This window comes from Microbulbifer sp., from assembly GCF_036563125.1.
In the GTDB taxonomy this organism is placed as follows: domain Bacteria; phylum Pseudomonadota; class Gammaproteobacteria; order Pseudomonadales; family Cellvibrionaceae; genus Microbulbifer.
The window spans coordinates 1-56,129 of the sequence record NZ_DATCMV010000065.1 but is presented as its reverse complement, the minus strand read 5'-3'; the positions used below and the strand labels follow the sequence as shown (position 1 = coordinate 56,129).

At 58.8% G+C, this 56,129-nt stretch carries 54 protein-coding genes and 1 tRNA gene (1 of these 55 running past the window's edge); 35 read left to right on the top strand and 20 right to left on the bottom strand.

Features of this window, described 5'->3' with window-relative positions; all coding sequences use genetic code 11:
* The 5 genes from VIL80_RS05270 to VIL80_RS05250 form a co-directional block, all read left to right on the top strand.
* Positions 1-1,099: the 3' portion of a TonB-dependent receptor gene (locus tag VIL80_RS05270; RefSeq protein ID WP_332035102.1), read on the top strand. The gene continues 1,505 nt to the left of window position 1, outside the view; 1,099 of the gene's 2,604 nt are visible here — the last part of the coding sequence; its start codon lies beyond the left edge, outside the window; it ends in the stop codon at positions 1,097-1,099.
* Positions 1,100-1,247: 148 nt separating this feature from the next.
* Entirely contained in the window at positions 1,248-2,216 is a 969-nt protein-coding gene (locus tag VIL80_RS05265) for a hypothetical protein (protein ID WP_332035101.1), read from the top strand.
* 185 nt (positions 2,217-2,401) lie between these two features.
* On the top strand, positions 2,402-3,601 hold the full coding sequence (locus VIL80_RS05260) for a CaiB/BaiF CoA transferase family protein (protein WP_332035100.1): 1,200 nt from the start codon (positions 2,402-2,404) through the stop codon (positions 3,599-3,601).
* Between the two features lie 17 nt (positions 3,602-3,618).
* Positions 3,619-4,536 (top strand): hydroxymethylglutaryl-CoA lyase, encoded by a 918-nt coding sequence (locus VIL80_RS05255; protein ID WP_332035099.1) that lies wholly within the window; start codon positions 3,619-3,621, stop codon positions 4,534-4,536.
* 60 nt (positions 4,537-4,596) lie between these two features.
* Positions 4,597-5,043 carry a DUF2141 domain-containing protein gene (locus VIL80_RS05250; RefSeq protein WP_332035098.1) on the top strand — a complete coding sequence of 149 codons (447 nt, stop codon included), beginning with the start codon at positions 4,597-4,599 and terminating at the stop codon, positions 5,041-5,043.
* 44 nt (positions 5,044-5,087) lie between these two features.
* On the opposite strand, the gene VIL80_RS05245 is transcribed toward VIL80_RS05250, so the two are convergent.
* Genes VIL80_RS05245 through VIL80_RS05225 form a run of 5 tightly spaced genes read right to left on the bottom strand, consistent with a single transcriptional unit; the run spans position 5,088 to position 10,481 of the window.
* Positions 5,088-6,560: an aldehyde dehydrogenase family protein gene (locus VIL80_RS05245; RefSeq protein WP_332035097.1), complete on the bottom strand. Its 1,473-nt coding sequence runs from the start codon at positions 6,558-6,560 to the stop codon at positions 5,088-5,090.
* A 13-nt stretch (positions 6,561-6,573) separates the two neighbouring features.
* Positions 6,574-7,440 (bottom strand): isocitrate lyase/PEP mutase family protein, encoded by an 867-nt coding sequence (locus tag VIL80_RS05240; protein ID WP_332035096.1) that lies wholly within the window; start codon positions 7,438-7,440, stop codon positions 6,574-6,576.
* 33 nt (positions 7,441-7,473) lie between these two features.
* Complete coding sequence (locus VIL80_RS05235; protein ID WP_332035095.1) at positions 7,474-8,286, bottom strand: hypothetical protein; 813 nt, start codon at positions 8,284-8,286, stop codon at positions 7,474-7,476.
* Positions 8,287-8,295: 9 nt separating this feature from the next.
* Positions 8,296-9,630 carry an MFS transporter gene (locus tag VIL80_RS05230; RefSeq protein ID WP_332035094.1) on the bottom strand — a complete coding sequence of 445 codons (1,335 nt, stop codon included), beginning with the start codon at positions 9,628-9,630 and terminating at the stop codon, positions 8,296-8,298.
* 53 nt (positions 9,631-9,683) lie between these two features.
* Positions 9,684-10,481: an SDR family NAD(P)-dependent oxidoreductase gene (locus tag VIL80_RS05225; RefSeq protein WP_332035093.1), complete on the bottom strand. Its 798-nt coding sequence runs from the start codon at positions 10,479-10,481 to the stop codon at positions 9,684-9,686.
* Between the two features lie 134 nt (positions 10,482-10,615).
* Between VIL80_RS05225 and VIL80_RS05220 the strand changes: the two genes are divergently transcribed.
* Together VIL80_RS05220 and VIL80_RS05215 are read left to right on the top strand one after the other, a co-directional pair.
* Complete coding sequence (locus VIL80_RS05220; protein ID WP_332035092.1) at positions 10,616-12,313, top strand: nitrilase-related carbon-nitrogen hydrolase; 1,698 nt, start codon at positions 10,616-10,618, stop codon at positions 12,311-12,313.
* Positions 12,313-13,059 carry a hypothetical protein gene (locus tag VIL80_RS05215; protein ID WP_332035091.1) on the top strand — a complete coding sequence of 249 codons (747 nt, stop codon included), beginning with the start codon at positions 12,313-12,315 and terminating at the stop codon, positions 13,057-13,059. Before VIL80_RS05220 ends, VIL80_RS05215 begins: the two co-directional genes overlap by 1 nt.
* 6 nt (positions 13,060-13,065) lie before the next feature.
* Here VIL80_RS05215 and VIL80_RS05210 read toward each other — a convergent pair whose 3' ends face one another.
* The 4 genes from VIL80_RS05210 to VIL80_RS05195 all read right to left on the bottom strand — a co-directional run bounded on the left by VIL80_RS05210 (position 13,066) and on the right by VIL80_RS05195 (position 16,528).
* On the bottom strand, positions 13,066-13,848 hold the full coding sequence (locus VIL80_RS05210) for a GntR family transcriptional regulator (protein ID WP_332035090.1): 783 nt from the start codon (positions 13,846-13,848) through the stop codon (positions 13,066-13,068).
* Positions 13,849-13,917: 69 nt separating this feature from the next.
* On the bottom strand, positions 13,918-14,862 hold the full coding sequence (locus VIL80_RS05205; RefSeq protein ID WP_332035089.1) for a polysaccharide deacetylase family protein: 945 nt from the start codon (positions 14,860-14,862) through the stop codon (positions 13,918-13,920).
* Complete coding sequence (locus tag VIL80_RS05200; RefSeq protein WP_332035088.1) at positions 14,859-15,863, bottom strand: polysaccharide deacetylase family protein; 1,005 nt, start codon at positions 15,861-15,863, stop codon at positions 14,859-14,861. Before VIL80_RS05200 ends, VIL80_RS05205 begins: the two co-directional genes overlap by 4 nt.
* Positions 15,860-16,528: an isochorismatase family protein gene (locus VIL80_RS05195; RefSeq protein ID WP_332035087.1), complete on the bottom strand. Its 669-nt coding sequence runs from the start codon at positions 16,526-16,528 to the stop codon at positions 15,860-15,862. The genes VIL80_RS05200 and VIL80_RS05195 overlap by 4 nt, the downstream gene beginning before the upstream one ends.
* A gap of 191 nt (positions 16,529-16,719) precedes the next feature.
* Here VIL80_RS05195 and VIL80_RS05190 point away from each other — a divergent pair, with 191 nt between their 5' ends.
* From VIL80_RS05190 to VIL80_RS05140, 11 genes are all read left to right on the top strand, one after another.
* A complete protein-coding gene (locus VIL80_RS05190; protein ID WP_332035086.1) occupies positions 16,720-17,385 on the top strand; it encodes a hypothetical protein in 666 nt (221 codons plus the stop codon).
* Between the two features lie 16 nt (positions 17,386-17,401).
* Positions 17,402-18,070, top strand: a complete 669-nt coding sequence (locus VIL80_RS05185) for a glutathione S-transferase family protein (protein ID WP_332035085.1) — start codon at positions 17,402-17,404, stop codon at positions 18,068-18,070.
* Positions 18,071-18,286: 216 nt separating this feature from the next.
* Positions 18,287-18,598 carry a RedY/HapK family protein gene (locus VIL80_RS05180; protein ID WP_332035084.1) on the top strand — a complete coding sequence of 104 codons (312 nt, stop codon included), beginning with the start codon at positions 18,287-18,289 and terminating at the stop codon, positions 18,596-18,598.
* A gap of 42 nt (positions 18,599-18,640) precedes the next feature.
* Positions 18,641-19,495 carry an SDR family NAD(P)-dependent oxidoreductase gene (locus VIL80_RS05175; protein WP_332035083.1) on the top strand — a complete coding sequence of 285 codons (855 nt, stop codon included), beginning with the start codon at positions 18,641-18,643 and terminating at the stop codon, positions 19,493-19,495.
* A 24-nt stretch (positions 19,496-19,519) separates the two neighbouring features.
* Positions 19,520-20,419 carry a polysaccharide deacetylase family protein gene (locus VIL80_RS05170; RefSeq protein WP_332035082.1) on the top strand — a complete coding sequence of 300 codons (900 nt, stop codon included), beginning with the start codon at positions 19,520-19,522 and terminating at the stop codon, positions 20,417-20,419.
* A complete protein-coding gene (locus tag VIL80_RS05165) occupies positions 20,419-21,252 on the top strand; it encodes an HpcH/HpaI aldolase/citrate lyase family protein (RefSeq protein ID WP_332035081.1) in 834 nt (277 codons plus the stop codon). The genes VIL80_RS05170 and VIL80_RS05165 overlap by 1 nt, the downstream gene beginning before the upstream one ends.
* Positions 21,253-21,272: 20 nt before the next feature.
* Positions 21,273-21,791 carry a MaoC family dehydratase gene (locus VIL80_RS05160; protein ID WP_332035080.1) on the top strand — a complete coding sequence of 173 codons (519 nt, stop codon included), beginning with the start codon at positions 21,273-21,275 and terminating at the stop codon, positions 21,789-21,791.
* Positions 21,792-21,819: 28 nt separating this feature from the next.
* Positions 21,820-22,992: an acyl-CoA dehydrogenase family protein gene (locus tag VIL80_RS05155; protein WP_332035079.1), complete on the top strand. Its 1,173-nt coding sequence runs from the start codon at positions 21,820-21,822 to the stop codon at positions 22,990-22,992.
* The gene (locus tag VIL80_RS05150) at positions 22,992-24,185 is read left to right on the top strand and encodes a CaiB/BaiF CoA transferase family protein (RefSeq protein WP_332035078.1); all 1,194 of its coding nucleotides are present in this window, start codon (positions 22,992-22,994) and stop codon (positions 24,183-24,185) included. The genes VIL80_RS05155 and VIL80_RS05150 overlap by 1 nt, the downstream gene beginning before the upstream one ends.
* Before the next feature lie 40 nt (positions 24,186-24,225).
* Positions 24,226-25,341, top strand: coding sequence for a CaiB/BaiF CoA transferase family protein (locus tag VIL80_RS05145; protein ID WP_332035077.1), 1,116 nt, complete (start codon positions 24,226-24,228; stop codon positions 25,339-25,341).
* A 93-nt stretch (positions 25,342-25,434) separates the two neighbouring features.
* A complete protein-coding gene (locus VIL80_RS05140; RefSeq protein WP_332035076.1) occupies positions 25,435-26,607 on the top strand; it encodes an aromatic ring-hydroxylating dioxygenase subunit alpha in 1,173 nt (390 codons plus the stop codon).
* Positions 26,608-26,695: 88 nt separating this feature from the next.
* Here the strand turns inward: VIL80_RS05140 and VIL80_RS05135 are convergent, their stop codons facing one another.
* A complete protein-coding gene (locus VIL80_RS05135) occupies positions 26,696-28,150 on the bottom strand; it encodes a sodium/proline symporter (RefSeq protein WP_332035075.1) in 1,455 nt (484 codons plus the stop codon).
* Positions 28,151-28,759: 609 nt separating this feature from the next.
* Here VIL80_RS05135 and VIL80_RS05130 point away from each other — a divergent pair.
* Complete coding sequence (locus VIL80_RS05130; RefSeq protein ID WP_332035074.1) at positions 28,760-31,402, top strand: TonB-dependent receptor; 2,643 nt, start codon at positions 28,760-28,762, stop codon at positions 31,400-31,402.
* 51 nt (positions 31,403-31,453) lie between these two features.
* Here VIL80_RS05130 and VIL80_RS05125 read toward each other — a convergent pair whose 3' ends face one another.
* From VIL80_RS05125 to VIL80_RS05115, 3 genes are all read right to left on the bottom strand, one after another.
* On the bottom strand, positions 31,454-32,614 hold the full coding sequence (locus VIL80_RS05125; RefSeq protein ID WP_332035073.1) for an NAD(P)-dependent alcohol dehydrogenase: 1,161 nt from the start codon (positions 32,612-32,614) through the stop codon (positions 31,454-31,456).
* A 65-nt stretch (positions 32,615-32,679) separates the two neighbouring features.
* Positions 32,680-33,801, bottom strand: a complete 1,122-nt coding sequence (locus tag VIL80_RS05120; protein ID WP_332035072.1) for a (R)-mandelonitrile lyase — start codon at positions 33,799-33,801, stop codon at positions 32,680-32,682.
* The gene (locus VIL80_RS05115) at positions 33,798-34,076 is read right to left on the bottom strand and encodes an SDR family oxidoreductase (protein ID WP_332035071.1); all 279 of its coding nucleotides are present in this window, start codon (positions 34,074-34,076) and stop codon (positions 33,798-33,800) included. The genes VIL80_RS05120 and VIL80_RS05115 overlap by 4 nt, the downstream gene beginning before the upstream one ends.
* A 187-nt stretch (positions 34,077-34,263) precedes the next feature.
* On the opposite strand from VIL80_RS05115, the gene VIL80_RS05110 reads away from it, so the two are divergent.
* Entirely contained in the window at positions 34,264-35,217 is a 954-nt protein-coding gene (locus tag VIL80_RS05110; protein WP_332035070.1) for an AraC family transcriptional regulator, read from the top strand.
* A gap of 42 nt (positions 35,218-35,259) precedes the next feature.
* Complete coding sequence (locus VIL80_RS05105; RefSeq protein WP_332035069.1) at positions 35,260-35,676, top strand: (R)-mandelonitrile lyase; 417 nt, start codon at positions 35,260-35,262, stop codon at positions 35,674-35,676.
* Between the two features lie 197 nt (positions 35,677-35,873).
* Here the strand turns inward: VIL80_RS05105 and VIL80_RS05100 are convergent.
* The 4 genes from VIL80_RS05100 to VIL80_RS05085 form a co-directional block, all read right to left on the bottom strand.
* Positions 35,874-35,950: transfer RNA gene (locus tag VIL80_RS05100), tRNA-Arg, on the bottom strand.
* Between the two features lie 158 nt (positions 35,951-36,108).
* Positions 36,109-37,989 (bottom strand): M14 family metallopeptidase, encoded by a 1,881-nt coding sequence (locus tag VIL80_RS05095; RefSeq protein WP_332035068.1) that lies wholly within the window; start codon positions 37,987-37,989, stop codon positions 36,109-36,111.
* An 87-nt stretch (positions 37,990-38,076) separates the two neighbouring features.
* The gene (locus tag VIL80_RS05090) at positions 38,077-38,835 is read right to left on the bottom strand and encodes a pseudouridine synthase (RefSeq protein WP_332035067.1); all 759 of its coding nucleotides are present in this window, start codon (positions 38,833-38,835) and stop codon (positions 38,077-38,079) included.
* Complete coding sequence (locus tag VIL80_RS05085; RefSeq protein ID WP_332035066.1) at positions 38,822-39,199, bottom strand: YchJ family protein; 378 nt, start codon at positions 39,197-39,199, stop codon at positions 38,822-38,824. Before VIL80_RS05085 ends, VIL80_RS05090 begins: the two co-directional genes overlap by 14 nt.
* 155 nt (positions 39,200-39,354) lie before the next feature.
* Here VIL80_RS05085 and VIL80_RS05080 point away from each other — a divergent pair, with 155 nt between their 5' ends.
* The 4 genes from VIL80_RS05080 to VIL80_RS05065 all read left to right on the top strand — a co-directional run bounded on the left by VIL80_RS05080 (position 39,355) and on the right by VIL80_RS05065 (position 43,172).
* Positions 39,355-39,693: a hypothetical protein gene (locus VIL80_RS05080; protein ID WP_332035065.1), complete on the top strand. Its 339-nt coding sequence runs from the start codon at positions 39,355-39,357 to the stop codon at positions 39,691-39,693.
* Between the two features lie 276 nt (positions 39,694-39,969).
* Positions 39,970-41,430: an amidohydrolase gene (locus VIL80_RS05075; RefSeq protein ID WP_332035064.1), complete on the top strand. Its 1,461-nt coding sequence runs from the start codon at positions 39,970-39,972 to the stop codon at positions 41,428-41,430.
* Entirely contained in the window at positions 41,430-42,740 is a 1,311-nt protein-coding gene (locus VIL80_RS05070; protein ID WP_332035063.1) for an amidohydrolase family protein, read from the top strand. Before VIL80_RS05075 ends, VIL80_RS05070 begins: the two co-directional genes overlap by 1 nt.
* Before the next feature lie 39 nt (positions 42,741-42,779).
* Positions 42,780-43,172 (top strand): MAPEG family protein, encoded by a 393-nt coding sequence (locus tag VIL80_RS05065; RefSeq protein ID WP_332035062.1) that lies wholly within the window; start codon positions 42,780-42,782, stop codon positions 43,170-43,172.
* A 167-nt stretch (positions 43,173-43,339) separates the two neighbouring features.
* On the opposite strand, the gene VIL80_RS05060 is transcribed toward VIL80_RS05065, so the two are convergent.
* Positions 43,340-43,636, bottom strand: coding sequence for a YebG family protein (locus VIL80_RS05060; RefSeq protein WP_332035061.1), 297 nt, complete (start codon positions 43,634-43,636; stop codon positions 43,340-43,342).
* A 549-nt stretch (positions 43,637-44,185) separates the two neighbouring features.
* Here VIL80_RS05060 and VIL80_RS05055 point away from each other — a divergent pair.
* Genes VIL80_RS05055 through VIL80_RS05045 form a run of 3 tightly spaced genes read left to right on the top strand, consistent with a single transcriptional unit; the run spans position 44,186 to position 45,992 of the window.
* Positions 44,186-44,998, top strand: a complete 813-nt coding sequence (locus tag VIL80_RS05055) for a DUF6249 domain-containing protein (protein WP_332035060.1) — start codon at positions 44,186-44,188, stop codon at positions 44,996-44,998.
* Between the two features lie 12 nt (positions 44,999-45,010).
* Positions 45,011-45,565 (top strand): RNA polymerase sigma factor, encoded by a 555-nt coding sequence (locus tag VIL80_RS05050; RefSeq protein WP_332035059.1) that lies wholly within the window; start codon positions 45,011-45,013, stop codon positions 45,563-45,565.
* Entirely contained in the window at positions 45,558-45,992 is a 435-nt protein-coding gene (locus tag VIL80_RS05045; RefSeq protein WP_332035058.1) for a DUF5056 domain-containing protein, read from the top strand. Before VIL80_RS05050 ends, VIL80_RS05045 begins: the two co-directional genes overlap by 8 nt.
* Positions 45,993-46,105: 113 nt before the next feature.
* Here VIL80_RS05045 and VIL80_RS05040 read toward each other — a convergent pair whose 3' ends face one another.
* Entirely contained in the window at positions 46,106-46,621 is a 516-nt protein-coding gene (locus VIL80_RS05040; protein WP_332035057.1) for an LEA/WHy family protein, read from the bottom strand.
* 191 nt (positions 46,622-46,812) lie between these two features.
* On the opposite strand from VIL80_RS05040, the gene VIL80_RS05035 reads away from it, so the two are divergent.
* Both VIL80_RS05035 and VIL80_RS05030 read left to right on the top strand, forming a co-directional pair.
* Positions 46,813-47,571, top strand: coding sequence for a 2OG-Fe(II) oxygenase (locus VIL80_RS05035; RefSeq protein ID WP_332035056.1), 759 nt, complete (start codon positions 46,813-46,815; stop codon positions 47,569-47,571).
* Positions 47,571-48,548, top strand: coding sequence for a mechanosensitive ion channel family protein (locus VIL80_RS05030; RefSeq protein ID WP_332035055.1), 978 nt, complete (start codon positions 47,571-47,573; stop codon positions 48,546-48,548). The genes VIL80_RS05035 and VIL80_RS05030 overlap by 1 nt, the downstream gene beginning before the upstream one ends.
* Before the next feature lie 22 nt (positions 48,549-48,570).
* Here the strand turns inward: VIL80_RS05030 and maiA are convergent, their stop codons facing one another.
* The gene (gene maiA, locus VIL80_RS05025) at positions 48,571-49,206 is read right to left on the bottom strand and encodes a maleylacetoacetate isomerase (RefSeq protein ID WP_332035054.1); all 636 of its coding nucleotides are present in this window, start codon (positions 49,204-49,206) and stop codon (positions 48,571-48,573) included.
* Between the two features lie 415 nt (positions 49,207-49,621).
* On the opposite strand from maiA, the gene VIL80_RS05020 reads away from it, so the two are divergent.
* The 5 genes from VIL80_RS05020 to VIL80_RS05000 all read left to right on the top strand — a co-directional run.
* Positions 49,622-50,143, top strand: coding sequence for a MarR family winged helix-turn-helix transcriptional regulator (locus tag VIL80_RS05020; RefSeq protein ID WP_332035053.1), 522 nt, complete (start codon positions 49,622-49,624; stop codon positions 50,141-50,143).
* 90 nt (positions 50,144-50,233) lie between these two features.
* Positions 50,234-51,430: an amino acid aminotransferase gene (locus tag VIL80_RS05015; protein WP_332035052.1), complete on the top strand. Its 1,197-nt coding sequence runs from the start codon at positions 50,234-50,236 to the stop codon at positions 51,428-51,430.
* A gap of 136 nt (positions 51,431-51,566) precedes the next feature.
* Positions 51,567-52,940, top strand: a complete 1,374-nt coding sequence (locus tag VIL80_RS05010; RefSeq protein ID WP_527250106.1) for a class II 3-deoxy-7-phosphoheptulonate synthase — start codon at positions 51,567-51,569, stop codon at positions 52,938-52,940.
* 53 nt (positions 52,941-52,993) lie between these two features.
* A complete protein-coding gene (locus VIL80_RS05005) occupies positions 52,994-53,674 on the top strand; it encodes a glutathione S-transferase family protein (protein ID WP_332035050.1) in 681 nt (226 codons plus the stop codon).
* 293 nt (positions 53,675-53,967) lie between these two features.
* Positions 53,968-56,129, top strand: a 2,162-nt coding sequence (locus tag VIL80_RS05000; RefSeq protein ID WP_332035049.1) for a M3 family metallopeptidase, incomplete at its 3' end; no start/stop codon positions are given.

Sequence of the window (56,129 nt, the reverse complement as noted above, 5' to 3'; positions counted from 1 at the left end):
ACCGGTTCCATTGCCCATTCCCATGACCCGCGATACTGACCACACCTCTGTGGCATTCTCCATGATCTATAACCTATCCGACGACTGGCGCGTGACCGCGGAAGGGCGCTATCTCGAAGAGGATATCGACTATAGGAGTCTCCCGCTGAGTACCCAGTTCAATGGCTTTATGGGTATTCCATATTTCGATCCGGTCACGTTCATGCCGGCCACGCCCGAATACCAAACCTATTCCCGCACTGACAGTGCCTTTGTGCCAAGGTTGAGCCTTGACTGGCAGGCGGCGGATAACCTGATGCTTTACGCTTCTTTGGCGGAAGGTTTCAAGCCCGGTGGCATGTCCACTAACGATGGTGACGGCATCATCACCACCGGTGAGTACAAGCCGGAAGAGCTGGTAGTGTATGAAACCGGCTTCAAGAGCAATGTGCTGTCGAACCGCCTGCAGTTGAATGGTTCAGCGTATTTCTACGATTACACCAATCAGCAGATTTCCCACTTCGTCACCGATCCAGCGACAGGCACCACCAATACCGTGGTTACGAATGCCGGTGCCAGTTCGATGCGCGGAGTTGAACTGAGTGCGGTTTACCGGCCTTCCATCAACTGGACTTTCCTGGCCAGTTACGTGTTGAGCGATACCCAGGTGGACGACTACACCATCGCCGATGTGGGCCGTCCGGGCACCCTCGACAAACTCTGGACCGGCACAGAAGACGGTGATTATTCGGGCCTGCAGTTCCCGAACTCCGCCAAGCACTCCGGGTTGCTGTCGATTCGCTACGATGGTGAGTTTGCCAACGGCGCCGGCTACTTTACCGAGCTGTTGGGTACCTACGAGTCCGAGCGTTATATCGATCGTGGCAACAATGCCTGGCTGCCGGAGTACTGGCTGGTGGACTTCCAGGGTGGCGTAAGCTTTGACAAGCTGAATGTCATTCTGTACGTCAACAACCTGCTGGACGATGACAAGGTGAAGTCCGGATTGAGCAACGTCAACTACGGTTTTCTTCCGGGTGGAGCCTTTACTCCGGAAGCAAGTGAGTTGATCCTGCCCGAACCGCGTACTGCCGGTCTGCGCGTCAGCTACAACTTCTGATGCAAGATGAAACGCCCGCGACCTTGTGTCGCGGGCGTTTCAGCGCTACAAAGAGAGTCTGCCGTAACGGCTGTGTTCCAACACTTGCCGTTCGTAGAGTGAATCTAACCGCAGTAAATATAAGCAGTAATAATAAGAGGTAGCTGCAATGACCGTCGCCGCGATTGAGTCTCCTTCCAACGCAAAATCCCGCATTTACAGCGCCCCCTACCTTGGGTTACTGGCACTGGTGTGGATCGTGCTGGAGAAAATGACCGCCCATATTTTTCTCGTCACGCTGATCTATGCAGGAATCCCGATGATGATCTCCTACGCCGTGGCGTTTGTGATCGGCCTTCTGGGGATGGTTCTCGTGTGGAAGGGCCTGGAACAGAACGAGGTACGGGGAACCTGGATGGGCTTCGTCGGTGGTTCGCTGATCTGGGTGTTCTGGTTTGAGATGTATCTGCATTTTATCGGTGGGGAAAACAACTTTGCTCTGGCGATGACCGAGGCTGGTCCCCAGTATCTGGTAAAGGATGATCTCGCCGCATTGTTCTCCGGTGACAAATCCATTCCCCGTCCTTATTTTATGGGTGAGCATGTATTCCTGCAGAGCAGCACCTTGTTCTGCTTTATGCTGATGATTTACATGGGGCTGAACAAGGACATCCGCTGTCGCCTTATCCTGTGGGTACGCAAACTGTTCGGCCTGCGCCCGGGCAAGCCCACCACCGGCTATAAGCCACAGTATGCGCGTGTGGCGGCAACCGAGCTGTTCTTCGTCAACTGGTTTATGTACACGCTGATGTTGGCCGTCAATGACGAGCGAATTTTCGGTCTCCACCATGTGGCCAACTATGTCGCCTTTGGCGCAGTTGCAGTGTGGTCGGCCATCATCGTTGCCAAGCAGTTCAAGCAGAAAGAAGCGGGCCTGGCGATACGCTATGCCATCGCCGTGGGTGGTGTCATGTGGTATCTGCCTGAGCAGGCTGTATTGTGGGAAGTGTTCCGCGAACCGTGGGTTTACTATCTCGAATTCCCGGTAACAGCAACGACAATTCTGCTCAGCTACTTTGGTCTGATGTATGTCTTCTGGAAGACGCCGGTAAATCCTGAAACCGGCAAGTCCATCTAATCTTAGATCTTGTGATCTGTGTTTGACCTGTGGTGGCTCGCGCTGCCGCAGGCTTTTTTATTTTTCCCGCCCAAAATTACCTGACTGCAACTCCCGCGCGGAGCTACCACTGCCGCCTTTAAAGTATTAATATTATAACAATAGACCTTTTGTGATCCGATAGTTGACTTTGGAAGGAGCGGCCAATGAACAAGGCTCTGCATGGTATTCGTGTACTGGATCTGACCCACATGCTGTCTGGCCCCTATGGTGCGATGATTCTCGCCGACCTGGGAGCGGACATGATCAAGGTGGAACCACTGGCGGGGGAGGGGACGCGCAAGCTTCTGGCCAATGACCCGGAAAACTCCATCGACGGATTTGGCGCTTACTACCTGACGCTCAACCGCAACAAGCGCAGTGTGGCGCTGAACCTGAAGAGCGAGCGCGGTCGCCAGGTATTTTATGACCTGGTGAAGCAGGCGGATGTGGTCATCAGCAATTTTGGCCCGGGCGTACCCGAGCGGCTGGGTGTTGATTACGACACGCTGAGTCACATCAACCCACGCATTATCACCTGTTGTGTCTCCGGTTTTGGTTCCGACGGCCCCGGCGCCAAGCGCCCGGCGTTCGACCAGGTTGCCCAGGCCTATGGTGGCGGCATGTCGATTACCGGTGATGACCCGGCCAATCCAGTGCGTGCGGGTATCCCGATTGGCGATCTGGGCGGCGGCATGTTTGCGGTGATGGGTATTCTCGCGGCGGTGGCCGAGCGCGCCACCAGCGGTCGCGGCCAGCACGTGGATATTTCCATGGTGGATTGCCAGATTTCCATGCTGAACTATATGGCCACCATGTTCTTCCTCAGCGGCAAGAACCCTTATCCCATCGGCAACGCGCATTTCGTGCATGTGCCCTACAACAGCTATGCGACCAGCGACGGCTTCGTCATCATCGCGGTGATCACCGACAATTTCTGGCAAAACCTGAAGCCGGTGGTAAACGTGCCGGAGTTCGATGATCCCAAGTACGACGGCCAACCGGGGCGTTTTGCCGACAAGGACTTCATCGACGCTAAGCTGGCTGAGGTCTTCGCCACCGATACCACCGATGCGTGGCTGGCGCAGCTGGAGGCGCAGCGTATCCCCTGTGCGCCGATCAACAACCTCGAGCGTGCGCTCAGCGATCCGCAGGTACTGCACCGCAATATGGTGGTGGATATCGCGCACCCCAACGGCAAGACCACCAAGGCACCGGGTAACCCGATCAAACTGTCGCGCACCCACGAAGATTCGTTTTCGCCGGCGCCGCATATCGGCCAGCACACGGACCAGATCCTGAGCGAACTGTGTGGCTATACCCAGGCAGATATCGAAGCGCTCCGGGAAAGTGGCGACGCGGGCTGAACTCAGGAGGCGATAGCATGCGCGAAAAAGTATTGATCAATGATGTGGGCCCGCGGGACGGTCTGCAGAACCAGCCACGGGTACTTTCCGTGGCGCAGCGGGTGCAACTGATTCAGGCGCTGCTCAACGCCGGGGTTCAGTCGGTGGAAGCGGGGGCGTTCGTGTCGCCGAAAGCGGTACCGGCCATGGCTGGCACCGATGAGGTTCTCGCCGGGCTGCCTGCAAACACCGGTGCAGATTTTCAGGTTCTGATTCCGAATATGAAGGGCTACCAGCTGGCGCGCGACGCCGGCGCCAGCACCGTGGTGCTGGTGGTATGTGCCAGCGAGACCATGAACCAGCGCAACGTGCGTATGGCGATTGAGGAATCGTTACTGCAGGCGCGGGAAATCTGCGCCGCTGCACGTGTCGATGGCGTGCGTGTGGTGGCCTGTATCGCGGTCGCCTGGCGCTGTCCTTTTGAGGGTGCGACCGATCCGGTCAGGGTACTGGATCTCGCCGGGCGCTTGTTTGCGATGGGCGCGGATGATGTGAACATCGCCGATACCATCGGCGCGGCGAATCCCAGGGCGGTAGCGCAGTTGATGGGAGCGTTGGCGCGGGAGTACAGTGCGGCAAGGCTGGCCTGTCACTTCCACGATACCCGCGCCTTCGGGGTGGCCAACGTCTACGCCGCGCTCGAAGCGGGAATCCGCAAGTTCGACAGCTCGGTGGGCGGCATTGGCGGTTGCCCGTTCGCGCCGGGGGCCACTGGAAACGTGGCCAGTGAAGATGTGGTGATGTTGCTGGAGCAGATGGGCTTCGATACCGGGATTGATCTGCCGGCACTGATGTCTGTGGGTCAATTGGTCGGAGAGATGCTGGGCACATCTAGCGGCGGTCGGGCGGATGCCTGGCGCCGGTTGCAGCTGGAAAAACAGGCGCCGCTCATCTGATTGCGCGAATTGTGCGTATCAAGTGGGCCGCCATTTCTCGACCTCAAGGAGAGCTGACCGATGATCAATCCATGGCTTCGTTTCTGTCGCACGGCACTACTGGTTTTCACCTCTGGAGTGGCGTTGGCCAGCGCGGAAACCGCGAACGTCAAACTGACCGTATCCAATATCCATTCCCAGGTGGGGAAGCTGTACATTTCTGTGTACGACTCAAAAGACACCTTCCTCGGTGACAGCAAGTTTTATGCGGAGGAGGTGGGTCTTGAAAATCTCAAGGATGGGAAGCTCGAGGTGGGGCTGAGCCTGCCCTATGGCCAGTACGCCATCAGCGTACACCACGACAACAATGCCAATGGCAAAATGGATCGCAATTTCGTCGGCATTCCCAAGGAGCCGGTAGGGCTGTCCAACGGCCATGTGCCCCGTTTCGGGCCGCCGAAGTTTTCCAAGGCGGTGATCGAAATCGCACAGCCGGAACAGCTGGAAGAAATCGCGCTGATTGATTGATTGGGCTCGGAAGTCTCCAGGCCAATACGAGCGAAGAGGGGGCGTTAACGCCCCCCAAGCAGATCCTGTGGTGAAACGCCAATTACCCGCGCCCCGGTAAAGAACTCGATCGACTGGGCGTGACCTTCCTCTCCCAGGCCAGACAGCCCCCAGGCACTACGCGGTGTTCCCTCGCCGATACTCAGCAGACTGTAGCCGTTGATCTTCACACCACCGGTGCGCATGCGTCGGGCAAACGCGAATGCGCGCGCGGTATTTTCACTGTACACGTAACCCGCAAGACCCAGATCGGTGCCGTTCGCCAGCGCCAGTGCCTCGTCGTCATCGCGGAAACTGTGTACCGCGGCCACCGGCCCGAAAACCTCTTCGCGGGTGTCTTGCGGCTGGCAACCGTCCACCAGTGTCGGCGCCACGAAGTTGCCTTTCAGATCAGGCAGCGGGGTGGAGGAAAGCACGTGTCCGCCACACGCCTTCAGGCGTTCGATATCCGCCAATATCTGTTCGAAATGTCCGCGGTGTACCAGCGGTCCCATATCACTCGCTTCGTCGAGGGAGTGGCCGAGGCGGAAGCCGGACAGCAGGCTCAGCACCTTGTCGAGCAGTGCGTCTTTCACCGCTTCGTGCACCAGCAGGCGACCGAGTGCGCGGCACCACTGGCCGTTCAGGTTGGTGAGGCCGTAGACGATACCGGTGGCAGCCTTGTCCAGGTCGGCGTCTTCGAAAACCACCAGCTGGTTGTTGCCGCCGAGTTCCAGTTGGGTGGGAATAAAGTCGGCGGCACAGGCGCGAGCAATGGCGCGGCCGCCAGCCAGTCCGCCGGTGAAGGAGACCGCCTTGATACGCGGGTCTTCCACCATTTTTCCCCCGACACTGCGATCACCCAGGGTCAGCTGGAATGCGCCCTCGGGTAGGCCTGCGCGATGTGCCGCGCGCGCCATCATGATGGCCGAGTGCGGGGTGAATTCCGACGGCTTGAAAATGCAGGGAGCTCCGGCGGCCAGGGCACTTGCCACCTTGTGCGAACCGATGGCGGTGGGGCCGTTCCAGGGGGCGATCAGCAGTGCCGGTCCCCAGGGGCGTCTCAGGTATTCCACCTCCCCGCAGGGGCCGGGTACCTTGCGATCCAGGTGCCCCTGGCGCAGATAGGCGGCAGCGCCGCGAAATACCAGCGGAAGAATTTTCGCCATCTTGCGGGTGGTGCGGATCACCGCACCGGAGGTAAGGCTGTCCGCAACACTGATGGTTTCCGCGTACTCCTCGCCCGCGAGCTCTTCGGCCATTTTTTCCAGCAGCGCGGCGCGTTTCTGGGCGGGGGTTTCCTCCCAGGTTCCGTCGCTATGGGTCTCGTCTGCCACCTCAAGCGCGGCCGACACCTGGTGCATATCGCTGTTGCGGCGCTCCTGCAGTGGTTCGCCGGTGTTGGCGTCGCAGAGATACTGTCCGCGCTTGATGGCGGGGGCGGCAAAGGCGCCGCCGATGTAATTAGTGAGTTCCGGAAGTGGATAGTCACGGCTCATAAAACGGTACCGATTAATCGAATTGGTATTCTTCGCTCGCCGCCAGCAGTTCGTCAGCGCCGAGCAGGCTATTCACGGCGGTCAGGTCGATCATCTGGTTGCGCAGGCCCTGGACATGGCCGTACTGGCGCAGCTCAGCCAACATTTTCTGGGCGGCGGGGATGAACAGGTGCAACAGGGAGGCGGGGTAGAGGGCGACCCGATAAGCCAGCGCCTGGAGCTCCTCCAGGGTTTGCACCGGAGAGTTTCCGCCTTCCACCAGGTTGTGGATCAGCGGCGTGCGATGGCCAAACCGTTCGCCGATGATCTGCATCTGTGCCACCGTTTTCGGTGCCTCGACAAAGATCGCGTCGGCACCGGCTTCCAGATAGCGCTCGGCTCTTTCCAGCGCGTCTTCGAAACCGTGTACGCCCAGCGCGTCGGTGCGCGCAAAGATCAGCGTGTCACTGCTGTGCCGTGCATCCAGCGCCGCATGGATTTTGCCGACCATTTCCCCGCTGCTGATCACCTGCTTGCCCTGCATATGGCCGCAGCGCTTGGGCATCAGCTGGTCTTCCATCTGCAGGGCCGAGGCCCCGGCGCGCTCGAAGGTGGCGACGGTGCGCTTCACATTGAGGGCGTTGCCGAAGCCGGTATCCATATCCACGATCAGTGGGAGTTCGGTGCGCTCGCGGATCACTGCCACGGATTCTGCGACCTCGGCCGCACTGACCAGCCCCATGTCCGGCCGCCCGAAGCGCGCAAACGACAGGCAGGCTCCGGACAGGAACGCCGCCTCGAAGCCCGCCAGTTCTACCAGCCGGGCGCTGAGCCCATCGTAGATGCCCGGCACCGACAGCACGGTGCCCCTTGCGAGCAATTGGCGCAATGGTTCAGGCATGGCTCGGGCCTCGAAACAGCGGTTGCAGCATGATCAGGAGCGCTCTTCGGCGCACAGGATGCGCACCAGGCGATCCGCCAGCGGTTTACCGACCAGACGTTCGGCAATCGGGTTGGCCGGGTCCAGATGCACGATATTGCGGCGTACAAGCTGGTCGCGCTGTTTCAGTTGCGCGCGTACTTCTGCCGATTCCACCGGTTTTGCCGCGTGCACCAGGCTCAGCCAGTGATCCACATAGGCAAAAATCTTGGGCTCGACCTTGGTGCGGTAGAACTCCAGCGGTACCACACCGGCCAGGGCTACCGGTGAGAGGGAAGAGCGGATAAACGGCATCGCGGCATTGAACGGCTTTATGTCGGCTTCAAACAGATCGTTCTGCAGTTCCATGTAAATGTTGTTCAGCGGCACGAGATATTTCTGCAAGTAGTCCGGGTAGGAAACCGGCTCATAGCGCGGCATCGGGTCGATATAGAAAAACGCCCCCGGCAGGGTGCCGAACGCCATTCCCAGGTGGGGAATGTCCACGCTGTCGTCCATGTAGATCGTCAGGTGGATGTTGGTGAAGGTTTTCTGCGGGGTGCCGATGTTGGAGTGGATTACCCAGTCCACCGGTGACTCGTCGCCGGTGAAGGTGCGCATACGGCCCACATGTTCACCATTCAGGTCGTTGAAGTTGCGCAGGTCTTCGCAGCGAAGGTCTTCTTTCAGCGAAAGGCTGCCCTGGATCATTTCCCAAATGGCATCGCGGGTCGCCATGACTGCGTTGAAGATTTCACTGGTATCGATATGCGTATCACCGCCCAGATGCGCGGCAAATTCTTTGGTCAGGTTTTGTGCGTTTTCCATATCAATAACTCATGATTGGCTGGTTGAAATTGCAGATCCGGGTACCTGTTGGGTCTCCGGGGTGCCTTGGTGCAGTCGCTGGCGAAGCCACAGGCTCCACACAAATACCGCAAAATTGAGTGCACCGAATAGTACAAAAGGGGCACTCGGAGAAATTTTTGCAAACAGCACGCCGCCGCCGGATGTGCCGAGCAGGATGCCGAAGGCACCGGCGACGCCGAAGAAGCCGATGGTCGCACCGCGGTAGGCTTCCGGTGCCTGCTGGCCAACCAGTGCCTGGCTGCTGACAAAGGCGCTGATCTCGGCGATACCCATCACGAACAGCAGGCCAACCACCCAGTTGGCGGAAGGGTCGGAAACCAGGAAGACGGCACTGTAGACCGCGGCGGCCAGTCCCGAGGCCATGGCTACAGCGGTGACCCGCGATGTGCGGTCGGCGATGAATCCCATCATCATGGAGCCGAGCAGGGCGCCGGCTACCGTCGCCAGTACCCTGGGCACCGCCAGCTGGAACATGGCCTCGCTGGCGCTGAGTCCGAGTTCACGGGTGCCGTACTGCACCAGCCACAGCGAGATGAAGGCACCGGTCACCGCCAGGTCGCCGCGGGAAATGAACGCGGCACCGTAGGACAGGGCGGTTTGTGGGTCGCGTGCCGCGCGCAGGCCGCCGAGCAGGGTGCTTTTGATGGATTCCCGTGTGCTGGCGGCGGCGTTGAGCAGCTTCGGCGCCAGTCCCGCAAAGGCGATGACCGCGGCAAGCAGGCCCAGTGCGCCGCCGACGGCGAAGGTCAACTGCTGTGCGGCCAGCTCATCCAGACCTTTACCGGTAAACACTCGCGGCAGGGTGGCCAGCAGCGGTGGAATAAATGCGCCGAGCGTGGCGGCCAGTGCCTGCAGACCGTTGGCGCGACCGCGGGAGTTCTCGTCCGCGTAATCCGCCACCACTGTCACCATCATGCCGATCATGGCCGCACTGCCGACTGCCACCAGCAGGCGGAAAACCACGAGCTGGGCAATCGAGCTGGCGTGGGGATAAAGGGCAAAGCCGATACCGGTGAGCGCGAGGCCAAATACGTATACCGGTCGGCGACCGATGCGATCCGACAGCGCCCCCGCGGCACCGAGCAAAAGGATGAATACCAGCTCCTGCAGGGCCCCGAGATAGCCGGTAAGCATGGCCTGGGTATCGGCCGCGATGCCCATAACGTGTAGCAGCCCCGGCTGCAGCACCGACAGAGCACCGGCATAGCCGGAAGAAATAAATACCGCAAACAGGTAGGTGGCGAAATTGCCGCGGGAGATGCTCGGTGCCAGATGGACGCCAAGCCAGTGTTGTTGCGCCATAGTCGAATGCCTCGCCTGAGCGGGATGAGTCCCGGTTATTTTTTTTGTACCGCCTAGAGTCCGTGCCTTGCGAACTGGTCTTCCCGCTTCTTGACCATGCCCACAAGCATACGCGTGGCCATCTTGCCGCCGGTCAACCAGCGGATTTTTACGCCGCTTTTATTGCACTCCAGCATTTTTCGGACCAGGAAGGCGGAAACCGTATCCACCTGATCCACAAGATTGTTCATGAACTTGCGTGAACGGGCGAAACGCTCCGGATTGGATTTCGCTTCGCGAATGATCGCCTCGGTAACGACCATGCCGGGGCGGATTTTTCCCACCAGCACGCCGCTGCCTTTCAGTTCCTTGCCCAGCGCATCGGTAAAATAATCCAGCGCGCGCTTGGTGCTGCCATAGACGCCCATCCCGGGAAAATATTCTCCGTCGCTGCCGCCACCGAGCATATTGAATATCTTGCCCTGGCCCTGCTGCTGCATGCCGGTTGCGGCCACGCGGCAACCGTTGATGGTGCCCATCAGGTTGGTGTGCACCATCGCCGCGATTTCATCCTCGGGGATATCCAGGATTGACCAACCAGTGCGGGCGAGGCCGGCGTTGTTGATCCAGATATCGACGCTGCCGAGGGAGTCGTGTGCGTACTGCCACAAGCCTTCCACCTGTTGGCGGTCGCTGGTGTCGCAGGCAAATCCCTGGCATTTGCAGGCGGGAGTCTGCAGGCGGTCGAGTGCATCGCGAACGCTTGCATCGCTGCGTCCACTGATGACGACCTTGTGCCCCTGTTGGAGAAACGCCTTGGCCAGGCCGAAGCCGATGCCCTTGGTGCTGCCGGTAATGACGATGTTGGCCATGCTGCGAGTTCCCGATGCAACTGTGAAAACGTGGTTTGGATCAGTGTAATAAAGATATATCAATAGTACAATTGGTTGTGCAAGCAAAAAGTAAGCACTATGGATTTTCACCTTGTCATCGGATGGGAGCCGCTATGCCAAAGGTCGCCGCGTTACAGTTCGCCACAGGTACGGACATTGCCGAAAACCTAAATACCTGTCTGCGCATGATTGATAGGGCCGCCGCGGGCGGCGCGCACTTGATGGTGCTGCCGGAATTCTGCAATCACATTTCCTGGTATCTGGACCGGCAGCAGGCCTGGGAGTGCGCCGTGGATCTGGAAGGGAACTTTCTCGCTGCCATTGCCGAGCGCGCGCGCCGCTACCGCAGCCACATATTGATCAACGTGTCACTGCGGCGAGAGGCACCGACAATCACGGTGACCTCTCTGCTTTACGGTCCCGATGGAAGCCTGCTCGGAGATGCGGACAAGCAGAGCCTGATGGGGCACGAAAACGATTTCTTTGTGCCGGCGACCCGGGCTGGCGGGTTGGTGGAGACCGAGCTTGGCAAAATCGGGTTTATCGCCTGTCGCGATGGCATCAGCTTTGAACCTTCAAGACGGCTGGCACTGGCCGGTGCCGACATACTGTGTAATTCCCTCAATTCCTTTGCCTTCGACGAGGCCAGCCTCCACGTGCGCGCGAGGGCTGCGGAAAGCCGCCTGATTATGGTGGCGGCGAATAAGGTGGGGCCGCTGGTGCCAGCTGCGGAGTTGCCTCAGGTCAGTGCGATGACGGCGATTCCCGAGGCGCTGCTTTACGGTGCCGGTGAGAGTCAGGTGGTGGGGCCGGATGGCCGCCCGCTTGCCGCTGGCAGGCGTGGGCAGGAGGAAGTGGTATTTGCGAACATTCCCGAGAGGGGTGAGCGATTGCAGTTGAGTCTGGGGGCGCTGGCGCGGCGCAGGCCGTCAATTTATCAGCGGCTGGCGATGGATGCGGAAGACCCCGCTCCCCATGCTGCCGAGCGCGTTGATGTGGCGTTGATAGACCCGCAGGGCGAGGGGCGGGCGGCGGTCGAGCGTGCGCTAGAGCTATTGCGTGCGCTGCCGGAAAATGTGGAATTGGCGCTGTTGCCGGCGATTTTCCCACTGCGCGATGCGGCGAAAGACTGGCCGCACACCGCGGCGCTTTGCCGTGAGGCAGAAGCGCAGTTGGTGGAGGTCTGCCGGGACAAGGGTATCCAGGTCTGCACCAGTGTTATCGACAGGGGTGAAAGCGGTTGGCAGCATCTCGGGGTGCTGCTGGATGGTAGCGGCCGTAGAATGGCCCAGCCGCAATTGCACCGATGCCCGCTGGGATTGCCACCTGGGGGCGGTGCACTGCAGCTGGCGGATTTGCCGTGGGGGCGTGTTGCGATTCTGGTGGGGGACGACAGTCTGCATCCGGAGCTCGCACGCATGGTTGCGCTTGATGGGGTTCACTGCCTGCTGATGCCGCTGGGAGCGGAAACCGCCGGGAGCGGCGGCAAGCAGCGCGATCTTCCACTGCTGTTTTCCGCTCGTGCCGCGGAAAACCGGGTGTGTGTCGCGGCCGCCGCTCACGCAGCGGAAGGCGGGATGCTGGCCACCCTTGAACGGGAGTTCACCCTGATGCAGCCGTGGCAGGAGCGCCGCTTCGACGGCAATATCAATAACCCCCTGGTTACCTTGCAGTGCGGAGAGGTCACCATCGCCACCCTGCACCCCCGCGCAGCGGCCAACAAAATGATCTCCGCCAACACGCATCTGCTGCGCAGTCGCGCGCACACATCCACCCAACGATTGCTGATGACCGCGGAAGAGGTGGCCTGATGGGCGATGGCGAAGGGGGGCAGCCTCTTGCACAGGGCGAGTATGAATACCTGTGTGACGGGGTGCCGGTGCCGGTTTCCGAACGTTGGGCTGTTTTGCGGGCGGGCGAGAAGTTTGTGGTACGCAGCGTGCGCGAGATTCCCGCGCTATCGGTTGTGATTTCGGCGCGCGCGCTGGTTGCCAGTGGGCGTATTCAGCGCTGCCTGTTGCGCTGGTGTGACGCTGGCCAGCAGCAAGCGATTGCTGTGGCCGGTTATCGAGCCGCGGAGGAGGGCAATCGTTGCGGCATATATCGCGTCCGCCGTGCCGGCGCGGCGACTCGGGGTGTTGCCGTTGACGCTGCGCTCTATTTTCCGCTGCTACGTATTTTCGCGGGGCAGCTGCTGGGAGTTTTGGCGGCCCAGGAAAATGCCGAGGCGCAGGTTCTGGTGCCGTGGATTCACGATCCGGCACAGACCGGAAAACTGTTTGAGCCGGAAGTTTCCCAGCGCCGCGTGCGATTTCTGCAAGCCGTCGAGGTTGCAGGCTCGGGTGAGCGGTTGGACAGTTTTGAATATTCTGGCGGTCGCTACGATAACGGGGCGGTTTATCAGTTGGTGCAGGGGCTGTTGCGGGAATACCGCTGGCGGCAGGGCAGCAGCGAGTGGACGGTGCGACTTAAAAACCTGCAGGGGAGGTGGCCGGGCGAGGAGCTCTGGCCGCACGCCATTGCTCCTGCATCGCCCGTCGGCCGTATTGAGGCCTGAGCGTGCTCACAGTTCGTCGGTTTTCAGATCCATCTGGTATTTGAAGCGATCCGGGTGGTAGAGCACGTGCATCAGGTCTACGAGCTGCTCTTTGCCATTGACCTTGCTGTAAGAGCGGCGCGTGAGGCTGAGCAGTGGTGCGCCCACCGTGGTCGCCAGTTCCCTGGCGCTCTCACTGGTGGCGGCCTCGGCGCTCAGGGTCTGGGTCACATGGGTAATTTCCAGTCCCTGTTTGCGGAAAATTTCCAGTCGCGGAGTCTTGGCAAATTGCTTGGCCGATACCTTGCGTGACAGTCCTGCAGTCCAGCTGACGTAATAACCGAAGGGGGCGCCATCGCGCGAGCGGGTACGCTCCAGCAGTAGTGCGGTTTCGCCGGTGCCGAGTCCCAGCTCTTCGCGAATTTCCGCCGGCGGCTGCAGCATCTCGCAGGTACGCACGTCCACGTCGGAGTGACGCGCCATGCTTTCAATTTCCTGCAGCATACCTACCAGCGGTGCTTTTACCGGCTGTTGCTTGTATTCGTAGGTAACGTGGGTGCCCTTGCCGCGGCGTCGCTCCACCAGACTCTCGCTGGCCAGCTCGTCCATGGCGCGCTTGGCGGTAATTCGGGAAACACCGAACGCATCCGCCAGTTGCAGCTCTGTCGGCATCTGGTCGCCGCGCTCCAGGGTGCCGTTGAGAATGGCATTTTTCAGCAGTGCATACAGCTGGTAATAGAGCGGCGCATGCGACTCTTCCTTAAGGGATTCCAGCTGCTGTTTGCTGAACAGTGTGTTTACGGCTTCCATTATGTGCGTCCTTCACCCGGTCGAAAGCGCATAATGATATAACATTCTATGTCAAATGCCACTCACACCTCAGGCCGGCTCGAATTCAGGTTGTGAACACTGTTGCAGCAGGGCGCCGGCCGGTGCGCTGAACACGCCGTGCTGGGCGGTAACGAATTCGAGAATGCGCTCCAGATATCCGATGCGGTGCGGCTGCCCGAGCATCCACGGGTGGATGTTGAGGGCGAGGATGCGTCCTCCCTGGTGCCGCGCCTCGGCAAGCAGGAAGCGGCTGGCATCTTCGATCTGCTCCGCGTAGGACGTTTCCGAGTGGAGGTTGTTGCGCAGGATGAACTGGTCCTCCAGCTCGGTGGACAGTGGCATGGCCCAGAGATCACCGCTGCCGGTATGGAAGCGATAGGGCATATCGTCGTTGACCCAGTCACAGAAATATTTCACCCCGTGTTCGGCGAGCAGTGCCGGGGTGTTTTCGCTGTGGATCTTGCCCGGGCTCAGCCAGCCGGTTACCTCCTGGCCGCTTGCTTTCCGCAGGGATTCCAGGGTTTTACATACCAGCTGCTGCTCTTGGTCGCGGGGCTGGCCACCGTAGTGGGGGCAATCCATATTCCAGCCGTGCGCGATAATTTCATCGCCCCGTTCCCGCAGCATGTGCATCAGGTAGGGCGCGCGCTCGGCCAGCTCGCCATTGACCGCAAACGTCGGGCGCACGCCGTAGCGGTCCAGTGCGCGCAGAATACGGAAGATGCCCACGCGGTTACCGTAGTCCCGCAGGGAAAAATGCCGCAGGTCCGGGTAGGGCATGGTCATGCCGCCGGGTGGTGGAAACGGAATACCGCGCTGGTTGAGCGGGAAAAACTGCAGGCTGACATTCACCCACAGCGCGAGCTTGCCCTCGGCCCATTGCACGGGCTGGCGATCGGTGAGCATCTGCCAGTCGTAGTGAGTGTGATCCATGCCGTAGTGGCGTTCGGGATAGTTGAGATGCTCCGGCCCCAGGCCTTTCTGATTGCTCATGGGCAGGTTACCTCTTCGCTGGCCAATGGGCGCTCGGTAGATGCGTCCTTGGCCTGGATGTCAGCACGCGCGGCATCGTAACAATGCTGCAGATAGTATTCGGCAATTTCCCGACCGGTGGTTACCCACACATCGGAGTGGCCGGTAATGTATTCGAGGGCCTCCTCGAACGCGCGCAGCCGGTGGGGGCAGCTCACCTGGTAGTTATGGGTGGGGATGCACATGACGGTACCGCTCTCAGCACCTTCCTGATACAGACGGTCGAAATTTTCTTTCAACATCTGGCCGTAGCGGCGCGGCTCCACCTTGTTCACCACATAGGCGATGGTGTCGTTCATTTCCAGAGAGTAGGGCACCGAGACAAAACGTTTGCCGCTGCGCAGGTTGATCGGGGTGGGCTGGTCATCGTGGAACAGATCGCAGGTATAAAACCCGGCGTCATTCCCGAACAACTCCGTACCCACTTCCGCAAACAGGTCCAGGGTGTCTTCCGAGTGGGACAGGGCCGGCGCCAGGTAGCCGGCACACTTCTGGCCGGTATGGCGATAAATACTTTCCATCGAATCGCGGATCATGTCGCGCTCCTGCTCGGTCGACATGCCGTAGGTGTAGCGCGTGTTGTAAATGCCGTGGCTGAAAAATTCCCACTGGCGCTCGCGACACAGCTCGATGATTTCCGGGTGGTGATCGCAGAGGGCGGTGGACAGGGAGATGGAACCGCGCACCCCGTATTTGTCGAGCACTGCCATCTGGCGCATATGACCCACGCGGTTGCCGTAATCGCGGATGCTGTATCCGGGGACCGCGGGGTTCGGCTGTGGCCAGGCCTTGCGGTGCGGGTTTGCCGGCGGATTCAGCTCGTAAAATTCAATATTGGGCGCGACCCAGAACGCCACCTTGGCGCCGTTCGGCCAGGTGATTTTGGGTCTCTGGTGATAGGGCCAGTAATCGTAGAAACCGGGATCGGCCTTTTGCTGTTTCTGTGCGTTGCCGGCTGTCATTGCTCGCCTCGCTCCAGCCACTGGAAGACTTCTGCCACGTCCACCACGTCGGCATATTTCAGTGAGAGATCGGTCAGGTTGGCGTAGTGGTAGCTCTCGTGCTTATCGGCCACGCACTCCTCGGGAACAATGGTGCGGTAGCCACGGGAGAGGCTGTCTACTGCGGTGGCGCGGATACAGCCCGAGGTGGAACCGCCGGTCAGGATTACCGTGTCTACCTGGTGCCATACCAGCAGGGATTGCAGCTGGGTTTCAAAAAACGCACTGGGCATTTTCTTGCAGTAAATAACATCGCGCTTGTGGTCGATTTCAAGTCGGTCATCGAACTCGCTGCGGGTGGAGTCAAACTTGATATTCTGCAGGGAGTCCGGGGTGTCGGTACGGGTACCCCAGATGCCGGCGTCTTCGCCCGAGTCCATATAGGCCACGTGGGTCCACACCACTGGCCAGCCCTTGCTGCGGAAACTTTTTGCCAGTTCGTTTACGTAGTGCAACTGGTTCGGGTCGGTTTCGTAGGCGGTCTTGAAAAGATCGGTGCGAGTGTAGGCTTTCTGGGGGTCAATATTGACCAGAACTGCCTTGCGCCCGAATCCGAAACGCTTGCGCGCCGGGTTGGCTTTGATTTCCAGGTAGAGTTCTTTGGCCGTTTTTGTTGTGGTTTCCATGGGCTGCCCCCAAGAGGTGACTGGATTGTTGTTGTTTTAATTGTATTTGTTGTTCTAATGGTATATCAATATATCTATTGCGACAATGTGAGCCGGCTGCCGGGCTGGTGCCCGCAGGCCGTTTGCCGTTATTGTTTTGGCAATGTTGCCTTTGACGACATTCTTACCTCAATCAATAAGAATTAACCAGCATGAGCGCGTATCTGTTTGTAAAGCTGTTGCACAACCTGTGCTTTGTCTACTGGCTTGGGGGCGATCTCGGCACGTTTTATGCGAGCCGTTATGTGACCCGCCCGGACCTGTCGCCGCAGGCGCGGAGTACCGCACTGACCATCATGATGGGTTGTGACCAGGGGCCCCGTTTCTGTATGCCCCTGATACTGCCGTTAGGGTTGCAGCTCGCCCATATGAGCGGGCAGATGCCGGTGCCGGTGGTGTGGCTGTGGCTGGCGTGGGCCTTCTGCCTCGGCTGGCTGTTGCTGGTGGCTACCCTGCATTTCGCCCACGGCAAGGCATTCGTGCCGGCGCTCACCCGGTTCGATTTTTATCTGCGGGTCGGCATCATCATTGTGTTGCTGTCGCTGGCCGGCTACGCGCTGGTCACCAAGGTGATCCTTGCGTCAAACTGGCTTGCCATCAAGCTGGGTATCTTTGCGCTGCTGGTCCTGTGCGGACTGATGATCCGGGTGCGCCTGAAAGCATTTGGTGCGGCCTGGGGGCGCTTGATGTCCGGTGATGACAGCGATTCTGTGAACCAGACCATTCGCGGCTCCATTGCATCCTGTCGGCCATTTGTTTACCTGATCTGGGTAGGGCTGCTGGCGAATGCCGCCTACGGCCTGCACCTGATTTACTGATTGCGGGAGATTTGCCGTGAAACTGTATAACCTGCCTCACTCCCCCTATGCCGCCCGCGTGCGGATTCAGCTTCGATTGCAAGACCTGCCGGTCGAGATACTGCCGCCGCCGGTGCCCCTGCGTACGGAAGCCTTTATGGAGCGTTTCCCGTTGGGCAAAGTGCCGGTACTGGAGCTCGACAGCGGGGAAACCGTTGCCGAAAGCTGGGCGATCATGGAATACCTGGCTGAGATCGCTTCTGGCGATGGCTCCGGCAGCGCTGCGGCTCTGGTGCCCGAGTGCGCTCTGGGGCGCGCGCAGATGCGTATGCTCGGGCGCTACGCGGATCTGCACCTGGCGGTGAATGCACTGTTTCCGCTATTCCGCGCGGCCATGGGGGCTGCGGGCGATACTGCCGGGATAGCACAGAGCCTGCGCGGTGAGTTGGCCAAGGGTGAGCGGCTGCTGGCCAGTTTCGGTGACGGGGCGCGGCCACTGCACCTGGGGGATATCGCATTGGCGCCCACCATGCTCTATCTGCATGAGCTGTCGCCACTGGTGGGCATTACCGACCCGCTGGCGGAATTCCCTCGTCTTGCGGGCTGGTGGAAGTGGGTCAACGGTATTGCCCCGGTGCAGGAGGTGCTGCACGAGGTGCGTGTCGCCTATCGTGCCTTTATTGAAGGTCTCACCGCCAAGGCATAAGGCCGGGCGGGTGATGGCCCATTCCTTTCCCCTCGTGCGCGCCTGCAGGTGCGCACGATCATTTATTTCCTTCCCGTATCGGTCCTTTTGCCGGTGAAGTGCGAGCCTTTTCGCAAGATTCCGGGGTAGTGCGCGCCGCATTAAATGTTATATTGACATAACATTAGCTCAAGAATAGGATGATCCCACCAAAGATCATCAGGCGGAGGCGCTACCGTGACTACCACTATCGTTGTGCTGTTCAACCTCAAGCCGGGCGTCAGCCCCTCGGATTACGAGCAGTGGGCGAGGACTACCGACCTTCCCACCGTGCGCAATCTCAACTCCATCGACCAGTTTTCCGTTTTGCGCACCACCGGCCTGCTGGGCTCGGACGTGCCGGCGCCATACCAGTACGTGGAATTGCTGGTGGTGAAGGATATGGAACAGCTGGGCGCGGATGTGTCCAGCGAGACCATGCAGAAGGTCGCGGCGGAGTTCCAGCAGTTTGCGGATAACCCGCAGTTCATGCTGACCGAAACCGTCTGACCAGAACCCGTCGCAACAGAGACTTTGCCGAGGAGGCGCAGCATGACAGAAGTGCAGGGCAAGTATCCCGAACTGGCGGGCAAGGTGGCGGTGATCACCGGTGCTGGCCGCCGCAAGGGGCTCGGTGAGGCCATGGCGAAGCGTCTGGCGGCGGAGGGCGTCAAGGTGGTGCTGACCGATATCGGTCACGCCGCGGGCGACAACATGCCGGAACAGGCGGTGGGCACCAGTGCGGAGATGGAAGAGATCGCCGCGGAAATTCGCGCGGCCGGTGGCGATGTGGCCACCTATGTCTGCAATGTTCTCGAACCCAGGGAAGTGCAGGCGGCGGCGGAGTTTGCCCTTGGCCATTTCGGCAGTCTGGATATCTGGGTCAACAACGCCGGTATCGGCTACCTGATGGAGCCGATCGTGGATATGGCCGTGGACAAGTGGGATGCGGTGTTGGGTGTGAACCTGCGCGGCGCCTTCCTCGGTATCAAGTATGCGGCTGAGATCATGCTGCGCCAGGGACGCGGGGGCCGAATCATCAATATCGGCAGCCAGGCATCCAAATCCGGCTTTGCCCATGCCGCGGCCTACACCGCGTCCAAGCACGGCATGGTGGGTCTGACCCGCTCTGCCGCGCAGGAACTGGGCGCCCACGGCATCACCGTAAATACCATTTGCCCGAACCACGTGACCACTGGTCTGGGTGCCTGGCAGAACGCGCATTTTTCCGAGGTGACGGGCAAGGGCTACGACCGCTACATGGACGACATGCGCGCGCGCATACCGCTGGGACGTCCGGGGCTGCAGGAAGATACGGCCAAGGCCTGCGCGTTCCTCTGTTCCGATGAGGCGGCCTATATCACCGGTGAGTCGATGAACGTCTCCGGCGGTGAGGAATATCACTGAGTGACTGAAGGGGTACTGTCAGACATGAGTAAAACTGTTAACTGGCCAGGGGATGCCCGCCTGGCACTCTCGATTGTGGTGAATGTGGAGGAGGGCTCGGAGAGCACCCTGCTCGACGGTGACCGCGGTCCGGAGCCAGTGGATGAACTCGGTGTGGCGCCGCGCAAACCGATCCGCGCGCACGCCAACGAGAGCAATTACGAGTACGGAATCCGCGAGGGCTGGCCGCGCATTCAGGCACTGCTGGAGCGTTTCCAGGTGCCGGCCACCTTCTGCGCGGCGGCAGTGGCGCTGGAGCGTGCGCCGCAAATCGCACGTTTTATTGCCGACGGCGAGCACGAAGTGTGCAGCCACGGCTATCGCTGGCAACACCAGTTCGGTATGGATGAGGGCACCGAGCGGAAATTTATTCGCGATGCCATTTCATCCATCACCAAAACCACGGGGCAGCGCCCGCGTGGCTGGCTGAGTCGCTACCTGCATACCGACAACACCCGGCGTTTGCTGCAGGAAGAGGGCTTCGATTACCACATGGACGACTACAGTGCCGATGAGCCGTTCTGGGCGCCGGTGCAGGGGTCGGATAAACCCATGCTGGTGCTGCCGTACGCCATCGACTCCAACGACATGAAATTCTGGACCTCGCCGTCCCTGACGCCGCAGGCGTGGCTCGACTATGCCTGCCGGACCCTGGATACATTGCTGGCAGAGGGCGCCAATCGCACGCGCATGATGTCGCTCGGCCTGCACCTGCGCATTATCGGCCGCCCGGGGCGCATCGGTGCCCTGGAAGAGTTCCTGCGCTATGCCAATGCCCAGGACGGTGTCTGGTTTACCACCCGCGCTGCCATCGCCGATGCGTTTGCCGCGCAGGTGCCGGCAAGTCAGGTGCGTGAACCATTGCGTGGCTGGGAGCACTTCTGATGTTTAACGCGCGCAGCCTGTTGTTTGTACCCGGGCACCGCCCGGACCGATTTGAGAAAGCACTGGATAGCAATGCCGACTTGGTGTGCATCGATCTTGAAGATGCCGTGCCGGTAGCGCAGAAGGCGGACGCCCGCAGCGCAGTGTGCGAATTTCTCGCGCGCTGTGAGCCGCCTGTACTCGAGCGGCTCGTGATTCGCATCAGTGCCGCAACCAGTGACGAGGGCAGGGCAGACCTGCACGCGCTTTCCAGTGCACGTTTGCCGGCACGCTTGATGCTGGCGAAAACCGAAAATGCCGAGGAGATAGCCGAAGCGGCGGGCCTGCTCGGGCAGCCGGTGCGCTGGATTGCACTGATCGAGAGCGCATCCGGCCTGCTGGGGATGGAAGCCATCTGCCGCGACAGCGTGCTCGACGCGGTGATGTTTGGCGGTGGTGATTTCGCCGCACAGGTCGGCGCCGAGTTTGCGTGGGAGCCGCTGCTGTGGGCGCGTTCGCAAATGGCGGTGATCGCCGCGGCCTATCGGCTGCCGGTGATCGATGTGCCATTTCTGGATGTGCGCGATCCCCAGGGACTCGAGAGCGAGACCCGCCGGGTAGCTGCGCTGGGTTTCTCCGCCAAGGCGGCGATTCACCCTGCGCAGATCGATGCCATCCACCGCGGCTTCGCGCCTACTGCCGAGGCCCTGGGGCAGGCGCGGGAAATCGTGCGCGCCTTCGAGCAGGCGCAGGGTGGTGCTGTCGTGGTGGACGGGCGCATGGTGGATCAGCCCATCGTCGACAGTGCGCGCAAACTGATTGCGCGCGTGCGTACCGAAAAAGAATTTGTGTAAACCGCAGTGGAATCTTAGCTATGGCTGGAGAAGTAAAGCAGGTTGGTGAAAACCGCTACCGTGAGACCTTTGGGCGTTTCTTTGACGATTTCAAAGTGGGCGATATCTACGAGCATCGCCCGGGGCGCACCATCACCGAAACCGACAATACCTGGTTCACCCTGTTGACCATGAACACCCACCCCGCGCATTTCGACAAGGTATATGCGGCGGGTACGGAGTTTGGCCAACCGCTGGTATGCAGTCCCTTTACCGTGGCGTTGATGGTCGGCATGAGTGTGACCGATATCAGCCAGAAGGCCGTCGCCAACCTGGGTTGGGACGATATTCGTATGACCGCGCCCTTGTTTGTGGGCGATACCCTTTACGCGGAATCGGAAGTACTGGACAAGCGCGAGTCCAAGTCGCGCCCCAACCAGGGCATCGTTACCGTGCGCACCCGCGGCACCAAGCAGGACGGCACCGAAGTGTGCTCCTTCGTGCGCAAGGTGCTGGTGTGGAAGCGCGGTGCCGAAATGGAAGACAAGGTCAATTATTGATCCGGGCGAGCAGTAACAGGAGACAGCAATGAGCTGGACCGCAGAAGACGAGGCCGCGATTCTCGATACCATAGATCGCTTCGTGGCCAATGAAGTCGCACCGATTGCGCGGGAAAAAGATCTCGCCGACGAGTATCCCCACGAGCTGGTGGAAACCATGAAGTCCCTGGGACTGTTCGGTGCCACCATCGGTGAAAACTATGGTGGGCTGGCACTATCAGCCAGCACCTATGCACGTATCGTGCAGAAAATTTCCGCGGTGTGGATGGCGCCCGGTGGCATTTTCAATTCCCACCTGATCATGGCCGCCGCGATTGAGCGCTTTGGCACCGAAGAGCAGAAGCAGCGTTTTCTGCCGCTGATGGCGGAGGGCACCCTGCGCGGCGGTATTGCACTGACGGAGCCCAATGCTGGCTCCGACCTGCAGGCGATCCGCTGCGTGGCCAGACGCGATGGCGACGGCTATGTGGTCAATGGCAGCAAGATGTGGATCACCAATGCCCTGAATGGAAACTGCCTGGGCTTGCTGGTGAAAACGGACCCCAATGCGGAGCCGCGGCACCGTGGCATGTCACTGTTTGCGATTCGCACCAAGGATGATGCGGGCAACCTGCTGCCGGGAATCACCGTCAACAAGATCAAGAAAACCTGCTACCGCGCGATCGATACCGCTGAAGTGGTGTTTGAGGATTTCCGCGTGTCTGCGGAGGACCTGATCGGTGGCGAAGAGGGGCGCGGCTTCCACATGTCGGTGGGCGGCCTCGAACTCGGCCGCATCAACGTGGCCGCGCGCGGTGCCGGTATTGCCCAGGGCGCACTGAAACTGGCGGTACGCTATGCCACAGAGCGGGAAACCTTTGGCAAGCCGATTATCCAGCACCAGGCAATTCAGCTGAAACTGGGTGAAATGGCGGCGAAGGTCGAAGCCGCGAAACTGCTGGTGGAGCAGGCCGCGCGTATGTACGACAGCGGTCAGCGCTGCGACATGGAAGCGGGCATGGCCAAATATTTTGCCAGTGAGGCCGGCGTGTTCTGCGCCCAGGAAGCCATGCGTATTTTCGGCGGTTACGGTTTTTCCACCGAGTATGAAATCGAGCGCTACTACCGCGATGCCATGCTGATGTGTGTGGGCGAGGGCACCAACGAAATGCAACGTATCATCATCGCCAAGCAGTTGGCGGCGCGTGAGGCGGCCCTGTAATGCAGACGAAGCCACTGGCGGGCATTCGCGTCATTGCCGTGGAGCAGTATGGAGCCGGTCCTTTCGGCTCCATGCAGCTGGCGGACATGGGTGCCGAAGTCATCAAGATCGAAAACCCCACTACCGGCGGCGATATCGCCCGCCAGTCCGGCCCCTATTTTCTCGGGGATAACGACAGTGATTTTTTCCAGACCTTCAATCGCAACAAGAAGAGCCTGACGCTCGACCTGAAAAGTGCGGAAGGGCGGAAAATTTTCGAGCGCCTGGTGCAGAGCGCCGATATCGTGATGAACAACCTGCGCGGCGACCAGCCGGCAAAACTGGGGCTGGATTACGACAGCCTCGGTGCGGTAAAGCCGCAAATTATCTGTGGTCACCTTTCCGCCTACGGTCGCGACAATGATCGCGCCAGCTGGCCCGGATACGACTATCTGATGCAGGCGGAAGCGGGATTTATGCACCTGACCGGTGAGCCGGGCACGCCGCCTGCGCGCTTCGGCCTGTCGATGGTGGACTTCATGAGCGGGGTGACCCTCGCCATGGCCGTGCTTGGCGCACTGGTCGGCGTATTGCGCGGCGCCGCCGGGCGCGATGTGGATGTAAACCTGTTTGATGTCGCGGCCACCCAGCTGACCTATCCCGCCACCTGGTATCTGAATCGCGGTCATGAAACTGCCCGTGTACCGCGTTCCGGCCACCCGTCGACGGTACCCTGCCAGATCTATCGCAGTGCGGATGGCTGGGTATTTGTCATGGCGATGACGGAGAAATTCTGGCAGATCCTGGTGGAGGGGCTGGGGCGCACGGATCTGCTGGCCGACGAGCGCTTTGCCACGGTCGCAGCGCGGCGCCAGCATCGCGAGTTGCTTACGGAAATTCTGGATGCCGAGTTCTCCAGGCATCCCAACGCCCACTGGATGTCGATGTTTGCCGGTCGCCTGCCCCTGGCTCCGGTGAACAGTTTTGCCCAGGCCATGGAGAATCCCTGGCTGGCACAGACCGGCATGCTGCAGTCGCTACCACATGTTGACAATAGTCAATTCAGGCTGCTGGCAAGCCCGTTAAAATTTGACGGAAACAGGCCCACTGGAACTGGCTGTTCTGCGCTCGGTGCAGACAGCGATGACCTGCTAATCGGGCTCGGATATTCCGCCGCAGAAATCGCAGCGTGGAGGAACGGGCAGGTTATCTGAGTTGGGCGTCACTCTGTTCTGACCGGAGGCATTTTGCCCAATGAAGCTGCAAGGCATACGTGTCGTCGACCTCTCGCTGTTCCTGCCAGGTCCGCATCTGACCATGTTGATGGCGGACCACGGGGCAGAGGTGATCAAGGTCGAGCCACCGTCCGGTGAGCCGACACGCCATATCGGGCTGCGTAAAAATGGCGAAACCGTATGGTTTCGCAACACCCACCGCGGCAAGAAAAGTCTCTGCCTCAATCTCAAGGACGCGGAGCAGAAGGCGCAGTTGCTGGCACTGATTGACAGTGCCGACGTGTTTGTCGAGGGCTTCCGCCCCGGTGCCATGGCCCGCCTGGGTCTGGACTACGCCACCCTTAGCGCGCGCAATCCCGGTCTCGTCTACTGTTCCATTTCCGCGTTCGGCCAGTCCGGTCCCAAGAGCCAGAAGCCGGCGCACGATCTCAGTATCCAGGCAGAATCCGGAACAGTATTCCTGAACGAGGGGGCCGACGGTGAACCCTGTTCTCCCGCGATGCCGGTGGCCGATATGGCCGGGTCACTGATGGCACTTTCCGGCATACTCATGGCGTTGCTGCGTCGCCAGCAAACCGGGCGTGGCGATTATCTCGATATTTCCATGCAGGACAGCCTGGTGGCCTGGCTACCCAATGCCCTCGGGCCGGTGTTTGCGGAGAACCGCTCGCCGGTCGTCAAACAGGAACGCTCCTGGGGCGGCAATGCGATGTATCGAATTTATCGCACTGCCGACGGCAGGCACCTGACCCTGGGTGGCAGTGAAATCAAGTTTGCTGAAAATCTCTTCGATAAACTGGGTCGGCCGGATTTGGCACAAGTCTGTGAGCGGTCGCCCGGTGAGCAGGAGGAAGCGATCGAGTTTCTGCGGCAGGAATTTGCCGGTCGGACACTGGCACAGTGGAGCCAGTGGTTTGAGGGGCTCGACGTCTGCTGGTCGCCGGTGCGCCTGCTGCATGAGGCGCTGGAGGAAGAGCACCTGTGGCAGCGGCAGATGGTATTTGAAGACGACGCAGGCAACCGCCATCTGGGCGTGCCGATCAAGTACTTGCACGAGCCCGCCCAGGTAAATACCCGTTTGCCAACATTGGGCGAGCACAATCAGAGCCTGCTGCCTATGGGGCAGGAAATCTGACAGAAAAAATCACACATAAATAAGAAACGAGTGATCTCACTAAAGCGGAAACGCGTAAACAGTGCAGATCAATAACAGACTGAGGTGGTAATCATGTTGACGAACCTTTGGTATGTGGCGGAGTGGTCCAAAGCGGTAAAAGACAAGCCGGTACGGGTCAAACTGCTGGGGCAGAACTTCGTTCTGTTCCGCGACAAGAGCGGCAAGGTGAACTGCCTGAGTGATGTGTGTATCCATCGCGGCGGCTCATTGTCCAAGGGCTGGACGACCAAGCGCGATTGCGTGGCCTGCCCTTATCACGGCTGGGAGTTCGATGCCGAAGGCAAGGTGCAGTTCATTCCGTCGCGAGGGGAGGGTGCGCCCATTCCCGAGCGTGCACGTATCGACGCCTATCCCACGGAAGAACGCTACGGCATGATCTGGGTGTTTATGGGTGACCTGCCGGAGGAAGAGCGCTATCCGATTCCGGAATTTCCCGAATACGAGGATAAGGCCAACTGGCGCGCCGTTGAGGTCGAATATAACTGGAAGGGCTCGGTGGATCGCGTGGTCGAGAATGGTATCGACATTGCGCATACATCCTTTGTGCACCCCGGTTTCGGTTACCAGGAAATGGCGGACAAGAACCAGATCCTCAAGGTGGATCGCGGTGAGTACTGGGGTTCTTCCGATAACGTGCTCTACCCGCCGCAGTTGCAGGGTAATCTCGGGTTGATGAAGTTTTTCCGTCGCGACAAAGAGGCCACCTACGTAACGCCATCTTTCTATTTGCCCGGACACTGTGTGCGCCTGCATATCAAGGTGAACTCCTGGATGCAGATGATCATTTTTGATGCCAACACGCCCGTTGATGAAAACACCACCCGCTCGTTCGCGGTGCAGGTGCGGAATTTCTTCAAGTTACCAATTTTTGATGGCGGTGCTGTAAAGCGTACCCGCAAGGTATTTGGTGAAGACGGTGATATCGTCGCGGATCTTTCGCCCAATTACCTTCCAGAATCCCTTGAGCATGAAGTGTCTGTGGAGCAGGATAAGTTCATGAGCGCCTGGCGTATGATCCGCAGAAAGCATATCGAGGAAAAGGGCTGGAAAATTGACAGCAAAGCCATGAAGCCTTTTGAGGGCGAAAAGGTTTTCACCATTCCCTCGCCGGCCCGCCGCACCAATCCACACTTCAAGTGGGCGCTGGATACCGTGCCGCTGGTAGCGCCAACCCGACGCTCAGCGGTTGTAGAGGTGACTTCTGAATCGGAGCCGGCTTGCTAAGCCGCGTTCCATTTCAAAGGGTCTAAAAAAGCCGCGCAATTCTTGCGCGGCTTTTTTATTTATAGATGTTTATCCATACATAAAAGACTTATTGCGCCGAATCGGTAGCTCGCTGTGCAACCGCGCTTGCTGAAAGTCGCTTGGCCAGCAGCGGGAGCGTTAGCACGAAGCTGGCGGCGCAGAACGGGATGAATCTCTCTGCCCAGTCGCCGGGTGTATTGGGGAGCAGGTAGAGAGTAACCGCGAGTACGAATCCCGTGACAATGGAGTTTGCCACGCTCCGGGTGGAGAGCTGGAGCCCGGCCAGTCGCGCAAGTACCGTGGGGCCAAATGCCGATCCGATGGCAATCCAGGCAAACAGCACCCGCTCAAAAATGGTTGCGGGCAGAAACAGGGCCACAAGTACCGCCAATACCGCAACCGCTGTCATCGACAGCCGCGACAGCAGCAGTTCTCGTCCTGGCAGCAGACGCTGCAATTTCAGGTCGTGGGAGATGGTCGAGGCGACAACCAGCAGCATGCTGTCCGCAGTGGACATGATTGCCGACAGTACCGCGGCCAACAGCAGCGCAGCGACAACAGGGTGAAGCAGTCGCTCGGAGAGCTGGAAGAACAGGGCTTCCGGGTCTGCGAGATCCGGCAGGATGATCCTGCCCAAAATCCCCAGTGCAAACATGCAGAGAAAAATCAGGGTAATCCAGCCAATGGCCAGCAGCTGTGCGGTCTTCAGTGCGCGATCGTCCCGCAAGGCCATGAAACGGTTCAGCAGGTGCGGTTGGCCGAGTGTTCCTATGCCCACGGCAAGGCTGCCGAGAATGAAGCCCACGGCGGCAAGGCCGGTATTTTTCCCGGTCAACGTCAGGTTGGCACGGTCGAACATACCCGAGGCCTGTACCGCCTCCCAGCCACCGAGATGAACGAATGCGGTGGTGGGAAGCAATATGGCCGCGACAAACATTAACCCACCCTGCAGGGTATCGGTAATGCTGGCGGCCCAGAAACCACCCAGGAAGGTGTAGACGGTGATGATGGTCGCACCGAGGATCAGGCTCTCGGCTAATGGCAGGTTAAACACCGCGGAAAAGGTGGTCGCGGACCCCTGGAATTGCGCCGCGATGTAGAAGATAAAAGACAGCAGGATGACCGCGGAAGCGATACGGGCGACCGTGGTTGTCTTCCCCTGCGTGTCTTGTGTCGGGTCTTCGGCGAGAAACTCTGTCAGCGTTAACTGGTCCCTGCTGCGAGTGTGTCGCATCAGGCGAGGTGCAATCCATATCCAGGCCACCGCACAACCGGCGATGGCACCTGCAGCAATCCAAATAGAAGGCAGCCCCAGTACATAGGCTACGCCGCTCATGCCCAGCAGGGTCCACGCCGATGCACTACTGGCGCCGTAACTGATGGCGGCAACCACCGGCCCCAGATTGCGCCCGCCGAGAAAATAGTCGGTAGTGCTTTTGGTGCGTTGTTGGGACCAGAAGCCAATCAGCAACAGTATTGCCTTGTAAAAAATCAGCGTATAGACCGCGACCGAAATGTCCATGGGTATGTCCGTTTTATTATTAATTGCAAACGTTAATGTCTGGACAACCCGACCATAGCCTCACCATCGCCAATTATCTTGACTTTCGCGACAGCCATAGGAGATGGGCCTTCCTTCCAGCGCTTGTGCAAGCTTCTCGCCATATCTTTAGCGCTAAAAGCATATCAATAGTTTTTTATGGCTGTTGTTGATAAATCGCAAGAGTGGCAGCGCAAGCCTCATCATGCTGTGCGCGGCAGTAGGTGAGGGGGGGTAACGGATGGCTAGCCGCGCGCCTTGCTTCATACCCGCTGAAGGCTCAAACATGGTGCGCCAGGGCCAATAGAAGGGGAAAACTGCCAGTATTTAGGGCGCTACAGCATTCGTTCAGGTATGCCCAGATCCAACACTCGGGAAAAAATTGATTTTTATCAATTTTTCAACATTTTCATGTTAAAAGTTATATTGATAGGTCATTTGCCGGTTGGTACTGTGCTGATGGAGTAAAAAAACCAACCTCGGGTTACGTCGGCAAAGGGACTTTGGATCCGTCCTGTCCATGATTTTGCCCTTAATGTTGTTGCAGACCACTCAGGCGTGAATAAAAGCAAATAAGCCCTGGAGGGATAGATGTCCAAGTTCAAGCGGCAGCCGCTCTATATCGCGGTCGTGGCAGGTAGTCTCGCATCAACAGCTCTTGCAGCCACGGATGAAGGTGTTAGCCAAACCGGCATGTCCACACGGGTGCAACCGGTGCTGGAAGAGGTGACGGTAACTGCGCGTAATCGTACGGAAAGCCTGCAAGAGATTCCGGTCGCGATCAACGCATTCTCGGCAAAGGATATCGAACGATCCGCTATGCAGGATCTTCGCGATGTTGTACGCAGTTCCCCGGGACTCGTATACGACTCTTCCGGCACGATCGCCACGGGCGCAATCAGCATTCGCGGTTTGAGCCAGCCCGGCTTGATCGGTGACGACACCAACGTGGCGATGTTTGTCGATGGTGTGTATGTTTCGGGCCGTGCGTCTACCTTTTTGCCGATGATGGGGCTGGAGCGTATCGAGGTGGTACGCGGGCCACAATCCGCAATTTATGGCCGCAATGCTTTCTCCGGTGCCATGAACTACATCACGGCAAAGCCGGGTGAGGAGTTTGAAGGCAAGTTCGAGGTTACCGGTGGTGCCGAGGGGCAGGCGGGGATTAGTGGCCGGGTGGCGGCTCCAATAGGAGACAAACTCGCGTTTAGCCTGGATGTTGTCAATTCCGAGTCCGGTTCGACCTTCAAATACAAGGACGAATACCTGGGGGCGATCGACAACGAAGCCCAGCGTCTGCGTGTGCTGTTCAACCCCTCCGACACCCTCGAATTTGATTTCTCTGCCGCGCATGTTGATATGCAGGAGCATCACAATGCCGGTTACGAAATCGAGAGAAATGCTGAGATCCCGTTCGGGGAGATTTCCGATCCCACGCATCCGCCATTTTTGTGGCCGGTTGGGCCAGATGGTGTGTCCGGGCCGTTTGGACCGTTTGGACCCGCTGGTGAGTACAACACGGCCACCAATACCCTCACGCCAGCCGCTATCGCGCTGTTGACCGGTTCACCCACCGCCTACTACGGTGAGGCGACAGCGGGAGATCCGGATGGCTTTGCCGGCACCGCATTCGGTGTAACCAATAAGTCCGATCTGTACAGCATGCGTGTGAACTGGGATGTGGGTAATGTGACCCTTACCTCTATTACCGCGGCATCCGATACAGAGACCCGCTCCCTGATGGGGTATGCAAACGCCTATCTGGCACCCACCATGGTGTTCGCACCGGTTATCCCGGTCGATACCGGGGCAGGCCCGGTCACCGCGACCGGCGATATGCCCAACTATGTCGGGGAGTTTTCTCTGGGGGGCACAACCGCCTACCTGCTTAACGTAAACGCCTACAACTACGGTGGTCAGCCCAACGATGATCGCAAAGTGCTGAGTCAGGAATTCCGTATCCAGTCCAGTGACTCCGGTGCCTTGCAGTGGAGTGCGGGCTTGCTGTATTCCGAAACTGAGCTGGATCAGTGGCTGACATCCAGCGCGCTGGCAGCCAGTGGCAGCCCGTACGGCGATGACGTCAATAGTGCGTCGGTTGCGGCCTCCGCCCTGGCGGTGGATGAAAATGGCAACCCCCTGAAAATTAGCCAGACCAATTACACTACGGATATGTATTCCGCGTTCGCTGCACTGGCCTACGACGTGACCGACAAATTGAATGTGGGTGTGGAGGCCCGGTATACCAAGGAAGACAAAGTTGCCGACAATGTGCTGTATTTTACCGGTGCTCAGGGGCTGCAGGAAGGAAGCTGGGACTGGATATCTCCTCGCCTGATCGCCACGTATATCTATGATGAATACACCACCTTCTACCTGAACATAGCGGAGGGTACCAAGTCCGGTGGTATCAATGGCGGTACGCCGCTGGAGTCAGAGATTACTTACGACCCGGAAAAAAATGTGACCTACGAGCTCGGTGCCAAACGCACTGTGCTGGACGGGCGCGGTTACATGAACATCGCCCTGTACCAGATCAACTGGGATGACCAGCAGATCCGCCAGTTCTCCCAATACTCCGATGGCGCCTCTATGCCGTCTGCGATCGTGTCTAACCTGGGTGAGGTGGAAATCCGTGGTGTGGAAATAGAGACCGCGTTCCAGGTCAGTGACAACTGGAGCTTCCACTCAGCGTACACCTTCAATGATGCCGAGGTAGTAAAAGGCTCGCAGAGCGCGACGTTTGGTTTCGTGGATTACGAGGCGATGGGCCTGGATTCTACGAATTATTCGTACTGCGTCGATGTATTCGATTTCACGGCTGCAAACAGCAGAAACTGTCTGGTACCGAGTAACGGACCGCAGGTGTCTGACGGGGATCTTTCCGGCAAGGAAATGGTGAACAATTACCGCAATACCTTCAGTGCCGGTTTCCGCTACAGCCGAGACCTGTGGAACGGTATGGAGTTCTATACTGACGTGAGTTCAGTGTGGAAAGACAAGCGCTATATCAATACCGTCAATACACTCTGGATCGACGCCCACTGGGATACAAACCTGATCGCAGGCGTGGAGGGTGACAACTGGTACACCAAGCTCAGTGTCAAGAACCTGTTGGATGACGACACCCCGAGCAGCACTTATAGCCCCTACATCTGGACCCAGGAGCAGATCCCTGCGGTCATCAATCGTATGGGACGTATGACCAGCTTGAGTGTTGGATATCGGTTCTAATGCGCTGTCCGGGATTTCGTGTGTGATATTGCCCGCTTCGGCGGGCATTATTCAAATTGTTGCCACATCAATCACATAGCGATAGCGGGCCTGTTTATTCTCCACCTTTGCCCAGGCGTCGTTGATCTGTTCCGCGCTGATCACCTGTATTACTGGCAAAATTTTGTTGTCAGCACAGTAATTGACTACATCCTGGGTATCTTTCATACCGCCGATCAATGACGCATTGAAGTTGACCCGGGAGGCGGCAAGACCGAGGTTGTTCATGGCGATTTCAAATTTTTCTGGCATACCTACGTAGGTAAAAGTTCCCTGTGGCTTGACCACGGAAATGTAGGAGCCTATGTCGTGCTGATAGGGAATCGTGGAGATCATGTAGTCCAGCTTGCCCTTATAAGGGGCCAGTTTTTTGGCATCGTCCACGACGATCACTTCCTTGGCACCGAAGGCCTCGATATCTTTAACCTTGTACGAGGAGGTGGTGAAGGCATACACGTCTGCCCCCTTGGATACCGCCAGCTTGACCGCCATATGCCCCAGTCCGCCGATGCCCGCAACGCCCACTTTGTCGCCTTTTTTGAGCTCGGCCTTGAGGATGGGCGAGTAGGTGGTGATTCCCGCACACCGTAATGGTGCGGCTTCCTGGAAGCTGATGTTCTCCGGTATATGCACCGCGAAATGGTCGTTGACCACAATGTTGGTGGAATAGCCGCCCTGGGTGATGCCCGTGGGGGAGCGCTTGTCCGGGTAGCCGTAGGTAAACAGGGTCTCGGCGCAGTACTGCTCCTCATTTTCCTTGCAGTCCTTGCACTCCAGGCAGCTGTCAACCATGCAGCCAACGCCAGCTCTGTCGCCGACTTTGAACTTGGTGACATTCTTGCCCACAGCGGCAACCACGCCGACGATTTCGTGCCCCGGCACCTGCGGGTATTGCTGCGGTCCCCAGTGCCCCTTCATCTGGTGGATGTCGGAGTGGCAGATACTGGCGTATTTGATGTCGATAAGGACATCGTTGTCACCGACCGGGCGGCGTTCGAATTCCCACGGCACCAGCTTGCCGGAAGTGTCTATTGCTGCGTAACCCTTGGATTTAAGGTTGTTTCCCGGGTTTTCGGCGGCAAAAAGACGGGATGAGTTGGCAAGCAGGGCGCCGCCACCGACCAGTGCCGAGCGGTACATGAATTGACGGCGGTTCAGTTCTTTTTCTGCCATAAAAATTGCCTCTCCAAAAGCTATGTTGTGTGGATGATGGAGTGATTCGGGAAACCTGGTGGGTTTCACTCTTTGTTGGCGAGCACGCCCTGGATCGCCTGCCGGGTTTTTGATCCTGCCTGCTCACCGACGGTGTCACTCAGTACGCTGGCCAGAGCGGTTAGCTGTTGCTTTGTCAGCCCGACGTTGTTGGCGATGGCGATGTGGGAATTCAGCTGGGATTCCACCCCATCCATGCTCGCAAGGGCGGACACCGTGGCAATTTCCCGCGCTTTGTAGTCAAGAATCCCGCGGCCGAAGAGGTCGCCAAACAGGTGGCTTTGCAGGAATTCATTGATAGCGGGGGCGAAATCGAACAGCGGGCCGGTTACCGGCTTCCCGACCAGTTCCGTCTGTACTTGCTCGCCGAATTCCCGGCTGGTTTTGCCTGCCGGCAGGGCGCTGGCTTCCTTGCCTACCGGGTCCTCGATGCCCGCTGCCTTGCGTGTCTCGATCCTGTTCATCAGGGTTGCCAGGCCGTTCAGTGCACGGGGAAATCCTGCGTAGGCGTAGAGGTGGATCATGATTTCCTTGATTTCATTTACGCTCAGTCCTGCGTCTAAACCCGCGACAATCGCCGCATCCAGGCGTTGTAAGTCGCCGCTTGCGGTAAATGCCGCAACCGGAATCATGTGCTGCTGGTTCGGGGTCAGTGCGTCCGCACTGTTGCTGCTTTTCATATTCATCGTCCGTTGATTGTTGCCCTGATATTCGGCATCCGTGACCTTCTCTTTCCATACGACGTTTTCACCATTCTTGCTGCCGGTGACGACAAGGTGCGTCATCGGGCTGGCGGGCGTCGCGCCGTGCCAGTGATCGATATCGGGAGGGCACCAGATGGCGTCCCCCTGCTTGATTTCGACGACTTTGCCATCGCGGGTTCCGGTGAGACCGGTGCCTGATGTCACCACCATATGCTGGCCGGCGGGGTGGCTGTGCCAGGCAGTTCTGGCACCGGGCTGGAAGGTGACGTATGCGCCGGAGTAATGCGCGGTATCGTTGCCGGGAAACAACATCTGTACTTGTACGTCGCCGGTAAAGTAAGCCTCTGGACCCTTGAAGGATTTTTGTGTGCCGGCGGAGTAGAAAGTCTGGGAAGCGGCCGACGGCGCAGTGGAAAAAGCGAAATTGGCTGCACTCGCCGTCAAAGCAAATAGTACCGATCTGAAAAACCAACCTTGATTTTGCATACTTCAAGCTCCTTCAGCTGCTGTACCTGATTGCTGTCAGAGACATCGGTCTGGACGAGCGCCCGGTTTGCCAAATTCAGTTCTTTTGCCAGTGTCTGCAGGCGATCGAGGCGGCGAGCGCCCAGGACCAGTTTTGCGCCCTGCTGGGTAAGCAGCCTTGCGGTGGCCTCACCCAGCCCGCTACTGGCGCCGGTAATCACTACGACCTTGCCCTGGATATTCTCTGTCATCATTTCACCCTCCGGTTTCGGTTTGACATCGATAGCAATGTGCATGGCTGTGTATTTTCATGAGTGCAGCCGTGAATCAGTAGGGCATTGATCTTGTTTTCTTGCCTGATCCTATGAGTCTTGTGAGAAATGGTGGTGGCGGGAAAGGGGCCGGAGTACAGTGGTGGCAATGAGGAGGCGCGAGGCAAAAATGGCAAATCGACACCATAACCAAGGCGTGATCAACGGCGAGCAGGGTGCGGATATCGATACCCTCCACCAGTCAATGGCGGGCGTAATTTCGCAATGGGTGGCAGCGGAGCCTGACTTTACAACGCCTATCCCCAATTTAAATTTCTTCCGGCGCGATGTGCCCTCACAGCCGGACTTCTGCTTGATTGAGCCCAGTGTGGTGTTGGTAGTTCAGGGCGAGAAAAAGATCGCGATTGGCAGCGAGGAATATCCCTACGATACGTCGCACTTTCTGATTACGTCGCTGGATCTTCCCGCAACTTCCCAGGTTATCTCCGCGAGCCCGGAGAGGCCTTGTCTGGGGTTTGCCCTGAAGCTCGATTTGCGCATGCTCGCGGAGCTGGTTGCGCAAGGTAACGTGCCGGCGCCGCAGGTACGGACCGCAAACAGTAGCATTGGCCTCGGCACGGTGACCAAGGAAATTCTCGAGCCGTTTCATCGCCTGCTGAAACTGATGGAAGAACCGCAAGCGATCAGTGTGCTCGCGCCATTGATCGAGCGTGAAATTCATTTTCGGCTACTCTTGAGTGATCAGGCGGCACTGGTGCGACAGATAGCCTCGGTGGACAGTCACGGCTACCGGGTGGCAAAGGCGATCGATTGGCTGAAATTGCACTTTGCTTCATCACTGAGGGTGGAGGAGTTGGCTGCCCGTGTGCAGATGAGTGCACCGACGTTTCACCACCATTTTCGTCAGCTCACGTCCATGAGCCCGCTGCAATATCAGAAGTGGCTGCGACTGAATGAGGCAAAGCGCCTGATGCTGAATGAGCACCTGGATGCGGCGAGCGCGGCTTTTCAGGTTGGCTACGAGAGCCCCTCACAGTTCAGTCGCGAATACAGCCGCCTGTTTGGTGCGCCTCCCAAACGGGATATAGAGAGGCTGCGCAGCCAGACGAACTGGGTGGCCTGAATCAAATTATCCGCAAGATTTATTGATCAAAGAGGATTAACGATGGATATGGAAATTTATCGGGTCGGCTCTCGACCGTCGGTGGAAGGACCGAGTGAGTGGTTTACCGGTCGTGTTCGCATCGATCCGCTGTTCAATCCCACGGAGCCGGCTCGCACCTCGGCGGCATTGGTGACGTTCGAACCGGGTTCCAGGTCAGCGTGGCACACACATCCCCTGGGGCAGCATCTTATTGTCACTGCCGGTGTCGGTTGGACCCAGTGCTGGGGTGGACCGAAAAAGGAAATCCGCATGGGGGACGTGGTCTTTTGTAATTGCGGGAAAAAGCACTGGCACGGTGCTACTGACGCAACCGGGATGAGTCATATTGCGGTTCAGGAGGCCTTGGATGGCTCGGTGGTTGAGTGGCTGGAGAAAGTAAGTGATGAGCAGTATTTGTCGCCGGTGGTGGAAGATTAGTGCGGGTTGATGTTTTGGAGGGCGGGGCAGTGGGGAGGATGGACTCAAAAAACACTTTGGTGTTTTTTGACCCTGCGGGCTCGCTGCGCTCGGTCTCAACTCGCGTTGCGAGTTGATCGAACCGGGAGGTTTGTCCACCGCCCGAATGTGCCATACAAAAAAAGGCCCGATCCTTTCGGATCGGGCCTTTTTTTGTATGGCGCACTCGGGAGGATTCGAACCTCCGACCGCTCGGTTCGTAGCCGAGTACTCTATCCAGCTGAGCTACGAGTGCGTCGAGGTCGCGAACAATAGAGATTGTTCCGGAATGAGTCAAGCGATTTCGATTTTTTTTCAGGGGAATCGCCGAGGTCCGAATAATTATCGGCCATCGAATTGATTTCCGATAATTTTGCCTGCGGTTACGCGAGAGCCTCCGCAGGCATTGATAAATCAATATTCCAGCAACACGGGGTACTTCAAATACTGCTGGTCATAATATGGGCTGCGCAGATAAAAGAAATTCATCCGCGCCGCCGGGTCATCGGCAAAGGCCTTGTCCTGCAACCGCTTTTCAAACTCTTCTTTCACTTTCGGATCGAACGCCAGCACCTTTTCCGCAAGTGGTACCAGCGCGTAGGGTTCTGCGTACTCGGTGCGCTGGAAAATCTGGTTGAAAAACCCCCACTGGAAAAACGAGTCCGGGCCGCGCGGGTCGAGCAGGGTGGTGGCCAGTTGACCGAGGGGTTGATCGGTGCTGACTTTTACGTAGTTGTTCAACTGGGCCTCTACGGGTTTTTCAGTGAACTGTCCCTCCACACGGAAGTGTCCTTCAAACGGTGCTTTGGAGAACTCGTGGGCCTGTACGGTGAACTGGGTCAACGGGGCAGAAGTATTGCCTGATTCGCTGATCTCAATACCGTGAGACTTGAGCCGGGAAATCACCAGATCTTCGTGGCGCGGGATATAGAAGGCGTTCGGAATACGCACTTCGATGGCTTTCACCTCGTCCCGGTAGACCGGCAGATTCAGGTAGTCTTTGGCCTTGCCAAGCCACACCACTTCCTCCCGGCCACTGATGGGATTCATCTTTTTCTCGTAGGCCATACCTTTGAACGGCTTGTCGGCGTAGACGCTGAGATCCGGGGTTTCACTGGCGCGCCACGCGAGCACCTGGGTCTGCGGGCGGCGCTTCTGGTCACTGCTGATGGCGGCGGTGAGGGCCTCGCCTTTTTCCGCGAGGGTGTTCAACGCGGCCTTGATAAATACGTAGGTGCCGAGTACCCGCTGGCGGAAGGGCTTCAGGGAGTGGTTTTCGATCAGTACCGTGGGGGTATGACGCAGGTCGCCGAGGCCATTGGAAAAGCGCGGGCTCGCGGTCCAGTGGCTGACACCATCGGCAAACTCGGCGCTGTTGATACCGAATACCAGCGGTCCCGGGATATGTCCGGCAGCGCTCAGTGCCGCATCCATGTCGCTCTGGAACTGCTGCTCGAGCCAGCGAGCGGTGGCGGGGGAGTCACTGGAGAACTCACCGTTGTAGCCGTAGGTGATGTCGTACTGGTAGTCCTCGCCATCGGTGACGTGGATGTCCAGGTACAGTTCCGGCTGATAGTCGTTGATGACGCCCATCACCGCGCGCAGTTCCGGCGTATCCAGTTTGGTGTAGTCGCGGTTCAGGTTGAGGTTGTTGCCGTTGGTGCGCCAGCCGGCGTTGTTGGGGCCGCGCTGGTTCATACGTGAATAGAGGCTCGCGCGCTCGTGGCCATCCACGTTCAGGATGGGGATGACCAGCAGGTTGACCCTCTGAATCAGAGTGCGCAGCTCGGCATTGCCGTTCACATAGTCGCGCAGCAGCATGAAGCTTGCGTCCTTGCCGTCAATTTCGCCGGAGTGGATGCCGGCCTGGGCCAGCAGCGTCGGCTTGCCGTTTGATCGCGGGTCGCTGCCGTCGGCGCTGAGGGTGATCAGCTGAATGGCGCGGCCGCTGGCGGCATTGCCGATGTCCCGAACCTGAATGTCCTTGCTGGCCGCCGCCAGCTTCTTGGCGAAGCCGCGGGTAGTCTCGTAATCCGGGGTGGTGGCGAAATTCGCAGCCTCGGCCGGGGTGACCCATTCCCCGCTGGTGACGATGAGGGATTCCGACTGGCCTTTCCACGGCAGCAGCGGCGGCAGTGGTGCGGTGAGCCCGGCCTGTTTATCGATAGTGGTTGCGGTGGCACTTATGGAGAGTGCGAGTGTGTTGAGCGCAAGGAACACCGCCGTACACAACCGCTTGCCGGCGGTTTTCCCGTACTGGGATGGGATGTGCTGGGCGGATCTGGTGACTGTCATACCGTAACGATTCCGATGCTGTGCCGTGTGTCCGGCTAATGGTTATGGAGTTTCGGTGGAGTGGGGCTGGTTCTGTTGGGGTGTTGCCTAGGCTGGCAGCGACCATCCGAATTCTTGCATCAGCGTGTGAAAGCAGCCCCGGGGATTGGCCCGCAGATCGAGCGGTGCATTGGTGACCGGGTGCTGTATACACAGCCGGTAGGCGTGAAGCATTAGTCTCGCACACTGCAGCTGTTCCGCGAAGAAGCGGTTGTGGGTCGACTTGCCGTATTTGGGGCAGCCGATCAGTGGGTGGTGGATGTGCTTGAAGTGCCGGCGTATCTGGTGGCGGCGGCCGGTGATGAGTTCCACTTCCACCAGGGAATAGCGGCTACATGGATAGCGGTCGACCTCGAACGGCAGTTCCACCGTTGCCAGGCGACGGAAATGGGTAATGGCCTCCTGGCGAGGCAGTTCACTCTTGGGGCGTTTGCGCTGGTGCTTGAAGTCCGCCACCGGCGGCAGCGGGTGATCGATGACACCCTGTTCCGGGCAATAACCACGGCATACCGCCAGGTATTGTTTGGTAGAGGTTTCACTGTCGAGCTGGGCCTGCAACGCCGCGGCCACTTCACCGCTTTTGGCGAAGACGAGGACGCCGGAGGTGGGCTTGTCCAGCCGGTGTACCGGATAGAGGTGGCAACCGGTCAGGTCCCGCAGGTACTGGAGCAGGATTTGGGTTTCATGGCGGTCGATGTCCGAGCGATGCACCAGCCAGCCCTCGGGTTTGTAGGCGGCGATGAGGTGCTCGTCCTCATAGATCAGTTCCGGCGTATCGACATGGCTTACGCTGTCAGGGCCAGTCACTGAGTGGCCCCACATATACCCAGCGTTTCTTGTACAGCTTGAACAGGGAGATCTCGTGCAGCGCGGATTCGCCGTCGCCGTCGCGATACCAGGCCTTGAATTCGACGATGGATTTCTTCAGCCCCTGTTTGCTTTTGATGACTTCCAGCCGGCTCCACTGGGTGGTGAGGTCGTCCGCGCCCAGCTCCGGGCAGGTGTCCGGATGCCAGCTTTTGCGCAGGTAGGGCAGGTTGCCGGTCACGTAGGCGGAGAAGCGGCTGCGCATCAGTGCTTCCGCGGTGTTGGGGTAGGCCTGGCCGGAGAGATAGAGGTTGCAACACTGGGCAAAGGGTTTGCCGGAGCAGCAGGGGCAGAGCTGGAGCATGGAAACGTCTGTTCGGGTTCGTTGGCCGATATTCGGAAAGTTGGCGGCATGATAGCAGCGGCGTAACGGACTGGCAGGTCAATTATTCCGGGGAAACGTGCGCCACAGCTGCTAGGCTTCAGAAAGTGGTAACTGATTGCGCGGGTACAGGGGATATGAAGTATTGGACCCTCTGCTTCGGATCGACGTCCGTTTGTGTCGCCGCTGGTGCGGTGATCGGCTACCTGATGTCCGGTGCCGCGGTAGCGCAGACGGTGGAAAGTGGCCAGCAACTGCAGGGCGGTCAGAGCCCGAGCCTGGCGTTCTGCCAGGAGAGATTCCTCGAAAAAGATGACGGGCTGCTCCGCTGTAACTGGGCGGTTAACTTCAATTTTGCCTGCTTTGTGTCCTACCCATCCAACAAGGTGGTCCAGGTGGGTTCGTTACTCTCCGAGCCGGAGGTGGTGGGGGAGTGCGATAACGGCGAGCGCATTGTCAAAATCCTGCATTACTAGGGTCCGTATTTACCTACCAGCCCCGGAGTTCGCGCGCGGGGGCCTATCGGCGGCAAGCGCGGCGGAAATGCTGTGCCGAAACAGTCCCGTTGAATCCCTTTCACTTCTCTGAACTTTTGTCAGAAATGGCACGCTCGGCCTAGGCTTGCGGCACGTGGCGCATTCCCGGAATACTGTTAGCATACGTTTTCCATTAGCGGGTGTTCCCGATAAAAGTGTTCCCGTGTAAGGGAATCCAGATACATAAAAACCAGATCCATAAAAATAGGAGGGGGGATGCAGTTCACTCTGAACTCGAACACGGCTGCGCGACGCCTGTTGGCGGTGGCGTGCGGTGCGATGCTGGCAACCGCGCTGGTGTCCTGCGGAGACGACAAGCAGGAAAAGAGTAAGGGGCCTGATTTTGCGCGTCAGGGCGCCTTTCCTTCTAGCTATAAGGCTGATGAAGCGGCGCCGGTGCTGATTCGCGGGGCGACGGTACTGACCGGCACCGGCGAGCAGCTGCCCAGTACCGATATCCTGCTGAAAGAGGGCAAGATCGCGGCCATTGGCGAGGGGCTCAAGGCTCCGAAAAAAGGCCTGGTCGTCGAGGGTGCCGGCAAGTGGGTAACCCCCGGGATTATCGATGTCCATTCCCACCTCGGTGATTACCCCGCACCAGCGATTGAATCCTCCCAGGACGGCAACGAAATGACCTCGCCCAATACCGCACAGGTGTGGGCGGAGCACTCGGTTTGGACCCAGGACCCCCAGTTTGCGCTGGCACTGGCAGGTGGCGTCACCACGCTGCAGATTCTGCCGGGCTCCGCCAACCTGTTTGGCGGTCGCGGGGTGACCCTGAAAAACGTACCCGGGCGCAGCGTGCAGGACATGAAATTCCCCGGTGCCCCCTACGGCCTGAAAATGGCCTGCGGCGAAAACCCGAAACGGGTATACGGCGGAAAGGGCAGCCTGCCGTCCACGCGCATGGGCAATGTGGCGGGCTATCGCCAGGCCTGGATCGATGCCGCGGCCTACCGCGACAAGTGGGATAACTACGAGAAAAAGGGCGGTGACGCGCCGGAGCGGAATCTGCAGCTGGAAACCCTTGCGGGCGTGTTGAACGGCGAGATCCTGGTGCACAACCACTGCTACCGCGGAGAGGAAATGGCGATCATGATGGATATCGCCAAGGAGTTCGGTTTCCAGATCTCCACCTTCCACCACGCGGTGGAAGCCTACAAGGTGGCGGACCTGCTGGCGGAGAACAATGTATGTGCCGCAGTGTGGGCGGACTGGTGGGGGTTCAAGCACGAGGCCTTCGACATGACCGAGGCCAATCTCGCGATCATTGACCAGGCCAAGGCCTGCGGCATGATTCACTCGGATTCGGAAATCGGCATCCAGCACCTGAACGAGGAAACCGCCAAGGCCATGGTGGCGGGCCAGCGCGCGGGCCTTCACATCGAGCCGCGCCACGCTGTGACCTGGATGACCCTGAACCCCGCTAAAGCCCTGGGCATCGACAAGGTCACCGGCAGCCTGGAAAAGGGCAAGATGGCAGATCTGGTCGTGTGGTCGGGCAATCCGTTCAGCGTCTACAGCAAGGCGGAAAAGGTCTTTATCGACGGCAATCTTATGTACGACCGCAATGACCCCGAGCGTCAACCCCGCAGCGATTTTGAGCTGGGTATTCTGGACGCGGAAGGTGCGCGTCTGCCCCTGAGCGGCCACAAATCCCTGGAGGGCGGAAAATGATGAGCGTCAATACATTCACTCCCAACAAAATGTTCAAGGTCACCACGCAGATCGCCGTGCTGGTTTTCGCCGGGATGACCTGGGCCGCGCAGGCACAGACCGTGCTGGTCAAGGATGCAAAGATCATCACCCTGAGTGATCAGGGCACCCTGGAACAGGGCGACTTGCTGGTGCGTGACGGGCGTGTCGAGCAGGTGGCGCAGGACCTGGGAGACCTGGTGGCGGATCTGGTGATCGACGGCCGTGGCAAGGTGGTAACCCCGGGCTTGATTGCCCCGAGCAGCGAGCTGGGATTGACCGAGATCGGTGCCGCCGCCTCCACCAACGACAGTGCGGTAACGGATACGTCCATCGGTGCCGGCTTTGATCCGTCGGTGGCCTTCAATCCGCATTCCACCCTGATTCCCTTCAACCGCGCTGGCGGGTTGACCCGGGCTGTGGTGGTGCCAAGCAGTGAGGAAAAAATCTTCGCCGGGCAAGGGTTTGCCATCAAGCTCACGGGAGACTTCGACAGCGTCACCAATTCCGGGCTGGTACAAAAAGTGTACTTTGGCGAATACGGTGCACAGCTGGCGGGCGGTAGTCGCGCCCGCGCCTACCAGCAGATTGAGAGTGCCCTGCAGCAGGCGGTGGAATATGCGGGTAACCGCGATGCCATTCGCAAGGGCGAGTGGCGGGAACTGGATTTTTCCATCGCCGATCTCGAGGCGCTGCAGCCGCTGATTAATGGCGAGCAGTCTCTTCTCATCAGCGCCAACCGCGCCAGCGATATCTTGCAGGTGCTGGCGCTGGGTAAGAAGTTCAAGCTGAAGCCGATTATCCAGGGCGCTGCGGAAGGCTGGATGGTGGCGGACCAGCTGGCTGCTGCCCGGGTGCCGGTGGTCATCGACGCCCTGGGTAATTCTCCGGATGCCTTCGAGAAACTGGGGGCGCGCCTGGATAATGCGGCAATGATGCAGAAGGCCGGCGTCGTCGTGGCGATCAGTGGTCCCGGTTACGCCGGGTCGCACAATAGCTACCTTTCGCGCCAGGGTGCCGGCAATGCGGTGGCTTACGGCCTGCCGTTTGAAGAGGGGATAAAGGCCATCACCGCCAATGTCGCCGCTATTTTTGGCCTCGAAGGCGGTGTGCTCGCCCCCGGGAGCCAGGCGGACCTGGTGTTGTGGAGTGGCGATCCCCTGGAAGTTACGAGCTTCGCGGAGATGGTGTTGATCGATGGCAAGCCGCAGTCGCTGGTCAATCGCTCAACGCGCTTGCGAGACCGCTATCTGCATCCGCAGGCGGGTACCGGGCATGCTTACCGGCAGTAATCGCACCTACAGATTCACAATAAGACGTAAGGACACAGAATGCAGAATGTAGAAATTACCGCGCTCTACGCGGGCCTATGTGCGCTGCTGGTGATGGCGCTGGCGTTCAGGGTGGTGAGTTTCCGGCGTGGCCGACAGGTTGGGCTGGGAACTGGGGGTGACCGAGATGGCGAGATCCGCATCAGGACCCATGCCAATGCGGTGGAATATATCCCGCTGGCGCTGATCCTGATGTTGATCGCCGAGATCAATGGGCTGGCGCCACTGTGGCTGCATTGTATCGGCGGCACGCTGGTGATTGCCCGGCTGCTACATGCCTTGGGGCTGGTCGGCGGCAAGGGCGGTTACCATCCCGGGCGCTTTTTTGGCACCGCGTTGACCTGGCTGGTAATCATCGCTCTGGCGGTGATTGATATTGCTAGCGTGTTCTGATCGACAGGTAGTAGTAGCCCTGAAGCTTACCGCCGGGCACAAAAAAGCCCGGCGGGGGCCGGGCAGAGTACAGGGATGGAAAAAGGGGGATTCCACTTTCCCGCAAGGGATGAGGGGTGTCCCAGGCGCGTTGTCCGGCTGGCGCAGTGCCGGCCGAACGGCGCGATTTACTGGTTGGCCGCGAGCGGCGTCACGTTCTCACTCTGGGTGGAGGTGAATTCTTCGTCTTCTGTGAGCAGATCTTCCGGCTTGCCCTTACAGGCTCTGGCCAGGACTTCGCGACGCTTCGCCAGCATCAGGCCGATCTCTTCGCTCGCCTCTTCGGAAACGCCCGCAACATGGCGCTCGATCAGCGCGGTGATGTTTGCGGCCAGTTCCAGCATCTTGTCGTGTTCTTCGGCGTCTTTCTTGTTGTCGAACATGGCTCCATCTCTATCGCATTTCCAAACTGCTACTACCGCCATAAGGGCCTCCTGTTGTCTTGGCTAATTGTTGATAAGCGCAGTCGCTGTTAGCGACTGTGTTCCGGGCAGCTCTTCCCGGACAAACCCTTTCCCGGACATTTAGCCGAGTTGTTATTGACTTGTACACCTGCAAGGTAACTGTATGGGTATCCAGTGTCAACTGCGATTTAGACCGACCCTTCCCGGCTGGTCGGATTTTCGCCAAGCATATCTCAGCAGAAATTTTCGCGCTTGATGCATCCAAAACGGAATTCTCCCGCGTCCATCTGCTGAACGGGTAAGGCTGCACCGAACCCGGCAGCCGGTCAGATGACCGGACTGCGAATTGATGACGATTCCCGCTGATACGGGGTGGTCAATAAAGGTACAATCTGGCGCCAGAGGGGCGCCTTCCCCAGAGGAACCATGTCCCGCGCATATGTAGCCGGGTCTGATTCCGGGACCAATTTGAGCAAGAGCGAGAAAACACCAATGAGAGCGAGTCATTCACACATACAGCGCCGGTCGCCGGTCTGGGCTTTTGCGGTAGCGGCGTCCCTGGCAATGGGTATGTCAGGCGCCCTGGTAGCCCAGGAGTCCGGAGAGGCAGTGGCACCGGTACCACCCGTGCCGCCAGTGCCCAAGGTTGCGCCGGCGCCGGAGGAAAAAGTCACCAAGCAGGTGCGGATTGTGCGCCAGGAGGACGGTAGCCTGCGCATCCACGCCCGCGACGAAAATGGCGAAAGCGCCAATGTCGAGATCAACCTTGGCGAGGAATTCGGTGGTGCGGTAACCCGCCGGATCTACGAGAAGCTAGAGGAGAAGGGCATTCTCGATGACAAGGGCCTGGTGGTGGATGAAGCGCTGGAATCCGTGCCGCGTAATATCGAAATCGGTATCAAGGCCGAGATGGAGCGCGCGGAACGTGCGCGGGAACGGGCCGAGCGCGCCCGCGAGCGTGCGGAACGAGACTTTCACGTACATGAAATCGAGCAGTACCGCCCGCGTGACATGGAGTGGCTGATCGGTCTTTTTGCCATACTGGGTTTTTTCGGCATGCCGATCCTGATCGTCTGGCTGGTGACTCGCAACAGTTACCGCAAGGCGCAGCTCAAGACCCACGCGTTGGGGGAGAGCATCAACCGCATGGTTTCGGAAGGTCGCGATATTCCTCAGGAACTGCTGGATTCCCTACAAGGTGCGGAGCCGACGGCCGTTACCAAGGACCGGGGCTTCACCCTGATTGCCGTGGGTGCAGCCATCTTTATCTGGCTGACCGCGGCCGGTGGCCTGGGTGCCGGCAGCTTGGGCCTGATCCCGCTGTTTATCGGTGTGGCCCGCTTTATCAACTGGAAACTCGATCAACAGCAGCAAGTAGGCTAAGGACGGCCATCCATGAGCCTCGATGATGAGGATCTGATAAGGCGCGTCGTCGAAGACGGGGACCAGCGGGCATACGCCCAGCTGGTTCGTCGCTATCAGTCACAGCTGCGATTCTCGCTCCGACAGCTGTGCGATGGCGACCAGGCCCTGGCCGACGACATGGCGCAGGAGGCCTTTATCAAGGCCTACAAGGCGCTGCCTGCTTTCCGTGGGGATGCGAGATTCAGCACCTGGCTGTATCGCATTGCCTACAATCTGGTCATGAGCTATAAGCGCAAGAACACGCCGGACGTGGACCAGGATGCGGTTGATCGAGCCCAGGCCAATGAGAGCGTCGAAGAAGCGCTGCAACTGGGGATGGCCAGAGACCTTAACTCGGCCATGGGGGAATTGAGTGACGTCCAGCGTCAGGCAGTGCACTTGTGCATGCAGCGCGGCTTTTCGCACGAAGAAGCCGCGAGCATTATGAAGTTGCCGCTGGGCACGGTAAAATCCCATGTCAATCGCGCACGGGCCAAATTGCAGACATTGCTGCAGGCCTGGCGGGAGGAGGTAGTCAGTGGCTGATTTCAAACAGCAATCTGCGGAACTCAAGAATGAACTCGGAAACACGACAGGTGGTTCTACAGGTATGGTGATCAGAGACGGTGTGGTTCAGTCCGCTCAGTTTGCGCAAGGCAGCGAGCCGGATTTCGACGCCTGGCTGTCGCAGCAGCTGCAATTCAGTGAACCCCATGTGGACGATGACGGTTTTTGCGAGCGGGTAATGGCCGAGTTGCCAGCGGTGCCGGCAAAACGCGCCGAGCGTCGAGCGACCCGTTACCAATATGCTGCGGTAGTGGCCGCCTCGGCCATTGTCTGCTGGCAGTTTCCTCTGGATCAGGTACTGGCGACCCTGGCGGAGCAGAGCATCAGTCTGTATAGCCTGGTCGGGTTGGGGATTCTCAGCTCGATGGCCGCCATGACCGGCGGTATTCTCGCGGCGCGGCGCTGATTTCTCACGCGCCCGAATCCGATCTGGCCGGAGGTGCGCGCCTCCGGCCTTCCTTCCTCATATCCTCTTCGAATCTTCCTTTCTCTCCAAAGCCAAAGTGGAAGTCCTGAGGCTCAGCGTTGGTACTGACCCAGGGGAATCTCTCCCTGTTTGGTCACCCGGATGGCGGGCAGGATGGAGCGCTGAAGCCCCAGTTTGGCCTCCAGCTCATAGGGCACGGTATTGCCCTGCATCTGCAGTAGTTGCGCCGCCGCCATAAATGACCCCATCAGGTTGGCCGAGGCGTCCACGACAATCGCATTCTGCCCGTAAGCCGGTATCACCGGCAGGTTGCTGGACGTGCCGGTGATCACCTTGTGACCCGCCAGCTTGAGGGTGTAAAAGAGACCGGAAAGCGCCAAGTCTGTGCTGTTGGGGTTGAAGACCCGAAGGTGGATACGAAAGCGAAGGTCGCCACTTTGATCGTATGGCAGTGGTTCCAGTGCGGTTACCTGTACCTCTGGGGTCTCGAAATCGGGCGACAGTGTTGCGCAGCCCTGCAGAGCGACCAATGGAAATACAATGGCCAGCAGCGCGATTCGGTATACGCTTTTGCGCCAAGAGGCGAATGTTGGGTTGTGATGGATCATGGTTCCCCCTACAGGATCGGTAAATATCACCTAGGACATTATGTGTCGTGTAGGGTTCAGCGTCACAGTAGGTGACTTGCCTGTGCGGAGAGCGGGGTTGCATGGGGGGCAGTTGGCGGGGCTATACTCTATCCGCAATACGGTGCTGAACATGACAGGTACCGTTATGGCAGTAGACAAAGGAGTGTCTCGTGGAGTTTACGGAACTTCAGCCGGATCAGCAGCAGCGGGTTCGCAACAGGTTTAGCGCAAATCAAAACGAGCGTGCACCAGACAATGCTGCGCGTTTTCGCCTATTTGAACCCTCTTCAAACCAGATTTCGTTGGGCGACCGGCAGATAGATGTGCTGCTGGCCATGCGCCAACCCAACGTCATTTTGTTCGGCAATTTGTTGTCGGACTGGGAGTGCGACGCCCTGATTGAAATGTCGCGCCCGCACATGGCACCGTCCCGTGTCGTCAATTCAGAAGTCGGCACCTTTGATCTGGAAGATGTACGCACCAGTTCCGGAACCCATTTCCGCAGGCGGGAAACGCCGCTGATTGCCGCCATTGAATCCCGTATCGCCCAATTGCTGGGGGTGCCAGAGGAGCGGGGCGAGCCTCTGCAGATTCTTAACTATCAGGCCGGTGCGGAATATCGCCCCCATTACGATTTTTTTGACCCCGAGCGCCCCGGTAATCACGAGGTTCTGGCCATGGGCGGCCAGCGTGTGGGTACCATGATCATGTATCTGAATGATGTGGATACCGGGGGAGCGACGGTTTTCCCGAAGTTGGGGCTGGAAATTCTGCCGAAAAAGGGCTGCGGCCTGTTTTTTTCTTATGCCAACGATGCGGGTGATCTGGATTGCCGGACTCTGCATGGCGGCAGCCCGGTACTGCGCGGGGAAAAGTGGATTGCCACCAAGTGGCTGCGACTTCGGGAGTTCGCCGGATGGAGTGGGTAATGGGGTTGGCGCAAACCACTCCCCCTGAGACCGGCAATGTGGAGGAGCTGGCGGAATCGCTGGAGCTTGCCAAAACCTCGCCGTCGTCATACCCCGAAATTCTGGACGCGGTAACTGCCTCCATTCTCAATATCTGGGAAGGGTTCCTCGGACATACCCCGTTTATTGTCGCCAGCCTGCTGATGCTGGTCTTCACCTGGTTGCTGGCGAAGGTGACCGGGCGCGTTGTATTCCGCTTTGCCAAAAGAACCGGGCGGCGTCCTTCGCTTCAGCATCTGCTGGTGCGCCTCGCAAAGATTGCGATCTGGGTGGTCGGTATAACGTTTAGTGCCATGGTGTTGTTCCCAGGGCTGACACCGGCCAAGGCACTCGGCGGTCTCGGACTGCTCTCTGTAGCGGTAGGGCTGGCCTTCAAGGATGTTTTTGAAAACTTTTTTGCCGGCATACTGATTCTGTGGAATTTTCCCTTTGAAGCCGGAGATGTGATCAAGTGCGAAAATGTTGAGGGGCGGGTGGAGCAGGTGGACGTGCGCAATACGGTCATTCGTCGCACCACCGGGGAGTTGGTGATCGTGCCGAACCTGTTTCTGTTCAAGAATCCCGTGGAGATTCTCACAAATCGCAACAAGCGCCGCTTTACCATTATTGTCGGCGTGGGTTATAGCGTGGATATGGCCGGTGCGGTAAAGGTGATCGAGCAGGCGGTGGAGGCTTGTGAATCCGTGCGCGATGACGAGCCGATCCAGATTTTTCCGCATGCGTTTGCCGATAGCAGCATTGAAATTGAAGTGACCTGGTGGGGTGGTTCAACGCCACTGGAGGAGCGCAAATCCCGTGGCGAGGTGATCCGTGCGGTTAAACGGGCACTGGATGAGGCGGGAATGGAAATTCCCTTTCCCTACCGCACGCTTACCTTCAGCCAGCCGCTCGCGCTGCAGGGAGATGATGCCTCCACTGGCGGAGCGGCCGAGTCATAATCGATTACCTGGCAATGGTTGTTTACAGGGTGCTGTCCGGCTGGTTTTCCGGTCTGGCCTTGGCGAAGGCGGGCAGGGCGGCGCAGGCGTCGGCGATCCGTGCAATGTGCGGGTAGCGTGCGATGTCCATACCGAATCGCTCCGCGTTGTAGATTTGTGGCATCAGGCAGCACTCGAAGAGGCCCGGCGTGTCGCCGCCAACAAATCGCTCTGCCGCGGTGCCCAGCTGGCTTTCCAGTGCCTTGAAACCGTCGTCAATCCAGTGGCGAATCCAGGCAATTTTCTGCTCTTCTTCCACACCCAGGTCCGCTTGCAGGTATTTGAGCACCCGCAGGTTCTGTAGGGGCTGAATATCACAGGCGATGTTGTACGCGAGCGCACGTACTCTGGCGCGGGCCAGGGGATCTTGCGGAAGCAGCGCCGGCTCCGGGTGCTGTTCATCCAGCCATTCAAGAATGGCAAGAGACTGGGTGAAAACATGGCCCGCATCGATCAGGGCCGGTACCAACCCCTGCGGGTTGAGGCTGCGATAGGAGGGCTCGCGCTGTTCGCCTTTCAGCAGATTCACAGGGTGGTAATCGTATTCGAGTCCCTTCAGGTTGAGGGCGATGCGCACCCGGTAGCTGGCAGAAGAGCGAAAGTAGCCGTGCAGTTCCATAGTTGGCGTTCCTGTCTGTATGGCGAAGAGTGAATGTTGGTTGCGGGTGGCAGCGCCCGTGGCCCTGGATAATGTTCCGTGGAGAATTGCCGCTGCCGTGTGTCTGCGCAAATAATTTGCGTGAAACAAGGGGTTGGCTGACAAAAATGGCGTCAAACCCCGTATAATGCGCGGCCGATTTCTTCAGATGCTGTACTGGCGTGCCCGTTCGTCGATTTATTCGTCAGGGTCCGTTGCTCTGGATTCCACTTACCGGGTTCTCGGATCGAGTGCTTGCGTTCATAACGACCTTGTCGGCGGCTGCCGGGAATCAGTCACGGGCAAAAATTCCTGCGGCAGTGGTTACAATTGAAACCAATCTTAGTTACATTTGAAACCTGGTACAACCCGATCCTCAGCAGGTGAATGAACCGCAATGACAACAGATAACACACAAAGCGAAACTTCGGATCTGGCAAACCCCAGTGAAGCGGTGCGTCCCGACGACCTGCGCTTGGAGAAGTTTCTGCCGTACCGGTTGTCGGTACTCTCCAACCGTGTGAGTAACGCCATTGCGGATGCCTACAGTGCTCGTTTTGACCTCACGATTCCGGCCTGGCGTGTGATGGCGATTCTCGGTCGTTTCCCCAATCTTTCCGCCGCGGATCTGGTGGAGCAGACGGCGATGGATAAGGTGGCGATCAGTCGCGCCGTGTCGATCCTTATCAAGAATGACTACATCACCCGCAGTGAAGACCTCGCCGACCGCCGCCGTCAGGTGTTGAATCTGTCGGAGCTGGGGCGTGACGTGTATGAGCGCATCGTACCCCTGGCGCAACAGTACGAGAATGACCTGATGGGTTCACTCTCCACCGACGAGCGCCGTCAGCTCGACAGCATTATCGAAAAACTTATGGCGCGCGCGCAGGATTGGGCCAACCGCGGCCTCATCGATTGATCCGTGGCTATTTGACCGCGCTAGTTACTTGTCAAAATTACCAGCCGGCGCACCCCGCAAGTGCGCAGGCATGAATCATCAGGAGTTACCATGTTCGACCACCTGAAAAGCCTTCCGGCTGACCCGATCCTCGGCCTGCTGGCCACCTACCGCACCGACGAAAACCCCAGCAAGATCGACCTGGGGGTGGGTGTTTATAAAGACGAGGCGGGCCACACACCGGTTCTGCAGGCCGTGAAAGAGGCGGAAACCCGCCTGCTGCAGAGTGAAGAAACCAAATCCTACATCGGCCCGGCGGGGACCCCCGGTTTCAACAGCGCCATGCAGGAGCTGGTGTTGGGTGCGGGGCATCCGGCACTGGTGGGTAATCGGGTGCGCTCTGCGCAAACTCCGGGCGGCTGTGGTGCGCTGCGCGTGCTCGCCGAATTTACCAACCGTGCCAAAGCCGGCGCGACCATCTGGGTCAGCGATCCCACCTGGGCCAACCACGTTCCGCTGCTCGGCAACGCCGGTCTGGAGATCAAGAGCTACCCCTATTACGACCGCGCCACCAGCAGCCTGCAATTTGATGCCATGGTGGAAGCGCTGAAGCAGGTGGGTGAGGGCGACCTGGTGCTGTTCCACGCCTGCTGCCACAACCCCTGCGGTGCGGATTTGTCTCGCGAGCAGTGGAAGGTGCTGGCGGAAATGGCGCAGAAACAGGGCTTTACCCCGTTTGTGGATATGGCCTATCAGGGCTTCGGCGAAAGCCTGGATGCGGATGCGTATGGCCTGCGCCTGATGGCGGAATCGGTGCCGGAAATGCTGGTGGCCGCTTCCTGTTCGAAAAACTTTGGCCTCTACCGCGAGCGCGTCGGCCTGGCGATGGTGATATACAACGATGCCGCAGCGGCGGATCGCGGACAGAGCCAGCTGCTGAATGTGGTGCGCGGCAACTACTCCATGCCGCCCAGCCATGGTGGCGCCATCGTTGAATCCATCCTGACCGATGCCGGCTTGCGCGCAAACTGGGAAGCGGAACTCACCGAAATGCGCGAGCGTATCAATGGCCTGCGTTCCGGCCTGGTGGAGAGCCTCAAGGTGGCGGGTGCTGCAGGTGACTTCAGCTTTATCGAAAGACAGAAGGGAATGTTCTCATTCCTCGGCATTACCCCGGAGCAGGTGCAGAAACTGCAGCGGGACTATTCCATTTATATGGTAGATTCCAGCCGCATCAGCATTGCCGGCCTGAGTCAGAACAACATGGCCTACTTCTGCCAGTCCGTGGCTGAGGTTCTGGAATCCTGAAGCCGGGAATTGGCTGCGCACTGGGCGCGGCCTGAATAATCCTGGCCCCTGAGTGACTGGTGCGCGGCATTTTGCAGCGCGCCGTCTCTAGTCATCTGCAGTGAAACCGAAAATGGAAGTCGAGGTAGATACCCCCGTGTCCGAGCCCTTAGTCAAACCCTGGGACCCGGCGAGCTGGCGCAAGCTCACGGCCCACCAGCAGCCAAAATACCAATCTATTTCCGATGTGGAAGCGGTTGAGCGTGAACTCGCCGGTTATCCGCCGCTGGTTTTTGCCGCCGAGGCACGCGAGCTGCGCAGGCAATTGGCTGATGTTGCGCAGGGCAAGGCGTTTCTGTTGCAGGGCGGCGATTGCGCTGAATCGTTTGCCGACTTCAATGCCAACCGCATTCGCGATACGTTCAAGGTGCTGCTGCAGATGGCGGTAGTACTGACCTTTGCCGGCAACCTGCCGGTGGTGAAAGTGGCGCGTATGGCAGGGCAGTATGCCAAGCCCCGTTCCGCGGATTTGGAAAATATCGGTGGTGTGGAGCTGCCCAGCTATCGCGGCGATATCATCAACGGTATTGACTTCACCGCGGAGGCCCGCGTGCCCGACCCCCGGCGAATGTTGACCGCGTATAACCAGTCCGCCGCGACGCTCAACCTGCTGCGCGCCTTTGCCCAGGGCGGTCTCGCCGACCTGCACCAGGTACACGCCTGGAATCTGAGTTACCTGGAAAACAACCCGCAGCGGGATCGCTACCTGCAACTGGCGGAGCGTTTGCAGGATGCATTGGAGTTTATGGCGGTGTGCGGCGTTAATTCCAGCAATACACCGGCCATTCGCGAAACCACACTGTACACCTCGCACGAGGCGCTGCTGCTGAATTACGAGCAGGCGCTGACGCGTACCGATAGCCTCACCGGCAAATGGTACGACTGCTCCGCACACATGCTGTGGATCGGCGAGCGCACCCGTCAGCTGGACGCTGCCCATGTGGAATTCCTTGCCGGTGTGTGGAACCCCATCGGTGTGAAAGTCGGTCCGGGTATGGCCACCGATGAGCTGATCCGCCTGATTGATCGCCTGAACCCGAACAACGAGCCGGGACGCCTGACGCTGATCACCCGCATGGGGGCGGATACCTTGGGCGAGAAGCTGCCGGCGCTGGTGCGCGCGGTGGAGAGGGAAGGGCGCTCGGTGGTGTGGAGTACCGATCCCATGCATGGCAACACCGAGAAAGCTTCGAGCGGTTTCAAGACACGGAACTTCGACAATATCCTGCGGGAAATTCGCGATTTCTTTGCGGTCCACCGTGCCGAGGGCAGCCACCCGGGGGGGATTCATCTGGAGATGACCGGACAGCATGTGACCGAGTGTACCGGAGGTGCCTGGAAAATTTCCGACGCGGACCTCGCCAGCTGTTATCGCACCCAGTGCGACCCCCGCCTGAATGCAGATCAGGTGCTTGAGCTGGCATTCTGCATTTCGGAATTACTGCGCGAGGGTCGCAACGGTAGCGCCTGACACGGCAGCCCCAGACGCCCGAGCAGACTAATTCATTAGAAAGGGACATCGCGATGTATCAGCTATTTATCGGCAATAAAAACTATTCCTCGTGGTCTCTGCGCCCCTGGCTACTGGCCACGCAGTTGAATATTCCTTTCGAGGAGCAACTGGTGCCGTTTGACGAGGGTGGGAGCTGGAATAAATTCCGCAAGTTTTCTCCCACAGGTCTGGTGCCTTGTCTGGTCGACGGGGAGACCACCGTATGGGATTCCCTGGCCATTGCAGAATATCTCTACGAATCCTTCCCCTCGGTGTGGCCGCAGGATCGGCAGGTGAGGGCATGGGCGCGCAGCGCCGCGGCGGAAATGCACTCGGGCTTTTTTGCGCTGCGCAACCAGTGCAGCATGAACTGTGGCGTCACCGTGGCATTGCGTGAGGTCGATGCCGCGTTGCAGAAGGATCTCGACCGGGTAGAGGAATTGTGGCTGCAGGGGCTTAAGCGCTTCGGCGGCCCTTTTCTTGCGGGATCAGCATTTACCGCCGTAGACGCGTTCTTTGCACCGGTAACCATTCGCCTGCGGGGATACCAGCTCTCGCTTGGCGAAGAAGCCATGGCCTACTGCGAACGGATACTGGCATTGCCGGCAATGCAGGGCTGGATTACCGATGCGCTCCGGGAGGTTTGGCGCGAGAGCGCGCACGATGCAGAGCTCGAGATGTTCGGAACCATTGTGGAAGATCGCCGGGTCTGACCCGGAATTTGTGAGATGCCGGGGTTTGCCCCGGCTATTTTTGTCCACCCTAAAATAATCCACTTATTAAGCCGTTATCAAATTGTGTTTTCTATCCATCGCACAGACTTTTCTCCGCAAAGTTAATCAGCGACAGGGGGTTGCTCGGCCAAAAAACCGCTTGACCACATATATGTGTGCGGTGAGTGACACGTCATGGCGACATCTGCCGCCCCGGGGTACACTCCGGGCGGTCAGGATTTTAATAATCATAGAAGCACTCATATAAACATAGATACAAGAGGATCGAGACGATGCGTCAAACATTGATCGCGATGTCCATTGCTGCAGCCCTCGCAACCCTGGGTGGTTGTGGTAAAGATTCCGAACAGGCACAGGTTGCCAAGCCTGCCGAGCAGGCGGTCGCGTCTGCGGCAGTTGTTGCCGATATTGCCAGCACCAACCCTTTGTTGGCCGAGTGGACCGGTCCCTACGGTGGTGTACCTGCGTTTGACAAAATGAAAGTCGAACACGTGAAGCCGGCGCTTGAGTACGGCATGGCGCAGAATCTGGCGGAGATCGACAAGATTGCCAACAACCCGGAAGCGCCGACGTTCGCCAATACCATTGAAGAGATGGAGCGCAGTGGCAAGGCGTTGGATCAGGTATTTACCTACTGGGGTATCTGGAGCGGCAATATGTCATCGCCGGAATTCCGTGCCGTGCAGGCGGAGATGGCGCCCCAGCTCGCCGCGTTCAACAGCAAGATTATCCAAAATGACAAGCTGTTCCAGCGTGTAAAAGCGGTGTTCGATGCGCGCAATGAATCCGACCTTACCGCGGAACAAAAACGCGTTGTGGAGCTGACCTACGACCAGTTTGCCACCAATGGCGCCACCCTGGCCGGTGAAGCCAAGGTGCGCTATGCAGAAATCAACGAGCGCCTCGCCGAGCTGCACACCAAATTTGCCAACAACGTGCTGGCGGACGAAGAGGGCTACGATATTTTCCTGCGCAGCGACCAGCTGAAAGGGCTGCCGGAATCGTTCGTCAAGGCGGCCGCCGCACTGGCGGAGGAGAAGGGGCAGAAGGGCAATTACGCAATCACCAATACGCGCTCTTCCATGGATCCGTTCCTGACCTATTCAGAAGACCGTGCGCTGCGCGAACAGGTATGGCGTAACTACTACAGCCGCGGTGACAACGGTGGCGAGCACGACAATAACGCGATCATTGCCGAGATTCTGCAGCTGCGTGACGAGCGTGTGGGGCTGCTGGGCTTCGACAATTACGCCCAGTGGCGCCTGCAGAACCGCATGGCGAAAACCCCGGAAAATGCCATCGAACTGATGGAAGCGGTGTGGCCGGCCGCTGTGGCCCGCGTGCATGAAGAAGTGGCCGATATGCAGGCCGTTGCCGATGCGGAAAAGGCCGGCATCAAGATCGAGCCGTGGGATTACCGCTTCTACGCCGAAAAAGTGCGCGCGGCAAAATATGATCTGAATTCCGATGAAGTGAAACAGTACCTGCAGTTGGACAATCTGCGTGAAGGTATGTTCTACGTTGCCGGTGAACTGTTCAATTTCAGTTTCACGCCGGTTAAGGCCGGCAGCGTGCCGGTTTACCACGAAGACGTAAAAGTGTGGGAGGTCAAAGACAAGACCTCTGGTGAACACATTGGGCTCTGGTACCTGGATCCGTTTGCGCGCGCTGGTAAGCGCTCTGGTGCCTGGGCCAGCATGTACCGCGATCACAGCACGTTTGACGGCAAGGAAACCGTACTGGCTTCCAACAACTCGAACTTCATCAAAGGTGCGCCGGGCGAACCCGTACTGGTGAGCTGGGACGATGCGACTACCTTCTTCCATGAATTCGGCCACGCGCTGCACTTCCTTGCGTCCAACGTCGCTTACCCGACGCTGAACAGCGGTGTGCGCGATTACACCGAGTTCCAGTCACAGTTGCTGGAGCGCTGGTTGAGCACGGATCCGGTTATCGACCAGTTCCTGGTGCACTACAAAACCGGTGAGCCGATTCCTGCGGAACTGGTGGCCAAAATCAAGAAGGCAGCCAATTTCAACCAGGGCTTCTCCACCACCGAGTACCTGGCTTCCGCGCTGGTGGATATGAAACTCCACACGACGGATCCAGAAGGCATTGATCCGGACAAGTTCGAGCGTGAAACCCTGGATGCACTGGGTATGCCGAGTGAGCTGGTAATGCGTCACCGCACGCCACAGTTCGGTCATATCTTCTCCGGTGAGGGTTACTCCGCGGGTTACTACGGCTACATGTGGGCGGATGTGCTGACTTCTGACGCATCTGAGGCCTTTGCCGAGGCCAAAGGTGGCTTCTACGATAAGGAAGTGGCCGCGAAGCTGGTGAAATACCTGTTTGCTCCGCGCAACGCCATCGATCCGGCAGAGGCATACCGTCTGTTCCGTGGTCGTGATGCGGGTATCGAGCCGCTGATGCG

What these genes read in the sequence shown, in the direction of transcription:
- VIL80_RS05265 (WP_332035101.1), top strand. Translation starts at nt 1,248, where the DNA reads ATGACCGTCGCCGCGATTGAGTCTCCTTCCAACGCAAAATCCCGCATT.
- VIL80_RS05260 (WP_332035100.1), top strand. Translation starts at nt 2,402, where the DNA reads ATGAACAAGGCTCTGCATGGTATTCGTGTACTGGATCTGACCCACATG.
- VIL80_RS05255 (WP_332035099.1), top strand. Translation starts at nt 3,619, where the DNA reads ATGCGCGAAAAAGTATTGATCAATGATGTGGGCCCGCGGGACGGTCTG.
- VIL80_RS05250 (WP_332035098.1), top strand. Translation starts at nt 4,597, where the DNA reads ATGATCAATCCATGGCTTCGTTTCTGTCGCACGGCACTACTGGTTTTC.
- VIL80_RS05245 (WP_332035097.1), bottom strand. Translation starts at nt 6,560, where the DNA reads ATGAGCCGTGACTATCCACTTCCGGAACTCACTAATTACATCGGCGGC.
- VIL80_RS05240 (WP_332035096.1), bottom strand. Translation starts at nt 7,440, where the DNA reads ATGCCTGAACCATTGCGCCAATTGCTCGCAAGGGGCACCGTGCTGTCG.
- VIL80_RS05235 (WP_332035095.1), bottom strand. Translation starts at nt 8,286, where the DNA reads ATGGAAAACGCACAAAACCTGACCAAAGAATTTGCCGCGCATCTGGGC.
- VIL80_RS05230 (WP_332035094.1), bottom strand. Translation starts at nt 9,630, where the DNA reads ATGGCGCAACAACACTGGCTTGGCGTCCATCTGGCACCGAGCATCTCC.
- VIL80_RS05225 (WP_332035093.1), bottom strand. Translation starts at nt 10,481, where the DNA reads ATGGCCAACATCGTCATTACCGGCAGCACCAAGGGCATCGGCTTCGGC.
- VIL80_RS05220 (WP_332035092.1), top strand. Translation starts at nt 10,616, where the DNA reads ATGCCAAAGGTCGCCGCGTTACAGTTCGCCACAGGTACGGACATTGCC.
- VIL80_RS05215 (WP_332035091.1), top strand. Translation starts at nt 12,313, where the DNA reads ATGGGCGATGGCGAAGGGGGGCAGCCTCTTGCACAGGGCGAGTATGAA.
- VIL80_RS05210 (WP_332035090.1), bottom strand. Translation starts at nt 13,848, where the DNA reads ATGGAAGCCGTAAACACACTGTTCAGCAAACAGCAGCTGGAATCCCTT.
- VIL80_RS05205 (WP_332035089.1), bottom strand. Translation starts at nt 14,862, where the DNA reads ATGAGCAATCAGAAAGGCCTGGGGCCGGAGCATCTCAACTATCCCGAA.
- VIL80_RS05200 (WP_332035088.1), bottom strand. Translation starts at nt 15,863, where the DNA reads ATGACAGCCGGCAACGCACAGAAACAGCAAAAGGCCGATCCCGGTTTC.
- VIL80_RS05195 (WP_332035087.1), bottom strand. Translation starts at nt 16,528, where the DNA reads ATGGAAACCACAACAAAAACGGCCAAAGAACTCTACCTGGAAATCAAA.
- VIL80_RS05190 (WP_332035086.1), top strand. Translation starts at nt 16,720, where the DNA reads ATGAGCGCGTATCTGTTTGTAAAGCTGTTGCACAACCTGTGCTTTGTC.
- VIL80_RS05175 (WP_332035083.1), top strand. Translation starts at nt 18,641, where the DNA reads ATGACAGAAGTGCAGGGCAAGTATCCCGAACTGGCGGGCAAGGTGGCG.
- VIL80_RS05170 (WP_332035082.1), top strand. Translation starts at nt 19,520, where the DNA reads ATGAGTAAAACTGTTAACTGGCCAGGGGATGCCCGCCTGGCACTCTCG.
- VIL80_RS05165 (WP_332035081.1), top strand. Translation starts at nt 20,419, where the DNA reads ATGTTTAACGCGCGCAGCCTGTTGTTTGTACCCGGGCACCGCCCGGAC.
- VIL80_RS05160 (WP_332035080.1), top strand. Translation starts at nt 21,273, where the DNA reads ATGGCTGGAGAAGTAAAGCAGGTTGGTGAAAACCGCTACCGTGAGACC.
- VIL80_RS05155 (WP_332035079.1), top strand. Translation starts at nt 21,820, where the DNA reads ATGAGCTGGACCGCAGAAGACGAGGCCGCGATTCTCGATACCATAGAT.
- VIL80_RS05150 (WP_332035078.1), top strand. Translation starts at nt 22,992, where the DNA reads ATGCAGACGAAGCCACTGGCGGGCATTCGCGTCATTGCCGTGGAGCAG.
- VIL80_RS05145 (WP_332035077.1), top strand. Translation starts at nt 24,226, where the DNA reads ATGAAGCTGCAAGGCATACGTGTCGTCGACCTCTCGCTGTTCCTGCCA.
- VIL80_RS05140 (WP_332035076.1), top strand. Translation starts at nt 25,435, where the DNA reads ATGTTGACGAACCTTTGGTATGTGGCGGAGTGGTCCAAAGCGGTAAAA.
- VIL80_RS05135 (WP_332035075.1), bottom strand. Translation starts at nt 28,150, where the DNA reads ATGGACATTTCGGTCGCGGTCTATACGCTGATTTTTTACAAGGCAATA.
- VIL80_RS05130 (WP_332035074.1), top strand. Translation starts at nt 28,760, where the DNA reads ATGTCCAAGTTCAAGCGGCAGCCGCTCTATATCGCGGTCGTGGCAGGT.
- VIL80_RS05125 (WP_332035073.1), bottom strand. Translation starts at nt 32,614, where the DNA reads ATGGCAGAAAAAGAACTGAACCGCCGTCAATTCATGTACCGCTCGGCA.
- VIL80_RS05115 (WP_332035071.1), bottom strand. Translation starts at nt 34,076, where the DNA reads ATGATGACAGAGAATATCCAGGGCAAGGTCGTAGTGATTACCGGCGCC.
- VIL80_RS05110 (WP_332035070.1), top strand. Translation starts at nt 34,264, where the DNA reads ATGGCAAATCGACACCATAACCAAGGCGTGATCAACGGCGAGCAGGGT.
- VIL80_RS05105 (WP_332035069.1), top strand. Translation starts at nt 35,260, where the DNA reads ATGGATATGGAAATTTATCGGGTCGGCTCTCGACCGTCGGTGGAAGGA.
- VIL80_RS05095 (WP_332035068.1), bottom strand. Translation starts at nt 37,989, where the DNA reads ATGACAGTCACCAGATCCGCCCAGCACATCCCATCCCAGTACGGGAAA.
- VIL80_RS05085 (WP_332035066.1), bottom strand. Translation starts at nt 39,199, where the DNA reads ATGCTCCAGCTCTGCCCCTGCTGCTCCGGCAAACCCTTTGCCCAGTGT.
- VIL80_RS05080 (WP_332035065.1), top strand. Translation starts at nt 39,355, where the DNA reads ATGAAGTATTGGACCCTCTGCTTCGGATCGACGTCCGTTTGTGTCGCC.
- VIL80_RS05075 (WP_332035064.1), top strand. Translation starts at nt 39,970, where the DNA reads ATGCAGTTCACTCTGAACTCGAACACGGCTGCGCGACGCCTGTTGGCG.
- VIL80_RS05070 (WP_332035063.1), top strand. Translation starts at nt 41,430, where the DNA reads ATGAGCGTCAATACATTCACTCCCAACAAAATGTTCAAGGTCACCACG.
- VIL80_RS05065 (WP_332035062.1), top strand. Translation starts at nt 42,780, where the DNA reads ATGCAGAATGTAGAAATTACCGCGCTCTACGCGGGCCTATGTGCGCTG.
- VIL80_RS05060 (WP_332035061.1), bottom strand. Translation starts at nt 43,636, where the DNA reads ATGGCGGTAGTAGCAGTTTGGAAATGCGATAGAGATGGAGCCATGTTC.
- VIL80_RS05055 (WP_332035060.1), top strand. Translation starts at nt 44,186, where the DNA reads ATGTCAGGCGCCCTGGTAGCCCAGGAGTCCGGAGAGGCAGTGGCACCG.
- VIL80_RS05050 (WP_332035059.1), top strand. Translation starts at nt 45,011, where the DNA reads ATGAGCCTCGATGATGAGGATCTGATAAGGCGCGTCGTCGAAGACGGG.
- VIL80_RS05040 (WP_332035057.1), bottom strand. Translation starts at nt 46,621, where the DNA reads ATGATCCATCACAACCCAACATTCGCCTCTTGGCGCAAAAGCGTATAC.
- VIL80_RS05030 (WP_332035055.1), top strand. Translation starts at nt 47,571, where the DNA reads ATGGGGTTGGCGCAAACCACTCCCCCTGAGACCGGCAATGTGGAGGAG.
- maiA (WP_332035054.1), bottom strand. Translation starts at nt 49,206, where the DNA reads ATGGAACTGCACGGCTACTTTCGCTCTTCTGCCAGCTACCGGGTGCGC.
- VIL80_RS05020 (WP_332035053.1), top strand. Translation starts at nt 49,622, where the DNA reads ATGACAACAGATAACACACAAAGCGAAACTTCGGATCTGGCAAACCCC.
- VIL80_RS05015 (WP_332035052.1), top strand. Translation starts at nt 50,234, where the DNA reads ATGTTCGACCACCTGAAAAGCCTTCCGGCTGACCCGATCCTCGGCCTG.
- VIL80_RS05005 (WP_332035050.1), top strand. Translation starts at nt 52,994, where the DNA reads ATGTATCAGCTATTTATCGGCAATAAAAACTATTCCTCGTGGTCTCTG.